The sequence below is a fragment of the Pseudonocardia sp. TMWB2A genome, from assembly GCF_017312135.1.
Map to the genome: position 1 here is coordinate 2894945 of NZ_QKQY01000002.1, position 57671 is coordinate 2952615.

Here is a 57671-nt window from a genome sequence, read left to right on the forward strand (position 1 = left end):
GGAACTTCCCGCTGGGTCCGGGTGCCCGGACGGACCCGTCCGCGTCACGGGCCTCGGTCACGGCCCTGCTGGGCTGCGGAGTCACGATCCTGGCCGGTACCGACGCGGGCACCCTCGGCGTTGCCCACGGCGCCAGCCTGCACCACGAGCTGGCGCTGCTCGTCGAGGCGGGGATGACCCCGGTCCAGGCCCTGACCGCGGCGACGGCCGCCCCGGCCGGGGTCTTCGGGCTGACCGACCGGGGACGCGTCGTGGCCGGGACCCGCGCGGACCTGCTCCTCGTCGACGGTGACCCCACGGTGGACATCACCTGCACGACGGCGATCGTCGACGTCTGGCGTTCCGGTTCGCGTGTCCGGCGCCGCCCCCGCGCGGCGGCGGCGCCCGATACGGGCTCGACACCGTAGGCGGGTCGGCGGACGCTTCCGCCGTGGACCATCGACTCCTCGCGTTCGCCGCCGCCGCGGCCGTCGTCATCGTCATCCCCGGACCCAGCGTCGTGTTCACCGTCGGCCGTGCGCTCGCGGCCGGCCGGTCCGCCGCGCTGGCGACGGTCGTCGGCAACGCCGTCGGCGTCTTCCTGCAGGTGGTCGCGGTGGCGGTGGGCCTCGGGCACCTCGTCGCACAGTCCGCCGCGGCGTTCACCGTCCTGAAGCTGGTGGGTGCCGCCTACCTGGTGTACCTGGGGATCGCGGCGATCCGGCACCGGCACGACGTCGTCCGCGCGATGCAGCGCTCGGCCGGTGACGCCCGGCGGGTGGGTCCGGCCCGCAGCGTCGTCGACGGGCTGGTGGTCGGCGTGCTGAACCCGAAGTCCGTCGTCTTCTTCGTCGCGTTCCTGCCCCAGTTCGTCGACGCCCGCGGGCCGGTCGTCACGCAGATCCTGCTGCTGGGGGCGTTCTTCGTCGCCATCGCCCTGGTGCTCGACAGCGTGTGGGCCCTCGCCGCCGGATCGGCCCGGGCCTGGTTCGCCTCCTCGCCGAGACGGATCGCGGCCGTCGGCGGTGCCGGTGGGCTCGCGATGATCGGGCTCGGCGTGGGGGTGGCGGCGACGGGGTCGTCGCAGTAGCCGGCGGCTACCGGTCGAGGCCGACCGTGACCCCCAGCAGCACCAGCGCGAGACAGATCACGCCGTTCAGGACCGGATGCTCGGCGAGGATCGCGACGAACTCGCGCAGGGTGGCGCTGGGCCGGTAGTAGCGGGCGGTCGGGGAACCGACGACCTGACCGTTCACCCCGGCCCGGCGGGCGGTGAGCGCGGCCCGGAAGGCGTGGAAGTCGTTGGTGACGACGACGCACCGGTGGCCGGGCAGCCGCTCGGTCATGAGCGCCCTGCTGAACACGAGGTTCTCCCGCGTCGTCCTCGACCGGTCCTCCCGCAGGATCCTCTCCGACGGCACGCCGCGGTCCACGAGGTAGTCGGCCATCGCGACGGCCTCGGCGACCGGCTCGTCGGGACCGCGCCCACCGGAGGTCACCAGCATCGGGGCCCCGCCCCGTTCCCGCTCCCGTTCCCACAGGGCGACCGCGCGGTCCAGGCGGGCGGCGAGCAGCGGTGGCACTGCACCGCGGACGAGCCCCGACCCGAGCACGACGACGAAGTCGACCCCGGGACGGACACCCACCCGTCCGTACACGAACGCGTAGGCGACCAGGCTGCACAGCAGGAACCCGAACCAGGCCGCGAGCAGCAGCGCCACGTAGGTCAGCGTCGTCAGGAACCGGTTGTCGACGACCACGGTGAGGGGGACGAGGACGACGATCGCGAGACAGGCGAGCCCCGCGAGCAGCGACAACAGGTTCCCCGGCCGACGTCCTTCCCGCCGCATCATCACGACGCCGTTGACGAGCAGAAATCCGGTGAGGATCAGTACGCAGACGATCAACAGCGTCGCCAGCAGCGCTGTGGCGACGTCGACGACGGCCATGTCGAGCCGGGTGAGCCCGGCGACCGTCCCTGCCAGCAGGAGGGCTACCGCAGTCCCGCCGAGCACGGCGTTGCGGAACCGCCGTCGTTCGACGAGCATCCCGACGACGCAGAGGGCCGCCGACACCGCCGCGAGCCCGAACAGGACACCCGCCGCCGTCATCAGGCCGTCGTCGGCAGATCCGGGCCCGGGTGACGGACACGGAACCACGCCGCAATCCCGACGCAGCACACGAGGAGGAGGAGGGCGGCGATGCCGGCCGACGACGAGCCGGTGGTGTCGGACCCGGCGGACGGGTCGGCGACGAGGTTCTGCACCAGGTTCCAGACGGTGTGGAAGCCGCACGCCGCCCACAGTCCTCCCCTGCCCAGCGAGATGATGCCCAGCAACGCCCCCAGGGCGACGGTCGACGTGACGTAGACGACGGAGATGTCGGCGTTGAACGAGTGGCACAGGCCGAAGACGAGCGAGCTGAAGGCGACCGCGACGCCGCTGCCGAAGCCGGTCCGCACCGCACCGAGCAGGTAGCCACGGAACAGCAGTTCCTCGGTCGACGACTGCAACGCGGTGGCGACCAGGATCACGGCCACCGCGAGCACTCCCTGGGACACCGGATCCCCTCCGGTGTCCGCTGCGACGTCGCCGGTGCCGCCCACGACGGATCCGACGACGGAGCTGATCACGAGCAGCACCAGGGCGAGCGCCCCTGCTCCCAGAACCGCCGGGACGGGCCTCCGCACCGGGACGCCGAGGCTCGAGAGCCCCCGCTTCTCACGCAGCCGCAGCCACAGCGCGAGCAGGATCAGCGACACGCCGAACGGGACGACCAGACCCACACTGCGCCACAGCCAGGTGTGGTCCGCCGGGGGGCCCAGCATCAGCCAGAGGAACTGGCCCGCGAACAAGGCGACGACGGTGACGACGGTCGCCAGCGAGGCACGTCTCCAGCGGCCGTCGACCTCGCGCAGATGGTCCTGTCTCGTCACCCGTCACTCCTGTCGTGGTAGCCGTGCGTCCGAGGTCCGCCCGCCCCGCGGGTGTCCGATCATGACCCCCGTGCCCGGTCCCGGCGGAGAGTTCCCCCCGCCGGGTGACGACGGCGGGGCTACGTCATCCGTGCGGGTGACCACCAGGAGATGCTGCGCCACAACCACTCCACCGGTCCGTACCGGAAGCGGCGCACCCACCAGCGGCTCCCGGCCACCTGGAGCATCAGGATCGCCGCGCTGACCGGCAGCAGGGCGCGGTACCCGTCCGGGCCGGAGAACGCCGGGACCGCGGTCAGCAGCAGGACCAGCAGCGTCGCCGACAGGTAGTTGGTCAGCGCGAGCCGCCCGAGCGGGGCGAGGACCGACGAGACCCACGGCCCGACCGGGGAGCCGGTCAGCAGGACGAGCGCCGCGGCGTAGCCGACGGCCATCACGAGGCCCGTCACGGCGGACACCTGGTCGAATCCGCTGCTCCCGATCGTGTCGACCTGGATGCTCAGCAGCGGCACCGCGACGACGACCGCCCCGGCGAGAACGGCGGCCCACACGGCCCGGTCCGGTGCCGCCATCCGGCGGTGCAGGCCGTAGCGGGCGGCGGCGAGACCCAGCAGGAACAGGCCGGGGACCAGCAGGAGCCCGCCACTGGTGAACGTGAGTGCCAGGGCTGTCGCCACCGCCCCGCCGAGAGCGATGACCGGCCGCGGCAGCCAGGTGGCCGGCAGCAGCACGACGAGACCGACGATCGCGTACGGGAGCAGTGCCTCACCGGGCTGCAGGAGCTGATGGGCGGCACCGAGCACGCCGAGTACGAGCAGCCGGCGCAGCAGCACGAGCCGTGGACGGGCGGTCCGGCGGGCGGCGCCGTCCAGGAACAGGGCCGTACCGAGCCCGAACAGGAAGGAGAACAGGGGGAAGAAGCGCTGGTGCGCCGTGAGCTCCAGCCATTGGGGGAGGGACCCGTGCCAGGCACCCGACGCGGGCGGCATGTCGGCGAGCGGCGGGATGTTGACCAGCAGGATCCCGCACAGGGCCAGCCCGCGCAGCGCGTCGAGGGCGTCGACCCGGTCGGGGCCGACGGCCTCCGGGTGCGCGGGAGCGCGGACGTCTGTTCGGTGCATCTGTGCAGCGTGGCGGATGTCCGGGGTGTGCGGATCGGCCTGCGGGCCCGTTCCGACCGTCGGCGGTCGTACTTTCGGCCGGGCGCGACGGCTGCCGGTCGGTCCGGTGGGGGAGGGGCCATCGGTCGTCCGGCACCGGAACGAACGGTGCGTCGAAGGCCGGACCGGTTTCCGCACGCCACACGAATCCGGGTGACCGCGGCGTGCGCCGGTGCGATGGTCGGACGATGCAGCGGACCCGCACCGATCTCCTGCACCGCCAGTTCGACCTGATCTGGGCCCTGTTCGACCACCACCTCGAGCGGCTGGGCGACGACGACCTCCTCTGGGAGCCGGTACGCCTGTGCCGGACCGTGCGCCGGTCCGAGGACGGCACGTGGCTCCCGGACTGGGCGGAGCCGGAGCCCGACCCGGTCCCCGTGCCGACGATCGCCTGGGTCACCTGGCACATCGGCTGGTGGTGGTCCGTCACGACGGACCACCTCCGGGGCAGGCAGCCGCGGGAGCGCGCCGAGGTGGTGTGGCCCGGCGACGCCGCGTCGACGGTCTCCTGGATGCGCGAGCTGCACGACGGCTGGAAGGCGGTGCTGGACGGCCTGACCGACGACGACCTCGCCGCCGGGGCGACGTTCCCGTGGGAGGAGGGTGCGGACATGGCCGTCGGTGACACGCTGACCTGGGTGAACACCGAGCTGACGAAGAACGTCGCCGAGCTCGGACTGCTACGCCTGCTCCGCGCCGCCGGCTGAACGAGCGCCATCGGGCCCCGGCCGAGCGCCGGGGGCTCCGCGTGGGAGCCGCCCGGCGTTCTGCCTGTTCAGGCTGGCGGAGGATACGGGATTTGAACCCGTGAGGGATTGCTCCCAACACGCTTTCCAAGCGTGCGCCCTAGGCCACTAGGCGAATCCTCCGCGAACGAGGTTACGCGACGCCCTCGGCGATCCGACGCGGCCCCCTCGCCGCCCGACGGCGCCGTCCGTGGCACACTGTCCGTGGACCCCGTGCGGCGTCCATCCTGTGAACTCCCCCAGGGCCGGAAGGCAGCAAGGGTCAACAGGCTCTGGCGGGTGCGCGGGGTCCCCTTCTGTCTCCGAGCGGGTCCCCGAAGTGTCGGACCCCCTGGGTAGCCTTCCCCTCGTGGCTCTGGCTCTGTACCGCAAGTACCGCCCGGCCAAGCTGGCCGACGTCGTGGGGCAGGAGCACGTCACCGAGCCCCTGGCCACCGCCCTCACCGCGGGGCGGATCAACCACGCGTACCTGTTCTCGGGGCCGCGGGGCTGCGGCAAGACGTCCTCGGCCCGCATCCTGGCGCGCTCGTTGAACTGCGAGCAGGGGCCGACCCCGGACCCGTGCGGCGTCTGCAACTCGTGCATCGCGCTCGCCCCGGAGGGGTCGGGCAGCATCGACGTCGTCGAGCTCGACGCGGCGTCCCACGGTGGTGTCGAGGACGCGCGCGAGCTGCGTGACCGCGCGTTCTACGCGCCCGCCGAGTCGCGCTACCGCGTGTTCGTCGTCGACGAGGCGCACATGGTCACCACCCAGGGCTTCAACGCGCTGCTCAAGATCGTCGAGGAGCCCCCGGAACACCTGGTCTTCGTCTTCGCGACGACGGAGCCGGAGAAGGTGCTCCCGACGATCCGGTCGCGGACCCACCACTACCCGTTCCGGCTGATCCCGCCCGGCACGATGCGCGCGCTGCTGGAGAAGATCTGCGGCGAGGAGCAGGTGACCGTCGCGCCGCCGGTGTTCCCGCTGGTCATCCGGGCCGGTGGCGGCTCGGCCCGGGACACGCTGTCGGTGCTGGACCAGCTGCTCGCCGGCGCCGGGCCGCAGGGCGTGACCTACGAGCGCGCGGTCGCGCTGCTCGGGGTGACCGACTCCGGCCTGATCGACGACACCGTCGACGCGCTCGCCGCGGCCGACGGCGCGGCCGTCTACGGCGCGGTGGACCGGCTCGTCGAGGCCGGGCACGACCCCCGCCGCTTCGCCTCGGACCTGCTGCAGCGCTTCCGCGACCTGATGCTCGTGCAGGCCGTGCCGGACGCCGCGGAGCAGGGGCTGGTCGACGGCGCCGCGGACGAGCTGTCCCGGATGGCCGACCAGGCCGCCCGGCTCGGACCGGCCACCCTCACCCGCTACGGCGAGATCCTGCACCAGGGCCTGATCGAGATGCGCGGGGCGACCGCCCCGCGGCTGCTCCTGGAGCTCCTGGTCTCGCGGATGCTGCTCCCGGCGGCCACGACCTCCGACGGCGGGCTGCTCGAACGTCTGGAGCGCATCGAGCGGCGCAACGCGATCGCGCCCGACCCCGCCGGCCCGGCCGACGACGGCGCCGCCGCCAAGCGGTTCGTCCGGCCCAGCGAGCGCCCGGCCGGCTCGGAGCCGACCGGCGGTGCCCCGTCGCGTTCCGCGGAACGCGAGGCCGGGGCCCCGATGGCCGTGCCCGCCCCGGCACCGTCCCGGCCCGCCGAGCCCGCACCGGACGCCGCGGCCCCGGCACCCGCCGCCCCGGAGCCCGAGCAGACCCGGTCGGAGGCGGGCGCGGCGCGTTCCGCGGAACGCGACGACGACGGCCGGGCCACGGCCACCGCCCCGGCCGCAGCCCCCGGCGCGCACCAGGGCGGCGGCCCCCAGGACGGGGACGGCGACGCCCAGGACCGGGGCGGTGAGGCCTCCGGGCGTGGCCCCGCGTCAAACCGTCCGGCGGGCGCCCCGGCACCCCACGCCGAGGAGGCGACCGGACCATGCGGACCGGGCGGGCCCGCGACGGAGGCGGCGTCCCCGGGCAGGCCCGCTGCTCCCTCCGCCGGTACGGAGTCCGGTGCGGAGCGTTCCGCGGAACGCGCTCCGGCGACCGCCGGCCCGGCCCCGGAGGACGGCCCGGGCGCGGGCGGTCGTCGGGCGGACGGAAGCGGGGAGGACGGTCCGGCGGCGGACGGTCGACCGGCGGACGGGCCGGGAGCGGGCGGGGCCGAGGAGCCCGCCGCGCAGGAGGCCCCACCCCGTCGCCCCGCCCCGCCCCGCGACGGCGCCCCCGCCGACGCCGTACCGCCGGAGTCGGCGCAGCCGGTGTCGTCGGCGTCGTCGCTGGACGCGACGGCGGTCCGCCGGGTCTGGCCGGAGATCCTCGCCGCCGTCCGCCAGCGCAGCCGCAGCACCGAGGCGCTGCTGGTCAACGCCACCGTCCGGGCGGTCGACGGCGACACCCTGGTCCTCGCGATCGGCGCCCCGCCGCTGGCCCGCCGGCTGTCCGAGGCGCGCAACACCGACGTGATCGCCGATGCGCTGCGCGCCGTCCTCGGGGTCCAGTGGCGGGTCCACTGCGACACCGGGGAGGCCGCGACCGCGCGTCGCGCCGCCACACCGGAACGCGCGCAGCGGGCGGTGCCGCAGCGCCCCTCCCAGCGCGACGCCCCGCAGCGCGAGCAGGGCGGGCGGCCCACCCGCCGTCCCGCGGGGGACTCCGACGTCCCGCTGCCGCCGGAGCCGCCGCCGGAGGACGCACCGCCGGACCCTCGTGATGCCGGACCGCAGGGGGGCGACGGTCCGGGTGCACGACCCGCCCCGGTACGGAACCAGGCCGCCGAGGAGGAGGACATGCTCGCCGAGGCCGCGGCCGAGGCGGCGTCACCGGGTGCCCGTCGCGACCCCGAGGCCGCCGCGCTGGAGATCCTCACCTCGCACCTGGGGGCACGCGCGATCGACCCGCGCTGACTCCCGGCCCGAGCGGGGTGGCCGGGTCGCGGGTGGTCAGCGGCGCAGCTGCGCCAGCACCGCCGTGGCCACCGCCGCCGCGATCCGGTCCCGCCCGGCTGGGTCGGTGAGCACGGCGGCGTCGCCGGCGTTGCGCATGTTGCCCGCCTCCACCAGCGCGGTCGGCACGGTCGAGGTGTTCAGGCCGGCCAGGTCCTCGCGGCCGTCGAGCCCGTCGCGGCCGATGTAGCCGGCCGGGGCGAACCCGGCCGAGCGCAGCGCGTCCCGCAGCCCGGTGGCCAGGCGCAGCGACGCCGGTCCGGTCCCGTGCACCGCGGGCTCGGCGTAGGCGACGTGGAACCCTCGGGCCGAGGCCGCCGCGCCGTCCGCGTGCAGTGACACGGCCAGCGCCGCACCGGCCCGGCCGCCCGCCGCCCCGCGGGCGTCGACGCAGGGGCCGACGCCGTCGTCGCCGGGGCGGGTGAGCACCACCCGCACACCGGCGGCCTCCAGCCGGGACCGCAGCCGCCCGGCCAGGTCCCAGGTGAAGGTGTGCTCGGCGTAGCCGGCGTTCGTGGACGTGCCGGTCGTGTTGCACGGTTTGGTCCCGCCGCGCCCGTCGGGGACCGGCCGGTTCACCGCGGCCGGGTCCGCGGCGTTGCCGCCGTTGTGCCCGGGGTCGAGCAGCACGACGGGGGCGGGGACCGGCGCCGGGGTGGTGGGCAGCGAGCGGGTCGTCGCGGCCGGCACCGGGGTCGCGTCGACCGAGGGCGGGGCCGGTGCCGCTGCGCCGCAGCCGGCGCACAGCAGCGCGACGACGGCCGGGAGGACGGCTGTGGCGGAACGGATCAGGGCGCGCACGGTCGGTCAGCCTGACACGTCTACCCTGGGAGAAGGACACGTCCGCGCCGGTCGCGCCGGGGAAGCCCCCGATCGCGCGAGCCGGACCCGACAGCGAGGGGTACGCGTGCAACCCGGTCAGCCCGACATGCAGATGATCCTGCAGCAGGCCCAGAAGATGCAGCAGCAGCTCCAGCAGGCCCAGGCCGAGCTCGCGACCGCCGAGGTCACCGGCCAGGCCGGGAACGGGCTGGTCGAGGTCACCGTCACCGCGGGGCTGGAGCCGCGCTCGGTGCGGATCGACCCGAAGGTCGTGGACCCGGAGGACGTCGAGACCCTGCAGGACCTCGTCGCCGGCGCGCTCGCCGACGCAGTCCGCCGTGCGCAGGAGCTGCAGCAGGAGAAGATGGGTCCGCTCGCCGGCGGTCTCGACATGGGCGGCCTGGGCCTCCCGGGCGCCTGAGGTGTTCGAAGGACCGGTCCAGGACCTGATCGACGAGCTGGGACGCCTGCCCGGGGTCGGTCCGAAGAGCGCCCAGCGCATCGCGTTCCACCTGCTCGCCGCGGACCCGGCCGACATCAACCGGCTCCAGGAGGTCCTGCAGACGGTCAAGCAGGGCGTCGCGTTCTGCGACGTGTGCGGCAACGTCGCGTCGGACACCCGCTGCCGCTACTGCTCCGACGCGCGACGCGACCCGACGCTGGTGTGCGTGGTCGAGGAGCCCAAGGACGTCCTGGCCGTCGAGCGGACCCGGGAGTTCAAGGGGCGCTACCACGTGCTCGGCGGCGCGCTCGACCCGCTGGCCGGGATCGGCCCGGACACGCTGCGGATCCGCGAGCTGCTCGCCCGCCTCGGCGGCACCGGTCCGGCGACCGACGAGACCGAGATCTCCGAGGTCATCATCGCGACCGACCCCAACACCGAGGGCGAGGCGACCGCGACCTACCTGGTCCGGCTGCTGCGCGACTTCCCGGGCCTGAGCGTCACGCGGCTCGCGTCCGGCCTGCCGATGGGCGGCGACCTGGAGTTCGCCGACGAGATGACCCTCGGCCGCGCGCTCGCCGGCCGGCGGGCCCTCTAGGCCCCGGACACAGAACGGGCCGGTCCGCCCCGGGCGCGTCGCCCCGGTCGTGACCGGCCACCCGGCGCAGCAACCCCCCGCCGCTGCGCCGTCCTTCCTGGTGGGTCCCGACAGTGGTGTCAGTCGGAATCCTCGTCGCCCCACGCGTCCACGTGGTGCGGCCGGCCGTGGAGCTGGCGCTGCCTGCGCTCCCACTCCCGGCGTCGCTGCTCGGCGATCCTGCGCCACGCCTCGCTCTGGCGCCGGTCGGTCACCCCGATCACGATCGCCGAGACGACCAGCGTGGCCAGCCCCGCCAGGGCCACCGCCACCAGCGCGATCACGGCGACCACCGCCCGGTACGGGCGCTGTGGTGCGTGCCTGTGTGCGGCACCTGCGTCCTGCGGATCATGTCAATCTCCCTTCGTGTGTCGCGGTCGGTCCGTGGTCCCCGGTCGCCACGGTCGGTGTGTCTGCCGTCACGTCCGGGTGACTCCAGGATGCACGACGATGCGCCTCCGTGCAATTGCAGGCACAGGGAATTGCACAGAACTGTAGATTGCACGGCGGGGCCACGGAGGGGGCGCGAGGTGGAGCAGGAGCCGACCGGCGCGCGACGACGGCTGGGTGCCGAGCTGCGCAGGCTGCGCGTCAACGCCGGTCTGAAGCTGGAGGACGCCGCGGGCGGCGTGGGCTGCTCGACGTCGAAGATCAGCAGGCTGGAGAACGGCAAGGGGGTGCCGCGCCCGGCCGACGTCGCCGCGCTGGTCGAGGTCTACGGCGGGGTCGCCGGGGTCGAGGCGGAGATGCTCGAGCGGCTGGTCACCGAGAGCCGCACCCGCGGCTGGTGGGAGCCGTTCACCGAGGGCCTGCGCAGCGACCCGCACTTCCTGCCGTCGCCGGGGCGCTACGCCGCCGCCGAGTCCGACGCGACCGCCGTCGCCGCGTTCGACCTGACCGTGCTGCACGGGCTGCTCCAGACGCCCGCCTACGCGCACGCCGCGCTGCGTGCCCGGCTCCCGGGGCGCCCGGACTGGGAGATCGACCAGCTCGTGCGGCTGCGCGGACGTCGCCACGAGGCGCTCACCGCGACGCCGCCGCTGGTGCTCGACGCCGTCGTCGACGAGGCCGTACTCACCCGCGCGACCGGCGGCCCCGCGGTGATGGCCGAGCAGCTCGACCGGCTGCTCACGCTGTCGGGCCTGCCCGACGTGACGCTGCGCGTGCTCCCGTTCGGCGCCGGGCCGCAGCGGGCGCACGCCGGCCGCTTCGCGATCCTGACCGTCCCCGACGAGCTCGGCCCCGACGTCGTCCACACCGAGGGGCACGCGGGGGAGTCGTTCCTGGAGTCGCCCGCCGACCTGCGCACCTACCGCGAGGTCTTCGACGAGGTCCGGGCCGCCGCGCTCGACGAGGACGCCTCGCGGGCCGCGGTGTCGGCCCACCGGGACGCGCACCGGTCGGCCGTCGACGACGGCCCGGACGAACGGGACGTGCGTACCAGTTCGTAGCACTATCGTGACGCAAGGGTCTACCGGTTGGTAACGGACCGCTATAGGTTTCCCCGTCATCAGGTGTCCTCACGCACACATCGGGTGGACGCCTCTGCCGACGAGGGGACCGGAATGCGCAGACGGTGGATGACGGCGGTCATGGCGGGCGTGCTCGCAGTGGGCATGACCGCCTGCGCGAGCTCGGAGCGCGGAGCGGGTGGCGACGCCGCCGGGGGGACGTTCGTGTTCGGCGCCGCGGGTGCGCCGAAGAACTTCGACCCGATCTTCAACGACGACGGCGAGAGCTTCCGCCCGGCCCGGCAGATGTTCGACACGCTGATCACCTACAAGCCCGGGACCACCGAGCTCGAGCCCGGCCTGGCCACCGAGTGGAAGTCCACCCCGGACGGCAAGACCTGGACGTTCACCCTCCGCGAGGGCGTCACGTTCCACGACGGCACGCCGCTCGACGCGACCGCGGTCTGCGCGAACTTCGACCGCTGGTTCACCATGAAGGGCGCCGCGGCGCAGAGCCAGATGATCTACTACGGCGACGTCTTCGAGGGCTTCGCCAAGAACGAGGGCGACGCCTCGGGTACCCCGCTCTACAAGTCCTGCACGGCGCAGAGCCCGAACACCGCCGTCCTGGCGCTGAACAAGTTCAAGGGCGCGTTCCCGGCCGCCTTCGGCCTCACGTCGTTCTCGATCTCCAGCCCGGCGGCGCTCAAGCAGTACGACGCCGACGCCGTCACCCAGAGCGGTGACTCCTTCACCTACCCCGCCTACGCGAACGAGCACCCGACGGGCACCGGGCCGTTCAAGTTCGAGAGCTTCGACAAGGCGAACAACACGATCACCCTGGTCCGCAACGACCAGTACTGGGGCGAGAAGGCCAAGCTCGACCGGCTCATCTTCAAGATCATCCCGGACGAGAACGCCCGCAAGCAGGAGCTGGCCGCCGGCACCATCGACGGCTACGACTACCCGTCCCCGGCGGACTACCAGACCCTGAAGGACCAGGGCGACCAGGTGCTGATCCGCCAGCCGTTCTCGCTGCTCTACATGGGCATCAACACCAAGAACAACCCGAAGCTCAAGGACCTGCGGGTCCGCCAGGCGCTCGCCTACGCGATCGACCGCGAGTCGCTGGTCCGCACCAAGATGCCGGAGGGCTCCGCCGTCGCGAAGGAGTTCGTGCCGCCGACCGTCGCGGGCTACGCCGACGACGTCACCCAGTACCCGTACGACCCGGAGAAGGCCAAGCAGCTGCTCGCCGAGGCCGGCGCGCAGAACCTGACGCTGAACTTCTACTACCCGACCGAGATCACCCGGCCCTACATGCCGAACCCGGCGGACCTGTTCTCGGCGATGTCGGCGAACCTGAAGGCCGTCGGCATCACGGTCAACCCGGTCGCGCGGCCGTGGAACGGCGGCTACAAGGACGACGTCCAGAAGGCCGGCAAGCACGACCTGCACATGCTCGGCTGGACCGGTGACTACAACGACGCCGGCAACTTCGTCGGCACGTTCTTCGGCCGGGAGAAGGCCGAGTTCGGGGCGCAGGACCCGGCGATGTTCGCCGAGCTGGCCAAGGCCGACGCCATCCCGGACCCGGCCGGTCACGCCGCCGCGTACCAGCAGGCGAACAAGGACATCATGGCCAAGTACCTGCCGGCCGTGCCGATCCTGACCACCGGCCCGGCGATCGTCGTCGGACCGAACGTGCAGGGCGTGATCCCGTCGCCGCTGACCGACGAGCGCTTCGTCTCCGTCAGCAAGAACTGACCGTGCCCCGGGCGCCGCGGAGATCCCGCGGCGCCCGGTCGCGTGTCCCGCCTCCCACCACTGAGGACATCCACGCATGCTGCGCTTCGTCGCGCGCCGCCTGCTCCAGGTCGTCCCGACGCTGCTCATCCTGTCCGTCCTGTTGTTCGCCTGGCTGCGGTCGCTGCCCGGCGGACCGGCCGGTGCGCTGCTCGGAGACAAGGCGACCCCGGAGTCGATCGCGGCACTGAACAAGACACTGGGCTTGGACCAGCCCATCCCGATCCAGTACCTGCACTACCTCGGCCGGGCGCTGACCGGCGACTTCGGCGCCTCCCTCGTCACCGGCGACCCGGTGATCACCGAGCTCGGCCGGGCGCTGCCGGGGACGATCGAGCTGTCCCTGTCGGCGCTGCTGCTCGCCGTCGCCCTCGGGATCCCGCTCGGCTACCTCGCCGCCCGCCACCGCGGCGGGATCTGGGACAACCTGACCATCGTCGGGACGCTGGTCGGCGTCGCCGTACCGGTGTTCTTCCTCGGCTACGTGCTCAAGCAGTTCCTGGCCGTCGACCTCGGCCTGTTCCCGCCGTCCGGGCTGCAGTCGACCGGCATCGACGCCACCTCGGTCACCGGCTTCCCCACCCTCGACGGCCTGCTGACCCGCGAGTTCGATGCCAGCTGGGACTCGCTGCTGCACCTCGTGCTGCCGGCCGTCACGCTGGCGACGATCCCGCTCGCCGTCATCGTGCGGATCACCCGGGCGTCGGTGCTCGACGTGCTGGAGTCCGACTTCGTCCGCACCGCCAACGCCAAGGGCCTCGCGCCGGGCACCGTCCGCGGCCGGCACGTCCTGCGCAACGCGCTGCTGCCGGTCTCCACGACGATCGGCCTGCAGACCGGCCTGCTCCTCGCCGGCGCGGTGCTGACCGAGAAGGTGTTCAACCGGCCCGGCATCGGCACCCTGATCGCCGAGGGCATCGAGCGCCGCGACTACCCGCGGCTGCAGGCCGTGGTGCTGCTCGGCGCGCTGATCTACGTGCTGGTCAACCTGCTCGTCGACCTGTCCTACGCCGTGATCGACCCGAGGGTGAGGCTGCGATGAGCGCACCGACCACCTGGGCGCAGCGGCGGAAGGACCGGATCGACGACACCGCCGGCCGCAGCCTGTCCGCGGACGCGCTGCGCCGGCTGCGCCGCAGCCCCACCGCGATCGTCGGGGCGGTGATCATCGGGCTGTTCGTGCTGGTCTCGGTGTTCGCGCCGCTGCTGGCCCCGCACGACCCGGCCCAGGCGTTCCCGCAGCTGCTCGACCAGCTGCGCCCCGGCTCGATCCCCGGGCCGCAGCCCGGCTTCCTGCTCGGCAGCGACCAGAACGGCCGCGACGAGTTCTCCCGGATGATCCTGGCGTCGCGCCAGACCCTGCTCGTCGGCGTGCTCGCGACCGTGTTCGGGCTCGCGGCTGGCCTGGTCATCGGTGTGCTCGCCGGCGCGTTCGGCGGCTGGATCGACACCGTCCTCATGCGCGTCACCGACGTGCTGCTGTCGATCCCGTCGCTGCTGCTCGCGATCTCGGTCGCGGCGCTGGCCGCCCGGCCCAGCCAGACGACGGTCATCATCGCCGTCGCGCTGGTGAACGTGCCGATCTTCGCGCGGCTGCTGCGCGGGTCGATGCTCGCCCAGCGCGACTCCGACCACGTCCTCGCGGCCACCGCGCTCGGCGTGAGGCGACGGGCGGTCGTGCTGCGGCACATGCTGCCCAACGCGATCGGCCCGGTGATCGTGCAGGCCACGCTGACCCTGGCGACGGCGATCCTCGACGCGGCCGCGCTGTCCTTCCTCGGCCTCGGCGACGCCGACCCGGCCCGCGCCGAGTGGGGCCTGATGCTCGCCTCCGCGCAGCCCTACCTCGACGTCCGGCCCGGGCTGGCGGTCTACCCGGCGATCGCGATCATCGTCGTCGCGCTCGGGTTCACGCTGCTCGGCGAGTCGCTGCGCGAGGCCATCGACCCGAAAGGCCGGCGATGACCACACCTCCGATGAACCCGTTGTTGCAGGTCCAGGACCTGTCCGTGCGCTTCGTGCGGCGGGGTGAGGCCGACGTCGTCGCCGTCGACGGGGTGTCGTTCGACGTCCGCCCCGGCGAGGTCGTCGGCCTGGTCGGCGAGTCCGGCTGCGGCAAGTCCGTGACCTCCCTGGCGATCATGGGGCTGCTGCCGGGCCGCACCCCCCGGGTGGGCGGCTCGGTGCTGTTCTCCTCCGGGGACGAGTCCGTCGACCTGCTCACCCTGTCCGACGCCGAGCTGCGCGAGCGGCGCGGCCGCGACATCGGGATGGTCTTCCAGGACCCGCTCTCGTCGCTGAACCCGGTCGTCCCGGTGGGTGTCCAGATCACCGAGGCGCTCACCCGGCACCGCGGGATGAGCAAGGACGAGGCCCGCACGGAGGCCGTCTCCCTGCTGGAGCGGGTCGGCATCCCCGACCCGGCACGACGCGTGTCGGCCTACCCGCACCAGATGTCGGGCGGGATGCGCCAGCGTGCGCTGATCGCGATCGCGCTCGCCTGCCGGCCGAAGCTGCTCATCGCCGACGAGCCGACCACCGCCCTCGACGTCACCATCCAGGCCCAGATCCTGGAGCTGCTGCGCGAGCTCGTCGCCGAGACGGGAACGGCACTGATCATGATCACGCACGACCTGGGCGTCGTCGCGGGGCTCTGCGACCGGGTCAACGTCCTCTACGGCGGCCGGGTCGTGGAACGCGCGGAGCGGCACGCCCTGTTCGGGGGCCCGCGCCACCCGTACACCTCGGGACTCATCCGGTCGATCCCCCGGCTGGACTCCGACCCCGCCGCGGAGCTGCCCGCGATCACCGGGTCGGTGTCGGACAACCTGCCCTGGGACCACGCCTGCGCGTTCGCGCCGCGCTGCCCGCGGGCGCTGGAGACCTGCACCTCGGTCACCCCGGTGGCCGACGACGAGGCGGGTCGGCTGCTGCGCTGCCACAACCCCGAGCCGATCGGAGCGACGGCATGAGCCCCCTGCTGGAGGTCGAGGACCTGCAGGTCCACTTCCCGATCACCCGGGGTGTGCTGGTGCAGCGCACCGTCGGGCACGTCCGGGCCGTCGACGGCGTCTCGCTGCGGATCGAGCGCGGCGAGACCTACGGCCTGGTCGGCGAGTCCGGCTGCGGCAAGTCGACCCTCGGGCGGGCGATCCTCAAGCTCACCGAGCCGACCGCGGGCACGGTGTCCTTCGACGGCACCGACGTCGCCGCGCTGAAGGGGGAGCCGCTGCGCCGGATGCGCCGACGGTTCCAGATGGTGTTCCAGGACCCGATGTCCAGCCTGGACCCGCGGCAGTCGGTCGGGTCGCTGCTGCGCGAGGGCCTGGCCGCGCACGGGATCGAGGCCGGTCCGGACCGGCTCGCCGAGCTCATGCGCGCGGTCGGGCTGCCGGAGTCCGCGCTGCGCCGCTACCCGCACGAGTTCTCCGGCGGGCAGCGTCAGCGCATCGGGATCGCCCGGGCGCTGTGCGTGGAGCCCGACCTCGTCGTCGCCGACGAGCCGGTCTCGGCGCTGGACGTGTCGGTGCAGGCCCAGGTGCTCAACCTGCTGCGCTCGCTGCAGCGCGAGCTCGGCCTGACCTACCTGGTGATCGCGCACGACCTGGCCGTCGTGCGGCACGTCTCGGACCGGGTCGGGGTGATGTACCTCGGGTCGATCGTGGAGGAGGCGCCCGCCCGCGCGCTCTACGACGGTCCGCTGCACCCCTACACCCGGGCCCTGCTCTCGGCGGTGCCCCAGCCGGACCCGACCGTGGAGGACACCCGCGAGCGGATCCTGCTGTCCGGGGACCTGCCCTCGCCCGCCGCGCCGCCGTCCGGGTGCCGCTTCCACACCCGCTGCCCGTGGCGCCAGGACGACCGGTGCTCCACCGAGCGCCCGCAGCTGCGCGTGCTCGACGGCGACACCTCGGGGCACCGGGTCGCCTGCCACCACGCCGAGGCCGTCCGCGACGGGCGGATCACCCCGCACGAGGTGACCGCGGAGGAGGCCGACGCCGCCGTCGGCCCGGGCAGCGGCCCGGAGGTCCCCGACCAGCAGATCACCCTCGGCGACGCGATCGGCCGCTGACCCGGTCCCCGGCCCGCCCGCACGACGCGGGCGGGCCGGGCCGGAGCGGTCAGCGCAGGGCGCGGTTGATCGCGCTCACGACGCCCTTGAGGCTGGCGCTGGTGATCGAGCTGTCGATCCCGACGCCCCAGAACACTTTCTCCTCGACGGCGCACTCGACGTAGGCCGCGGCGCGGGCGTCGTCACCGCCGCCCATCGCGTGCTCGTGGTAGTCGAGTACCCGCACGTCGAACCCGATCCCGGCCAGCGCGTCGACGAACGCCGCGATCGGCCCGTTGCCGGAGCCGGCGATCTCGTGGAGGTCGGACTCGACGCGCACGGTCGCGACGATCTCGTCGCGGCCCTCGCCGTCGCTGTGGATGCGGTGGCGCACCAGCTTGAGCGGGGTCTCGCGGCCCAGGTACTCGACGTCGAACGCGTCGCGCATGGCCTTGGGCTCGACCTCGCCGCCCTCGGTGTCGGTGAAGGCCTGGATGACGTGGCTGAACTCGATCTGCAGCCGGCGCGGCAGGTCGAGCTGGTGCTCGGTCTTCATGATGTAGGCGATGCCGCCCTTGCCGGACTGGCTGTTGACCCGGATGACGGCCTCGTAGGTGCGGCCGATGTCCTTCGGGTCCACCGGCAGGTACGGGACCTCCCAGGTGTGGTCGGCGACCGGGTGCCCGGCCTCCGCGGCGTCGGCCTCCATCGCGGCGAAGCCCTTGTTGATCGCGTCCTGGTGGGAGCCGGAGAACGCGGTGTAGACCAGGTCGCCGCCCCACGGGTGGCGCTCGTGCACCGGCAGCTGGTTGCAGTACTCGACGGTGCGCCGGACCTCGTCGATGTCGGAGAAGTCGATCTGCGGGTCGATGCCCTGGGTGAACATGTTCATGCCCAGCGCGACCAGGTCGACGTTGCCGGTGCGCTCGCCGTTGCCGAACAGGCAGCCCTCGATCCGGTCGGCACCGGCCTGGTAGCCCAGCTCGGCGGCGGCGATGCCGGTGCCGCGGTCGTTGTGCGGGTGCAGCGACAGCACCAGCGAGTCGCGGCGGGCCAGGTTGCGGTGCATCCACTCGATGGAGTCCGCGTAGACGTTCGGCGTCGCCATCTCGACCGTCGCCGGCAGGTTGACGATCATCGGGTGCTCGGGCGTCGGCTGCCAGATCGCGCTCACCGCGTTGGTGATCTCGACGGCGTACTCCAGCTCGGTGCCGGTGTAGGACTCCGGCGAGTACTGGAAGGTCCAGTCGGTCGCCGGGTACTTCTCGGCGAACTTGCTGACCTCCTCCGCGCCGTCGGTGGCGATCTTGGTGATGCCCGCGCGGTCGGAGCGGAAGACGACCCGGCGCTGCAGGATCGACGTCGAGTTGTAGAGGTGGACGATCGCCGAGTGCGCGCCCTCGCAGGCCTCGAAGGTCCGCTGGATCAGCTCCGGGCGGGCCTGGGTCAGGACCTGGATCTGCACGTCCTCCGGGATCGCGCCCTGCTCGATGATCTCGCGGACGAAGTCGAAGTCGGTCTGGCTCGCCGCCGGGAAGCCGACCTCGATCTGCTTGTAGCCCATGCGTACCAGCAGGTCGAACATGCGCCGCTTGCGCAGCGGGCTCATCGGGTCGATCAGCGCCTGGTTGCCGTCACGCAGGTCGACCGCGCACCACAGCGGCGCGGTGTCGATGACCTTGTCCGGCCAGGTGCGGTCGGGCAGCGAGACCGGCTCGACCAGCTGATGGAAGGGCTTGTACCGGTGGACCGGCATCTGCGAGCCGCGCTGGCGGTTCCAGGCGGGCTGGGCCGCGTGCGGCGCGCCCTCGGGGGTGCGGACGTTGCTGCGGGCGCGGGCTTCGTAGGCGTCGGGAGAGGTGGTCACGGGAATGCTCCGTCGTCGTGCCGTCGTGGCGACCGGCGGACACGCGAAACCCCGCGACGAGGGGCCGGTCGGTTCAGACCCCGCCGCGGCGGCGAAGGAGCAGGCGCGCCATGCCTCCTACCGTAGACCCGAACCCCCGTTGCGCGGCAAGTCGCCACCCGCACGGTCGAACCCGGCCCCCGAGCCCCGGCTCGCAACGAAGTGATCACAACCAGGGGCGTTTCCCCTCGTTGGAAGGGCAGTGAGGGTGCGACGGTGCAACCATGACGCCGTCCGTGACGAAGGGGTTTGTGATGGCGGCAACCGTGGGTACGACCGTGCGGCAGGGCATGGGGATCATCGCGACGATCGTGCGGATCGTGGGCCTGGTGATCGTGGCCATCCTGGTCGCGCACATCGTGCTGACCCTGCTCGACGCCAACCCGGCGAACTTCCTCACCGAGTTCGTGTCCTCCTGGGCGGCCCAGCTGAACCTCGGGCTCGGTGACCTGTTCACCCCGGCCCAGCCGAAGATGGCCGTCACGCTCAACTACGGCGTCGCGGCGATCCTGTGGCTGATCATCACCACGGTCGTGGTCAGGCTGCTGCGCCGCGTCTGAGGACCGTCCGCTCCGCCAGCCGGGCGAGCGCCTTCGGGAAGATCCCGGCCGGCGGGGTGACGAGCCCCGCCCCGACCTGCCCGACGCCCGCGACGCGCCCGGCCATCCCGGTGTTGATCTGCGGGAGGATGCCCGTCCGGCAGACCCGGGTGACGTCGATGCCGCTGGGGACCCCGGCGAATTCCAGCACCGGGACGGTCCACCGCCGGCTCTCCCCGAGCGTGATCTCGCGCATCCGGCGGGTGGTCGCCAGTGCGTCCGGCACGGTCCCGCCGACGAACCGCACGATCGCCGGGGCGGTGGCCATGGCGAAGCCCCCGATCCCGGCCGTCTCGGTGATGGCCGAGTCGCCGATGTCGGGGTTGGCGTCGGCCGGGCCGTAGTCGCCCAGGAACAGGCCGTCGGCCAGCTGGGCCGGGCCGGTGAACCACTCGTCGCCGGTGCCGGAGACCTGGATCCCGAAGTCGGTCCCGTTGCGCGCCATCGCCACCACCATGGTGGAGCCCTCGACGTCCCGGGCGGCGTCCAGGGCCAGCTTGCACGCGGGCATGGCGAGGTTCAGGAAGAAGTGGTCGTTGCCGCCGACGAACCGCAGCGCCTCCGCGACGTCGGTGCTCGGGACACCCGCGGCGGCCGCCGTCGCGACGAGGTCCGGGCCCAGGTCCCGCAGGAGCATCAGGGTCCCCGCCCGGTTGCGGTTGTGCGCCTCGTCGCCCATCTGCAGCATCTGGGTGAGCACCCCGGTCACGTCGACCGGCTCGCCCGCGTCCCGCCGGGCCCGGACGGCACCACGCAGCAGTGGGCCCAGCACGTCGCCCATCCAGCGCAGCCGCCGGATGACCTCCGGGCCGTACGCGCCGTAGCGCAGGACCTTGCCCAGGCCCTCGTTGAGCGAGCAGTGGGTGCGACGGCCGGTGGCCGCGTCCTCCAGCACGAACATCCACATGCCCGGGGTGACGACGCCGGCCATCGGGCCGACCGTCCCCCGGTGGTGGCACGGCTCCAGCGACACCGAGGAGCCGGACGCGAACAGCGCCTCCGCGTCCTCCGGGTCGGTGACCAGGCCCTCCAGCGCCGCGCCGCCCATCAGGGCACCGCGGAGCGGGCCGGACGCACGTTCCCAGGTGATCGGCGGCCCGGCGTGCAGGAACTCGCCCGGGGCGAGGCCGAGGACCTCCGAGGCCGGGGCCACGTCGACGAGCGTCGCGGTGACGTCGAGCATCGCGGCCAGTGCGCGCTCGTTCGCCGTCCGGCGCAGCGGGTCGGTGGCGACGGTCGCGAGATCGGCCGCGGTGCCGTCCATCGGCGGGCGCCAGTCGACCCGGGTGACCGGGACGGCCTGGTCGGCGGCGGCGTCGGCGAGCAGGTCGGTGCCGGTGCTCACCAGCGGGGGGACGGTCATCGAGCGGCTCCGATCGTCGCGTCGGCGGGGAGGAGTGCGAGTGCCCGGCGGGTGGCGCGGGCGTGCGAGAGGTGGACCTCGGCACCGGCGTCGACCAGCGCGTCGATCTGGGCGGACAGGCCCTGCGGGTCGGCGGCGGTCCCGACGACGGAGACCACGACCGGTACCCGGGCCCCGGCGATCGCGGGGGCCAGCACGGAGACCGGGTCCGGCTCGGCGCCGTGTCCCAGCACCAGGTCGAGCAGGACGACGGCGGTCCCCGGGTCGGCCAGCGCCGCCGCGAGGTGCTCCAGGCGCACCGTCGGGTCGATCATCGGGTGGGCGCGGCCGCGGGTCCAGTCGTCGTCGCCGAAGTCGACGAAGGTGTGCCCGGCCCCGGCCGCCTCCGCGCCCGCGACCTGGGCGGCCTCGGTCGCGAGGGTGCCGCCGACGAACAGCCCGCGCAGCAGGTGACCCCCGTTCGCCGGGCGCGCGGTGCCGTGCACCGGCCAGTCCGGGACGGGGCGGCCCAGCCGGGCCAGGACGGCCTCGGTCGCCGCGGTCAGGTCGGGCCTGCCCGGCCCGAGCAGCGCGTACTCGACCGGTGTCGCGAGCGTCGCGACCACCCGGTCGATCTCCTCGGCGACCTCGGCCGCGGGCGGCTTGGACACCAGCACGATCAGCTCGACGGCCGGGTCGGCGTCGAGGCGGCGCAGGGCCTCCCGGGTGGCGAGGCCGCCGACCGCCGCGGACAGGTCCCGTCCGCCGACGCCGAGCGCGGCGTGCACGCCGACCCCGGCGTGGTCGAGCAGCGCCATCACCTGCTGGCACCCGGTCCCGGACGCGGCGACGATCCCCACCGGGCCGGGCTCCACGGTGTTCGCGAACCCCAGGCCGAGCCCGTCCAGCACGGCCGTCCCGCAGTCGGGGCCCATGACCAGCAGGGACCGCTCGGCGGCGGCCCGCTTGAGCGCCACCTCCTGCTCCACCGGCACGTTGTCGCTGAAGATCATGACGTCGCTGCCGGCGTCGAGGGCGTCCATCGCCTCGACGGTGGCGTGGGGCCCGGGCACCGAGACGAGCACGACCGCGCCCGGTGCCCGGTCCAGCGCGGTGGCGGTGGTGCGCGGCGGTGCGACGGTGCCGCCCTCCCCGCCGCCCGGCGCCGGGCGGTTCGCCTCGGCGAGGGCCCGGTCGACACCGGCCACGGCGGCGGACAGCGCGTCGTCGCCGGTCAGCCGCAGGGCGACGACCAGGTCGTTGGCGCCGGTCCCGGCGGGGACGGTGAACCCCATGCCGGTCAGGACCTCGATGTTGAGCGGGGTGGCCATGGCGACCTGCGCGGCGACCACCCCGTCGAGCTGCTGGGCGGTGCGGCTGACCCGGAGCAGGGTGACCGAGTCGGCGTAGGCGCCGGGCCGGACCTCGACGTGTGTCGTCGTCATGCGGCGACTCCTTCGGTGTGCAGGGCGGACAGGGCGAGCGCGGCGCCGTGGACCATCGCGGCCCCGGAGGTGTGCCCGACGGCGGTGAGCGCGGCCAGCGCCGCGGGCTCGGCCGGCGTGCCGAGGGCGGTGACCAGCGCGGCGAACTGGGGTACGACCTCACCGCGCAGTGCGCACCGCAGGAGCTCGGCGGACAGCAGCGTGGTGCGGTGCAGGTGGGCCCGGACGGCGGCGTCCACCCCCGGGGTGGGGGCGCCGGCGGCCCGGTGCAGGGCGAGCCAGCCGCACAGGACGTCGTCTCCGAGCGGGGTGAGGCCCTCGCCGCGTCCGACGAGCCCGGCGACGGCGGCCGGTGTCACCGCGGCCGGCAGGCCGGGGGCCGGCCGGAGCCCGGTGCGGCGCAGCGGGGACCGCGCGGGGACCCGGGTGTCGACCAGCCGCCGGACGGCGACCGGCTCGGCGTCGAGGTGCAGGACCCCGCCGCGCACGGCGGCCGTGCCGACGGCGAGCACGGGGAGCCGGGACCGCAGGCCGCAGGGCACTGCCACCGCGTCCGCGCCGAGGACGCCGACGCAGGCCTCGCGGCCGTCGTCGTCGTGGACGGCGAGGTAGACGGCATCGGGCCCGCGGTGCACGACCCGGACCGGTCCGTCCGCGGCCCGCCGCAGCAGGTCGCGGACCCGGACGGGTGCGCTGACTCCGATCACGGATCCGAAACTAGCCTGGGCAGGCGCGCCGACCGATGTTAACTTGTGCCACCTTCCACCCGAAGGGACGGCAACAGTTGCTGACGGACGAGAGCGGGGACCCGGAGATCCCGGCGCGTGAGGCGCTGGCCCGGCTCGATGCGCTGCACACCGGGCTCACCCGGATCGCGCTGGAGGGCGGGGACCTCGCGGGGATCGCGGCCGAGGTCGGGCGGGTGCTCGACGTGGGCGTCGCGGTCACCTCCACCGACGGCCGGGAGCGGGCGTCGGCGCTGTCGGAGGACCAGCTCCGGATGCTGACCGAGCACGAGCTCGTCGACCCGACGGGCCGGCTGCGCGTGGAGCGGATGGGGATCGACGGCGTCCGGGTCGCGGGCGGGGAGGCCCGCACCCTGCGGGTCGCGGCCGGCGGGCAGAACCTCGCCCGGCTGGTCTGCGTGCGCCTGGCCGCCCGGCTCGCCCCGGACGACGTGCAGGCGCTGGAGCGCGCCGCCGCGGTGGCCGCGCTGCTGATCACCCGCGAGGAGGCGGTCACCGCCGTCGAGACCAAGTACCAGGGCGACTTCCTGCGGGACCTGCTGCTGCGCCGTACCGCCGACCCCGCCTACGTCGCCGAGCACGCGGACACCTTCGGCTGGAACCTGCGCCGCCCCATGGTGGTGCTGACCGCCGAGCTCGACCCGATCGACGCACGGGTCCCCGCCGAGCAGTGGCGCGCCTGGCAGAAGCGGTTCTCGGCGGGGTGGCGCCAGGTCTGCTCCGGGCTGGGGGACGGCATCCCCACCGTCGACTTCTCCTCCGAGGTCGTGACTCTGCTGCCGGTCGATGCCGACCCCGGGTCACCCCCCGGGCGCGACATCGTGCGGCGGGCCGTCACCGCCGTCGCCGGGGACAAGGGCGGCGGACGGCGGCAGTTCTCGGCCGGGGTCAGCCGCCCGGTGCCCGACCTCGACGCTCTGCCCGGCGCCTACGCCCAGGCGCGGCGGGCGGTCGAGGTGGGCCGCCGCATCTCCGGCGGCGGCAGCACGACCTTCTTCGACCAGCTCGGCCTGCACCGGCTGCTCGCGCTCGTGCCGGACCCGGCGGAGCTGGACTCGTTCGTCCGCGACGCGCTGGGCCCGCTGGCCGAGGCCACCACCGAGGCCGCCGAGCTGCGGGAGACCCTGCAGGTCCTGCTGGACACGAACTTCAACGTGGCCGAGGCGGCGCGGGTGCAGTTCTTCCACTACAACACGATGCGGTACCGGGTCTCCAAGCTGGAACGGCTGCTCGGTCCGCTGTCGACGGACCCTAACCTGCGACTCGACGTCGCGGTGGCGCTGCAGGCGCTGCGCATCGGCGGCTGACCGGGCGGGAACGCGACCGACATCCGGCGGAAACCGGAGCGCCGACGCATGCATGCATCGTGCTGGCGTCATCAATTCGTGCCAGTGGATCGACCGGTCAATCGGCAGTAGTAGCCGTCGAGGTGCGACCTGGGTCTCATTAGCTTGAGTCGGGTCTCCGGTCGCTGAAGTGAAGGGATCGCCATGTCGATGTTCAGGTGGGAAGTGGTCGATCCCGGTCCGGGAGAGGCGGTCGCGCCCCGTCAGCGGCTCCCGTGGGGGAAGACGGTCGGGCTGGGGGTGCAGCACGTCGTCGCGATGTTCGGGGCGACCTTCGTGTTCCCCGTGGTCATGGGGCTGGACCCCAACCTCGCGATCCTGTTCTCCGGGCTGTGCACGATCCTGTTCCTGGTCGTCTGCAAGAACCTGGTACCGAGCTACCTCGGCACCAGCGCCGCCTTCGTCGGCGGTGTCGCGGCGATCCGGGCGGCCGGCGGTGACTCCGCCGCCGTGACCGGCGCGATCATGGTCTCCGGCCTGGTGCTGCTCGCGATCGGTGTGTTCGTGCACTTCGCCGGGGCCCGGCTCGTGCACCGGGTGCTCCCGCCCGCGGTGACCGGCGCGGTCGTCATGCTGATCGGCTTCAACCTGGCCCCGGTCGTCGCGTCGGTGTACTGGCCGGTGGACCAGTGGACCGCGCTGCTCACCGCGACGTTCCTGGTCTGCGCCGCGGTGCTGTTCCGCGGGTTCTGGGGACGGATCGCGGTGTTCCTCGCGCTCGTCTTCGGGTTCGTGCTGTCCTGGCTGCTCGACCTCCTGAGCGGGCCGATCACCTCCTGCGGCGGCGCGGACTGCACCCCGGAGCCGCACTCCCGCGTGTCCTTCGACGGCCTGGCCGACGCCGCCTGGTTCGGCCTGCCGAGCGGCACCCTGAAGGACGGCGTGGCCGTCGTGCACGCGCCCAGCTTCTCGCTGATGTTCGTGCTGCTCGTGCTCCCCGGTGTCATCGCGCTGGTCGCCGAGAACCTGGGCCACGTCAAGGCGGTCGCCGAGATGACCGGCGACGACCTCGACCCCTACATGGGCCGTGCGCTCGGCGCGGACGGCGCCGCCACCGCGCTGGCCAGCCTGTTCGGCGGGTCCCCGACGACGACCTACGCCGAGAACATCGGCGTCATGAGCGCCACCCGGGTGTACTCCACCGCGGCCTACTACGTCGCGGCCGCCGTGGCGATCCTCCTCGGCCTGTGCCCCAAGTTCGGCGTGCTGGTCGCGGCGATCCCGGGCGGCGTGCTCGGCGGCATCACGCTCGTGCTCTACGGCATGATCGCGCTGGTCGGCGCCAAGATCTGGGTGGAGAACGGGGTCGACTTCGGCGAGCCCCGCAACCTCGTCGGCCTCGCGGCGGGCATGGTCGCCGGCATCGGCGGCGTCGCGCTGGACCTGGGCAACGGGTTCGAGCTGGGCGGCATCGCGCTCGGCACGATCCTGGTGATCATCTACTTCCACGCCGTCGCGCTGCGCGACCGGCGGTCCGCGACGCCCGACCCGTCCGGGACGCCCGCCGGGACGATGGTGACCCGCGTCGACGACGGGGAGGCGAAGGAGAGCCCGTGAAACCCGCACCCTTCGACTACGTCCGCCCGACCGATCTGGCCGGGGCCGTCGCCGCGCTCGCGGCGCCGGACGGGAAGGTGATGGCCGGCGGACAGAGCCTCGTGCCGCTGCTGTCCATGCGGCTGGCCGCACCGACCCTGGTCGTCGACATCAACGGCGTACCCGGCCTGGACACGATCACCGAGGTCGACGGGGGTGTCCGGGTCGGCGCGCTGGCCCGGCACACCGCGGTCCTGGAGTCACCGCTGCTCGCCAGGGTCCAGCCGCTGGTGCCCGCCGCGCTGGCCCACGTCGCGCACCCCACGATCCGCAACCGCGGCACGACCGTCGGGTCCCTCGTGCACGCCGACGCCGCCGCCGAGATGCCGGTCGTGCTGCGGCTGCTGGAGGGCTCGCTCGACGTCGAGGGGCCCGCCGGGCGCCGGACGATCCCGGCGCGGGACCTGTTCGTCGGCCCGCTGGAGTCGGCGGTCGGGCCCGACGAGATCGCCGTGTCGGCGTTCTTCCCCGGCCTGCCGCCGGGCGCGGGCGTCGCCTTCGACGAGGTCGCCCGCCGGCACGGCGACTACGCCCTGGTCGGTGCGGCGGCGGTCGTCGACGGCGACCGGATCCGGGTCGGCTACCTGTCGGTGAGCGACGTCCCGGTGGTCGTCGACCTGACCGGTGTCGCCCCGGCCGACCGGGCCGACGCCGCACTCGAACACCTGGACCCGTCCACCGACATCCACGCCACCGCGGCCTACCGGCGGCAGCTGGTGCGGGTCCTGACCGACCGGGTCGTGGCCGCGGCGACCGGGAACGCGACCGCGCAGGGAGGCGGGCGATGAGCGAGACGCTCCACGACATCCGGCTGACGGTGAACGACGTCGTCCACGACCTGCGGGTACCGGCGCGACGGCTGCTGTCCGACGCGCTGCGTCACGACCTCGGCCTGACCGGCACCCACGTCGGTTGCGAGCACGGGGTCTGCGGGGCCTGCACGATCCTGGTCGACGGCGAGCCCGCGCGGGCCTGCCTGATGCTCGCCGTCGCCGCGCAGTCCTGCGCGATCACCACCGTCGAGGGCCTGACCGAGCCGGACGGGTCGCTGTCCCCGGTGCAGCAGGCCTTCGCCGAGTGCCACGGCCTGCAGTGCGGCTTCTGCACCCCGGGCTTCCTGACGACGATCACCGCCGGGCTACGCCGCGACCCCTGCCCCACTCGGGAGCGGGCCCGCGACATGATCGGCGGGAACCTCTGCCGCTGCACCGGCTACCAGAACATCGTCACGGCGGTCGAGCGGGCCGCCCAGATCAGCACAGAGATCAGCACAGAGGTCAGTACCGAGATCGGGGCCGCCCGGTGACCACCAAGCTCATGGGCCAGCGCGTCCAGCGGGTCGAGGACCAGCGGTTCCTGCGCGGCGGCGGACGCTACGTCGACGACGTCGACCCGGGCCCCGGCGTGCTGCACGCGGCGGTGCTGCGCTCCCCGCACGCACACGCCCGCATCCGCGACATCGACGTGTCCGGCGTCCTCGACGTGCCGGGCGTGCACGCCGTCTACACCCACGACGACCTGACCGGCCCGATGGCCGAGCCGCTGCCCGTGCTCATCCCGCACCCCGCGCTGACCCACGGGCGGACCCAGTTCGCGCTGGCCCGCGACGAGGTGAACCACGTCGGGGAGGCGATCGCGTTCGTCGTCGCCGAGGACCGCTACGTCGCCGAGGACGCCGTCGACCGGATCGTCGTCGACTACGAGGTGCTGCCCGCCGTCGTCGGGATCGAGGCGTCGCGCGCGGCCGCGCGGCTCGTGCACGACGACGTGCCCGGCAACGTCGGCGCCCGGATGGAGCAGGCCGTCGGCGACGCCCCGGCCGCGATCGCCGCGGCGCCGCACCGCCTGGAGCTGGACCTGGAGATCGAGCGCAGCGCGTGCATGCCGATGGAGGGCCGCGGCACCGTCGCCCGCTGGGACCCCGCCACCGGCCGGCTGGTCCTGTGGACCTCCACCCAGAGCTCGACCGGGGTCCGCGCCGCCGTCGCGGCGAAGCTGGGCCTGGACATCGGCCGGGTCGACGTCATCACCCCGGACGTCGGCGGCGGCTTCGGCGTCAAGATCGTCCACCCGTGGCCGGAGGAGCTGCTGGTCCCGATGGCCGCCCGCGCACTGGGCAGGCCGGTGAAGTTCGTGGAGGACCGGCGCGAGCACTTCGTCTCCTCCGCACACGAGCGCGGCCAGGTCCAGCACGTCGAGGTCGGCTTCGACGACGACGGCCGGCTGCTCGGCCTCGACGTCGAGTTCTGGCACGACCACGGCGCCTACACCCCGTACGGCCTGATCGTCCCGATCATCACCTCGACCCAGCTGCTCGGCCCGTACAAGCCGGGCGCCTACCGGGTGGTCTTCTCCTCGCTCTACACCAACACCGTGATCGTGACGCCCTACCGCGGCGCCGGGCGCCCCCAGGGCTGCTACGCCATGGAGCGCACGATGGACGCGATCGCGGCGTACCTGGGCCGCGACCGCACCGAGGTCCGCGCGGCGAACTTCATCCAGCCGCACGAGTTCCCCTACGACCACGGCCTGATCTTCCAGGACGGCAGGCCGCTGGAGTACGACTCGGGCGACTACCCGGCGTCGCTGGAGAAGCTGCGCAAGCTGATCGACTGGGACGGGTTCGCGTCCTTCCGCCGCGAGTGCGCCGAGCAGGGCCGGACCGTCGGGATCGGCCTGGCCTGCTACGTCGAGGGCACCGGCGTCGGCCCCTACGAGGGTGCGCACGTGCACGTCGAGACCACCGGCAAGGTCAAGGTCGCGACCGGGCTCACCACCCAGGGCCAGAGCCACGAGACCGCGTTCGCCCAGATCGTCGCCGACGAGCTGGGGGTGCGGTTCTCCGACGTCGAGGTCGTCACCGGCGACACCCGCCGGATGCCCTACGCGGTCGGCACGTTCGCCTCCCGGGCCGCGGTCATGTCCGGCTCGGCGATCCTCAAGGCCGCGCGGAGGACGAAGGAGAAGGCGCTGCGGCTGGCCGCCGACGCGCTCGAGGCCGACGTCGCGGACCTGGAGATCGTCGACGGCGTGGTGGGGGTGCGGGGCACCGAGCGGTCGATCCCGCTGGGCACGCTGTCGGTGCTGTCCAACCCGCTGCGCTACGCCTTCGACGAGGCGTCGAAGGCCGCCACCCAGTTCTCCGTCGGGGACACCGACGCGCTGCCGGTCCCCGAGGGGGAGCAGCCGGGCCTGGAGGGCACCGACTTCCACAGCCCGCCGCGGGCGACCTACGCCTCCGGGATGCACGCCGCGATCGTCGAGACCGACCCCGACACCGCCGAGATCCGGATCCTGCGCTACGCCGTCGTCCACGACTGCGGGCACCTGATCAACCCGATGGTCGTCGAGGGGCAGATCCACGGCGGCGTCGCCCAGGGCGTCGGCGGCGCGCTGTACGAGCGGATGGCCTACGACGAGTCCGGCCAGCTGCTCAACGCGTCCTTCATGGACTTCCTGATGCCCTATGTGTCCGAGGTCCCCGACGGGATCGAGATCGACCACCTGGAGACGCCGTCGCCGCTCAACCCCCTCGGTATCAAGGGGGCGGGCGAGGCCGGTGTCATCCCGGTGTCGGCGGTGATCGCCGCCGCGGTGGAGGACGCCGAGGGCTTCCCCGTCACCGCGATGCCGATCTCCCCGTCGGACCTGTTCAGCCTGCGTGAGGAGCACCGCTCGTGAAGATCAGTGGCAGCAACGTCGTCGAGCACCCGGTCGAGCGGGTCTGGGAGGCGCTGCTCGACCCGCGGGTGCTGGTCGCGACCATCCCCGGCTGCGAACGGCTGGAGTCCACCGGCGAGAACGCCTACGCGATGACGGTGACCGCCGGGGTCGCCGCGATCAAGGGCACCTACACCGGCAGCTGCGCGCTGTCGAAGCTGGAGCCGCACGAGTCGCTGGTCATGACCCTGAACGGGGCGGGCGGACCGGGCACGGTCGACGCCGTCGTCGACGTCACCTTCGACGACCTCGGCGCGGGCGGCACCCGGATCGGCTACACCGCCGACGCGACGGTCGGCGGCATGGTCGGCGGTGTCGGCCAGCGGATGCTCGCCAACGTCTCCAAGCGGATGGCGGGCCAGTTCTTCGACGCCGTCGGCGCGACGATCGGCGCGGGCGGGGTGGGCGCGGTGCCCGTCGCCGCCCGGCCGGCCGCCGCCGTGACGGAGCCGGGCGCACCGCTCGTCGGCGCCCCGGCCTACGCCGAGCCGGTGACGGGCGCGGGGGTGTTCACGGCCGCGTCCGCCGCCGGGGGCGGTGACGCGGGGGAGCTCACCCGGGGCATCGGGATCGGCGCGGCGGTCGCGCTGCTCGGCGTGCTGGTCGGCGCCGTGATCGGGCGTCGCCGGTGACCGCCGACATCACCGTCGCGACCCCGGCCCGCGAGCAGGCCGCCGCGGTCCGGGCCAAGGAGATCTCCGCCCGCGAGCTGCTCGACCTGCACCTGGAGCGGATCGCGCTGCGCAACCCCCGGCTCAACGCGATCGTCTCCCTCGACGAGGAACGCGCCCGCGCCGGGGCCGAGGCCGCCGACCGGGCGCTGGCCGCCGGGGCCGAGCCCGGCCCGCTGCACGGTCTGCCGTTCGCGTTCAAGGACACCCACGCCGTCGCCGGCTGGCGCACGACCTACGGCTCCCCGCTGTTCGCCGAGCACGTCCCGGACGCCGACGAGCTGCTGGTGGAGCGGGTACGGGCGGCCGGTGCGGTGACGATCGGCAAGACCAACGTCCCCGAGTTCGCGGCCGGCTCGCACACCTTCAACCGGGTGTTCGGCACCACGCTCAACCCGCACGACCCGACCCGGTCGGCCGGGGGGTCCTCGGGCGGGGCGGCGTGCGCGCTGGCGGCCGGGATGGTGCCGCTGGCCGAGGGCTCGGACATGGGCGGCTCGTTGCGCAACCCGGCGTCGTTCTGCGGGGTGGTCGGACTGCGGCCGTCGTGGGGGCGGGTGCCGGAATGGCCGACGGCGAACATGTGGGAGACCACCTCGACCGGCGGCCCGATGGCCCGCACCGTCGACGACCTGGCGCTGCTGCTGTCGGTGCTCGCCGGGCCGGACCCACGCGCGCCGCAGGCGCTCGGTGACCCCGGCTCCGCGTTCGGGGCGCCGGTCGTCCCGGCGCCCCTCGCCGGTCTGCGGGTCGGGCTGTCCGCCGACCTCGACGGCGCGTTCGTCGTGGACCGCGAGGTCCGGGCGGTCGTCGAGGCGGCCGGGGCGGCACTGGCGGGGGCGGGTGCGGCGGTGACCGGCACGGTCCCGGACCTCACCGGCGCCGACGAGTGCTTCCGCACCCTGCGCGCGTGGCACTTCCAGGCCCGGTTCGGCCTGCAGCTGGCCGTGCACCCGACGGAGTTCAAGTCCTCGCTGGCCGCGAACATCCGGGCGGGGGAGTCGCTGACCGGCGCGGACGTCGCCGTCGCGTTCCAGCGGCGCACCACGTTGGCGCAGCGGATGCGGGAGTACTTCACCGACCACGACGTGCTGGTGCTGCCGGTGTCGCAGGTCCCGCCGTTCCCGGCCGACCGGGAGTTCCCGGACACCGTCGACGGGATGCCGATGGACTCCTACCTGGACTGGATGCGCTCGGCCTACCTGATCACCGTGACCGGCTGCCCGGCCGTCTCGGTGCCGTTCGGGACCACCCCGGACGGGCTCCCGGTGGGTGTGCAGATCGTGGCCCGCCACGGCGCCGACCGCTACCTCCTGGAGGTCGCGGCCGCCGTCGAGACACTGGCGAAGAGTGCCAGTCGAATGTCAGTTTGACGGCAAAAGTCGCCATGTCCTCCGGCTCGGTCGGTGAGTTCAATCGAACTCACCGACCCCAGGCAGGAAGGACCCCCGATGACCCGGCGCATCCGGATCGGCATCGACACCGGTGGCACGTTCACCGACGTCGTCGCCTTCGACGAACGGGCGGGCGAGCTCGTCACGACCAAGACGCCCTCCACCCCGGCCAACCCGGCCGACGGCTTCCTCGCCGGCATCGACAAGGTCCTGGAGCTGCTGGGCGCGACCGGGGCGGACATCGAGGCCGTCAGCCACGGGACGACCGTCGCCACCAACCAGCTGCTCGAGGGCAAGGTCGACCGGCTCGGCTTCGTGACCACCGCGGGCTACGAGGCCATGCTGGAGATCGCCCGCCAGTCCGTCCCGGACGGCTACGGCAACTCCTACTTCTGGGTCAAGCCGAACCGGATCGTGCCCCGCGACCTGGTCCGCGGCGTGGAGGGCCGGCTCGACTTCACCGGCGCCGAGGTCCGCCCGTTCGACGAGGCCGGGGCCCGCGCGACCGCCCGCTGGTTCCGCGACCACGGCGTCGACACCCTGGGCGTCTGCTTCCTGCACGCCTACGCCGACCCCACCCACGAGGAGCGGATGCGGGAGATCCTCGCCGAGGAGCACCCGGCCGCCGTCGTGTCGCTGTCCAGCGAGGTCCTGCGTGAGTACCGCGAGTTCGAGCGGGCCACCACGGTCCTGGTCGACGCCGCCGTGAAGCCGCGGCTGTCGGCCTACGTCTCCAACATCAAGAACCGGCTGACCGCCTACGACGGCCGCGAGATCCCGTTCTACGTCATGAAGTCCAACGGCGGTGTCCTGTCCGCCGACGAGGTCGTCCACCAGCCGATCACGACCGTCCTGTCCGGGCCCGCGGCCGGTGCGCTCGGTGCCGCGCTGATCGCCCAGGAGGCCGGCTACGACCGGGTCCTCACCTCCGACGGCGGCGGCACCTCCACCGACGTCAGCGTCGTCGTCGGCGGCGAGCCGACGCTCACCACCGAGGGCTCGGTCGGGCAGTTCCCGTCCAAGATCCCGATGATCGACGTCGTGACCGTCGGCGCCGGCGGTGGCTCGGTCGCCTGGATCTCCCCGGAGGGCACCCTCAAGGTCGGCCCGCACTCGGCCGGCGCCGACCCCGGCCCGCTCTGCTACGGCAAGGGTGGCACCGAGGTGACCATCACCGACGCGCACGTCTTCCTCGGCCGCATCCCCCCGCACCTGCTCGGCGGGGAGATCCCGCTCGACGTCGACGCCGCCCGCGCCGGGATCGAGGCCCTGGCCAAGGAGCTCGACCTGACTCCGGAGGCGTGCGCCACCGGCGTCCTGGAGATCTCGGCCTGGAACCAGGCCAACGCGCTGCGCCAGGTCACCGTCAAGCGGGGCCTCGACGTCCGCGACTTCGCCCTCACCACCTTCGGCGGCTCGGGCTCCCTGCTGCTGTGCCGGCTCGTCGACGTGCTCGGCGTCCCGACCGTCCTGGTCCCGCCGAACCCCGGCAACGTCTCCGCGTTCGGCCTGCTCACCGTGGACGTGAAGAACGACTACGTGCAGACCCACGTCGCGCTGGCCGACGGGCTCGACCCGGCCGACGTGTCCCGCATCGTCGACGACCTCACCGCGCAGGCCGCCGCCGCGCTGGACCGGGAGGGCTTCCCGGCCGCGCAGCACGGCTTCGTCCGCACCGCCGACCTGCGCTACTTCGGGCAGGCCTTCGAGGTCCGCGTGCCGGTGCCGGACGGGCCGGTCACCCCGGACGCCCTGGTCACGGTCGCCGACGCCTTCCACGCCGCGCACCGGGTCCTCTACGGCTACGACTTCGCGGGCGACCCCGGCCAGCAGGTCGAGTGGGTCAACCTGCGGGTCTCGGGCATCGGCCCGATCCGCCGCCCGGAGATCGCCACCCACGACCTCGTCGCCGACCCGGTTGTCGCCGAGGCGGGCCGGCGCCCGGTCTGCTTCGACGCCGCGCAGGGCTTCGTCGACACCCCGGTGTACCGGCGGGCCGACCTGGTCCCCGGCGCGGTCGTCGACGGGCCGGCGATCGTCGAGGAGTTCGGCTCCACCGTCCCGCTGCACCCGGGCTTCACCGCCCGCGTCGACACCCGCCTGAACATCATCGTGACCCGGAAGGCCGACCAGTGACCACAGCGACGACGGCGACCGACCGCCCGGCCGACACCGGCTCGCGCCGCGCCCCCACCGCGTTCCCCTTCGGCCCGCTGACCGACGACGCCGGGGCGAGCGCCGACCCGGTCCTCGTCGAGATCGTGCAGGGCTCGCTGGCCAGCGTGGAGATGGAGGTCGAGACCGCCATCGCCCGCACCAGCCGCAGCCCGATGATCCGCGACGCGCACGACTTTCGCGCCGGCATCCACGACCGGCGGCTGCGCAAGCTCACCGGCCGGTCCTACTCCGCGCTGGTGCACCCGATCGCCCGCGAGTTCCCGCTGGACCAGATGCGCGAGGGCGACGTCTTCTTCCACAACGACGTCTACCGCTCCGAGGGCGGCATCGGGCACCTGCCCGACCTGTGCGTGACCGTCCCGGTCTTCGCCGGGCCGGCCGGCGACCGGCGCGTCGTCGCGTTCGTGCAGGCCTTCGGCCACCACGACGACATCGGCGGCGCGGTCCCCGGCTCGATGCCCTCGAACGCCACCAGCGTGTTCGAGGAGGGCCTGATGGTCCCGCCGATCCGGCTGTGGGACGCGGGTGTCCCCAACCGGGCCGCCCTGGCGATCATGACCCGCAACTCGCGGATGCCCGACTCGCTGGCCGCCGACCTCGACGCCGAGTGCTCGGCCTGCCTGATGGGCGCCCGGCGCCTCGGCGAGCTGTTCGACCGCTACGGCATCGAGACCGTCGAGTCCTGCTTCGACGCGATCATCTCCCGCACCACCGAGACCTACCGCCGCGAGATCGTCGGCCGGATCCCGGTCGGGACCTGGACCTGGGAGGACTACGCCGAGCACGACGGCGTCGAGGAGCCCCGGCTGCACGCCCAGCGGATCACGCTCACCCGGACCGGACCCGACGACCCCGACGGCGAGCGGCTGATCCTGGACTTCGCCGGCACCTCCCCGCAGGCCAAGGGGCCGATCAACCACTGCGGCGACTACTCCGACGGCGTCTTCCTCAAGAAGTGGCTCGCGCCGATCCTGCGCAACCTCGCCGACTCCCCGGAGCGGATGGCCGAGCTCGACGTCAACGAGGGCATCGTCCCGCTCATCGAGATGCGGTTCCCGCCGCCCGGGACGCTGCTGACCCCGGTGTTCCCGGCGCCGACCAACGCGCGCACCTTCGTCATCCTGCGGCTGCTCGGGGTGCTCGCCGGTGTCGTCGCCAAGGCCGTCGACGGCCGGATGCCCGCCGACCAGGAGACGATCCGCTACACCGGCGTCTACGGCGAGGACCTGGAGGGCCGCCCCTACCTCATGCGCGAGGTGCTCGGCGGCGGCTCCGGCGGCCGCTACTACGCCGACGGCGAGGACACCATCCACGTCGTCCCCGACTCGCGGAACCTGCCCACCGAGTTCACCGAGGCCCGCTTCCCGTTCCGCGTCGAGTCGCTGTCGCTGGCCACCGACTCCGGCGGCGCCGGGGAGTTCCGCGGCGGCCTCGGCTACGAGAAGCACGTCCGGATGCTGAAGGACGCGCACTTCATGTCGATCGCGGACCGGTCGATCCTGGCCTGCTGGGGGGTGCGCGGCGGGAAGGCCGGGCGGCCGTTCGAGGTCGTCATCGACCCGGGCGGGCCGAACGAGCGGGAGGTCGACGCGCTGGCCGACGCCGAGCCGGTCCGCGCCGGTGAGGTGATCCGGGTGCGGACGACCGGCGGTGGCGGCTGGGGCGACCCGCTGCGCCGCGACCCGGCAGCCGTCGTGCGCGACGTGGTGTGGCGCAAGGTGTCCGCCGCGGCGGCGCTGGCCGACTACGGCGTCGTCCTGACCGGGGACCTCGACGACGACACCCTCGGCTTCGACGCGGCGGCCACCACGGCCGAGCGGGCGGGCCGGGCCGCGTGGTCCCGCGACGACGACGCGTTCTTCGACCGCGGCCCCGGCTACGCGTCCCTGGCCGGGGGCGCCGCGCACGCCGACGTCGACCGGCTCTGAGGCCCGCCGTGCGGGTCGTGATCTGCGGGGGCAACGGCAAGACCGGACGGGCGGTGGCGGCCGCGCTGCGGGCGCGGGGCGCCACCGCCGTCCCGCTGGGGCGGGCGGACGCCGTCGCCGGGGCCGCGGCCGGCGCCGACGCCGCCTACCTGATCGCCCCGAACCTGCACCCGGACGAGCCGGCGCTGGTCGCGGGCTGGCTCGACGGGCTGCGCACCGCGGGCGTCACCCGGGTCGGCTACCACTCGGTGGCCGCGCCGTACGCCCCCGACATGCCCCACCACCTGGGCAAGGCCCGGACCGAGGACGTCGTCCGCCGGTCCGGGCTGCGCTGGACGGTCCTGCAGCCCGGCGCCTACCTGCAGAACCTGGACCTGACCGGGCCGGTCCGGGTGCCCTACGACGTGCACGCCGTCTTCGGGTTCGCCGACCTCGACGAGGTCGGGGCGGCCGCCGCGACCGTCCTGACCGAACCCGGCCACGACGGCGCCACCTACGAGCTCGCGTCGCGCACCGCCACCGTCGCCGAGCTGGCGGCGGAGGCGGGCACGACCGCCGAGCGGGTCCCCGGACCGTCCGGTCTCGGCCCGGTCCTCGACGCGATGTTCGCCTACTACGACCGCCACGGCCTGCCCGTCGGTACCCGTCCGCTCGCCCACCTCCTCGGGAAGGACCACCCGTGACCTTCGGCAACTCCTGCCATCGAACCGGCGCGGTTTCCGTCGCCCACGACGGTGAGACGACGGCCACCCTGCTCCTAGGTTCGTCGTCGTGAGAGTCCTGCTGGCACTGGGCGGCAACGCCATGACCGCCGCCGACGGCAGCGCGCGCCCGGAGGACCAGATCGCCGCGGCGCGGGTCGCCGCCGGGGCGGTGGCCGGGCTGCTGGCCCGCGACCACGACGTCGTCATCACCCACGGCAACGGCCCGCAGGTCGGGAACCTGCTGGTCAAGAACGAGCTGGCGGCCGCCGTCGTCCCGCCGGTCGGGCTGGACTGGTGCGGCGCGCAGACCCAGGGGACGCTCGGCTTCGTCCTGACCACGGCGCTGGACGCGGCGCTGGCCGCGGCCGGGGTCGAGCGGCGCACCGCCGCGGTGGTGACCCGCACCCGTGTCTCGGCCGACGACCCGGGCCTGCTCCGGCCGTCGAAACCGGTCGGGCGCTACCTGCCCGCCGACGAGGCCGCCGTCCTGGTCGCGCACGGCCAGACCTGGCAGGACCGGGGCGAGCGGGGCTGGCGCCGGGTGGTCGGCTCGCCCGAGCCGCTGGAGATCGTCGACGGGCCGGCGATCCGCGCCCTGGTCGACGCCGGGTTCGTCGTCGTCGGCAACGGTGGCGGCGGGATCCCGGTCGTGCGACGGCCCACCGGCGAGCTGGCCGGCGTCGAGGCCGTCATCGACAAGGACCTCGGTGCCGCGCTGCTCGCCCGCACCGTCGGCGCCGACGTGCTCGTCATCGGCACCGACGTGCCCCACGCGGTGCTCCGCTTTGGGACCCCGGCCGCCGAGGCCCTCGGCACGATCGGTGTCGAGAAGCTGCGCGCGCACGCCGCCGACGGGCACTTCGCCGGCGGCTCGATGGGCCCCAAGGTCGACGCGGCCTGCCGCTTCGTCGAGAACGGCGGCACCCGCGCCGTGATCACCGACCTCACCCACATCACCGAGGCCGTCACCGGCGGCGCCGGAACCGTCGTCGTCCCGTCCTGAGACCGCTGGAGAAGGAGAGTCCGTCATGCCCGACGCCATCGAGGTGCGCAAGGTCCCGATCCACTCCGTGGCCGACGCGAGCGAGCTCGCGACGCTGATCGACGACGGGGTCCTGCAGGCCGGCCGGGTCGTCGCGATCATCGGCAAGACCGAGGGGAACGGCGGGGTCAACGACTACACCCGCATCATCGCCGACCGCGCCTTCCGCGAGGTGCTGATCGAGAAGGGCGCCCCGGCCGAGCAGGTCCGGGAGGTCCCGATCGTCTGGTCCGGCGGCACCGACGGCGTCATCAGCCCGCACGCGACGATCTTCGCGACCGTCCCGCCGGAGGACGTCGTCCCCTCCGACGAGCCCCGTCTGACCGTCGGTTTCGCGATGAGCGAGCAGCTCGCCCCGGAGGACATCGGCCGCACGCCGATGATCACCAAGGTGGCCGACGCGGTGCAGGCCGCGATGAAGAAGGCCGGCATCACCGACCCCGCCGACGTGCACTACGTCCAGACCAAGACCCCGCTGCTGACCATCCACACCATCCGCGACGCCAAGTCCCGCGGGAAGACCGTGTGGACCGAGCACACCCACGAGTCGATGGACCTGTCCAACGGGTGCACCGCGCTCGGCGTCGCCGTCGCGCTCGGCGAGATCGAGATGCCGACCGACGCCGACGTCATGCACGACCGCGACCTCTACTCCGCGGTGGCGTCCTGCTCGTCGGGCGTCGAGCTGGACCGGGCGCAGGTCGTCGTGGTCGGGAACGCGACCGGGGTCGGTGGCCGCTACCGGATCGGGCACTCGGTCATGACCGACGCGCTCGACGCCGACGGCATCTGGAACGCGATCCGCGACGCGGGCCTGGACCTGCCCGAGCGGCCGCACACCTCCGACCTGGACGGCCGCCTGGTCAACGTGTTCCTCAAGTGCGAGGCGTCGCAGGACGGCACCGTCCGCGGCCGGCGCAACGCGATGCTCGACGACTCCGACGTGCACTGGCACCGGCAGATCAAGTCCTGCGTCGGCGGGGTCACCGCGGCCGTGACCGGCGACCCGGCGGTGTTCGTGTCGGTGTCCGCAGCCCACCAGGGTCCCGAGGGCGGCGGCCCGGTCGCCGCCATCGTCGACCTGGGCTGAGTGGCGGGGCAGCGGTGACGGTCCCCGAGCCCGTCCGTCCGGCGTCGTCCCGCTACCTGGACGCGGTGCTCGACCCCGGCTCCTTCCGGTCCTGGGACACCCCGGCGGGACCCCCGCCCGGGGCGTCCACCGGGTACCGCGCCGAGCTCGACCGGGCCCGTGCCCGCGCCGGGACCGACGAGTCCGTCGTGACCGGCGAGGGCCGGGCCGGCGGGGTCCGGGTGGCGGTGGTCTGCAGCGAGTTCGGCTTCCTCGCCGGGTCGGTCGGCACCGTCGCGGCCGCCCGGATCGTCGCGGCGGCCGGTCGGGCGACGACGGACCGGCTCCCGCTGGTGCTGGCACCGGCCTCCGGCGGGACGCGGATGCAGGACGGGACCGCGGCGTTCCTCGCGATGCCGGGGATCGCCCGGGCCGTCGCCGCGCACCGCCGGGCCGGGCTGCCGGTCGTCGTGCACCTGCGGCACCCCACGACCGGCGGGTCGCTCGCGTCCTGGGGATCGCTCGGGTCGGTCACCGTCGCCGAGCCGGGGGCGCTCGTCGGGTTCCTCGGGCCGAAGGTGTACCGGGGGCTGACCGGGTCCGCGTTCCCGGACGGGGTGCAGACCGCGGAGAACCTGTACCGGCACGGCGTCGTCGACGCCGTGCTCGACACCGCCGGGTTCGCGGGGTTCCTGCGCCGGGTCGTCGCGCTCACCCGCCACGCCCCGACGCCGGTGCCCCCGGCGCCGGAGCCCGGCCCGGCGCCGGGACCGGTGCCCGACGCGTGGACCTCGGTCACCGCGACGCGGCGCCCGGACCGGCCGGGCGTGCGCGACCTGCTCACCGACCCGGACACCGTGCTGCTGCACGGCACCGGCGCGGGGGAGACGGCCGCGGCGACCGTGCTGTGCCTGACCCGGTTCGGGACGTCGCCGTGCGTCCTGGTCGGTCAGGACCGGACCGCCACCCGTCCGGTCGGGCCCGCCGACCTGCGGGTGGCCCGCCGGGGTGCCCGGCTCGCCGGGGAGCTGGGCCTGCCCCTGGTGACGGTCGTCGACACCGCCGGTGCCGAGCTGTCACCCGCTGCCGAGCAGGGAGCGCTGGCCGGGGAGATCGCGCGCTGCCTGGCCGGGCCCGGCGGGCCGGGGGGTCCCGTCGTGTCGGTGCTGCTCGGGCAGGGCGGCGGCGGTGCGGCCCTGGCGCTGCTGCCCGCCGACCGGGTCCTCGCGGCCCGGCACGCGTGGCTGACCCCGCTCCCGCCGGAGGGGGCCTCGGTCATCGTGCACGGCACACCGGACCGGGCACCGGAGACCGTCGCCGCGCAGCGGGTGCGCAGCGCCGACCTGCTGGCGCTCGGGGCGGTGGACCGGATCGTCGACGAGTGTCCGGACGCCGCCGACGAGCCCGCCGCGTTCGTCGCCCGGATGCGGGCCGCGCTCGCGGAGGAGATCCCGCGCGCCGCGGGCACCCACCCTCCACCGATCTCGTACCGACCCCCACGACCGGGAGACCGACCTTGCTGCTCACCTCGCTGACCGATCCCCGGGACCTGGAGCGTGCCGTCACCGTCGGCGACGACGTGCTGTCCCGCGCCGAGCTCCTCGACCGGGCCGGCCGGTTCGCCGCCGGCATCCCCGGCGACGGCCCGGTCGCCGTGCACGCGACCGCCTCGATCGACACCGTCGTCGCCATCACCGCCGCGATCCTCGCCGGGGTGCCGGTCGTGCCGGTCCCGCCGGACTCCGGGCCCGCCGAGCGCGGCCACGTGCTCTCCGACTCGGGTGCGACGGCCTGGGCCGGGGAGCTGCCCGAAGGGGTCGACCTGCCGGTCGTCGTACCGGGCTCGCAGCCGATCGGCCCCCGTCCGGTCGACCCCGCGGCCACCGCGATGCTGCTCTACACCTCCGGCACCACCGGACGCCCCAAGGGCGCCCAGCTCTCCGGCGCCGCGATCGCCGCCGGCCTCGACGCCCTGTTCGAGGTCTGGGACTGGACCCCCGAGGACACCGTCGCCCACGGCCTGCCCCTGTTCCACGTCCACGGCCTGATCCTCGGCGTCCTCGGATCACTGCGCCGCGGCTCCCGCGTCGTGCACACCGTCAAGCCGCAACCCGCCCGCTACGCCGCGGTCGACGCGTCGATGTACTTCGGGGTGCCGACGGTGTGGAACCGGATCGTCGACGAACCCGACGCCGCCCGCGCCCTGTCCCGCGCCCGGCTCCTCGTCTCCGGCAGCGCACCCCTGCCCGCATCACTGTTCGACCGCATCGCCGCCCTCACCGGGCAGGCACCGGTGGAGCGCTACGGCATGACCGAAACCATGATCACCCTGTCCGCACACGCCTCCGGCGAACGCCGCGCCGGCTGGGTCGGCCTGCCCGTCCCGGGCGCCGAGACCCGCCTGCTCCCCGCCACCGACGACGCGACCGACGCCGACACCGTCCCCGACGACGGCGAGACCGTCGGCCGCCTGCAGGTCCGCGGCCCCATGCTGTTCGACGGCTACCGGGGCCGCCCCGACGCCGACGACGAGTGCTGGGCCGGCGAGGGCTGGTTCCGCACCGGCGACCTCGCCGTCCGCGACCCCGACGGGTTCCACCGCATCGTCGGCCGCGAGTCCACCGACCTCATCAAATCCGGCGGCTACCGCATCGGATCCGGCGAGATCGAGGCCGTCCTGCTCGACCACCCCGCCGTGTCCGAGGTCGCCGTCGTCGGCGCCCCCGACCCCGACCTCGGCCAGAAGATCGTCGCCTACGTCGTCGGCGACGGACACGACGCCCAGGCGCTGATCGACCACGTCGCCGCACAGCTGTCCTGGCACAAGCGGCCGCGCGAGGTCGTGTTCCTCGACGCCCTGCCCCGCAACCCGATGGGCAAGGTCCAGAAGAAGCTGCTCACCTGAGCCCGCGGGCGCGTCCGGCGCTCGCCGCGACGGTCGCGGTGCGGGGCGCGGCGAGCCGGATCCGCCAGGCCCCGCACCGGCAGCGCTGGTAGCTCACGACGCCGTCGGCGGTGCGGTGCCGCGACGTCGTCTCCCACTCGTGGTCCAGGGGTGTACTCACGACGACGACGTTGCTGTAATGGGTCAGTGCACATCAACCCTTACGGACGTGATCCGGCGCTCCTCGCCGCCGACCTGGTGAACGCGCCGCCGTCGTCGACCGGGGAGCTCGTCGCACGCTGCCTCGCCGCCGGGGTGACGCGCGACTGGGACCCGGTCGGCGCCGACCTGCCGGCGGTGCTCGACTTCCTGCGCCGGTGGGAGGGGGTCGTCGACGCCGAACCGGGCGCGGAACGGGCACGGCTGCTCAACGCCCTGCTCGCCGAGTCGACCGGGCCGCCACGCCTCACCGACCACGACGGCCACTGGCACCTGCACCACCGCGACGACGGTCTGGGCCTGGCCGGTGTGCTGCGCGCCCTGCTCGCGACCGGCACCGCCACCCACCTGGCGACCCGGGGGATGGACCGGCTCGGCCGGTGCGCCGCCGAGGGCTGCACCCGCGTCTACGCCGATGTCTCCCGCAACGGCAGGCAGCGCTATTGCAGCGCACGCTGCGGCAACACCGACGCGGTCCGCCGGCACCGCGGCAGGCAGCAGCCCGTCCGGGCCTGAGCCCCCGGTCCGGTGCCGTGCGGCCCGCGCGCATACCCGAGCGCGGGGTCCGCGGGCGAGCCCGTGTGGTCTGGGTCATCGGTGACCGTCCAGATCCTGAAAACGGACGGCGCTCGCCGGTACTGTTCCGTTCCGACCAGCGCCGCCGATGCGTCACCTGCGCATCCCGGCGGTCGAAGAGAGAGCACCCGACGGCTCCACCGCGGAGCCAGGATTGGAGGTCGGCGTGGCCCTCGTCGTGCAGAAGTACGGCGGTTCGTCGGTCGAGAACGCGGAGCGGATCAAGAAGGTCGCCGAGCGCATCGTCCGTACCCGCAAGGAGGGCCACGATGTCGTCGTCGTCGTGTCCGCCATGGGGGACACCACCGACGAGCTGACCGATCTCGCCGAGCAGATCTCCCCGAAGCCCCCGCTGCGGGAGATGGACATGCTGCTCACCTCCGGTGAGCGGATCTCGAACGCACTCGTCGCGATGGCGATCCACGCCCTCGGCGCGGAGGCCCGGTCGTTCACCGGCTCGCAGGCGGGCATGCTCACCACCTCGAAGCACGGTGACGCCCGCATCACCGAGGTGAACCCGTGGCGCCTGCGTGAGGCCCTCGACGAGGGGCACATCGTGCTCGTCGCCGGCTTCCAGGGCATGAGCGCGGACTCCCGCGACATCACCACGCTGGGCCGCGGCGGCTCGGACACCACCGCCGTCGCGCTCGCGGCCGCGCTGAACGCCGACGTCTGCGAGATCTACTCCGACGTCGACGGCGTCTACACCGCCGACCCGCGGATCGTCTCCAAGGCGAGCCTGCTCGAGACGGTGACCTACGAGGAGATGCTCGAGCTCGCCGCGTCCGGCGCCAAGGTGCTGCACCTGCGCGCCGTCGAGTACGCCCGCCGCTACGGCGTCCCGCTGCGGGTGCGCAGTTCCTACAACGACAAGCCGGGCACCCTGGTCTCCGGCTCGATCGAGGAGATCCCGTTGGAGAATCCGATCATCACCGGCGTCGCCCACGACCGGTCCGAAGGCAAGATCACCGTCACCGGTGTGCCGGACACCCCCGGCATGGCCGCGAAGATCTTCCGCACGGTCGCCGACGCGGAGATCAACATCGACATGGTCCTGCAGAACATCTCCAACGTGGCGGACAAGAAGACCGACATCACCTTCTCGCTGCCCCGCACCGACGGTGACACCGCCGTCGCGGCGCTGGAGCGCGCGAAGGCCGAGATCGGGTTCGCCGAGCTGATCTACGACAACGACATCGGCAAGGTGTCCCTGGTCGGCGCGGGCATGCGCAACCACCCCGGCGTCACCGCGAAGTTCTGCGAGGCGCTCTCCGACGCCGGGATCAACATCGAGACCATGAACACCTCGGAGATCCGGATCTCGGTGATCTGCCGCTCCGACCAGCTGGACGACGCGGTGCAGGCGCTGCACGAGGCGTTCGAGCTCGGCGCCGAGGACGACGCGGTGGTCGCCGCCGGAACGGGCCGGTGAGCTGAGATGGCCATGGACAAGCCCGTCCTCGCGCTCGTCGGCGCGACCGGTGCCGTCGGCACCACCATGATCGAGATCATCGACTCCCGCGAGTCGGTGCCGTGGGGCGAGATCCGCCTGATCGCCTCGGCGCGCAGCGCCGGCAAGGTGCTGACGGTCCGCGGCCAGGACATCACGGTCCTGGAGCTCAAGCCCGAGGTCTTCGACGGCGTCGACATCGCGATGTTCGACGTGCCGGACGAGGTCTCCGCCGAGTGGGCGCCGATCGCCGCCTCCCGCGGCGCGATCGCCGTCGACAACTCCGGCGCGTTCCGGATGGACCCCGAGGTCCCGCTCGTCGTGCCCGAGGTCAACCCGGAGAAGGTGACCGAGCGGCCCAAGGGCATCATCGCCAACCCGAACTGCACGACGCTGTCGATGATGGCGGCGATGGGTGCGCTGCACCGCGAGTTCGGGCTCGAGGCGCTGGTCGTGTCGTCGTACCAGGCCGCGTCGGGTGCCGGTCAGCCCGGCGTCGACCAGCTGCAGGCCGAGCTGTCCGCGGTCGCCGGCAAGGACCTCGGGAAGGCCGCCGGCGACGTCGCGGCCGTCCTGACCGAGGCCGGGATCCCGGTCGGCGGCGACTCGCCGTTCCCGGCTCCGCTGGTGCTCAACGTCGTGCCGTGGGCCGGCTCCCTCAAGGACGACGGCTGGTCGTCGGAGGAGCTGAAGGTCCGCAACGAGTCCCGCAAGATCCTCGGGATCCCGGAGCTCAAGGTCTCCGCGACCTGCGTGCGCGTCCCGGTCGTCACCACGCACGCGCTGGCGATCCACGCGACCTTCTCCTCGGAGGTCTCGGTCGACGCCGCCCGCAAGGTGCTCGGGGCGCAGCCGACGATCGTCGTCAAGGACGACCCGGCCGCCGGCGAGTGGCCGACCCCGGCCGACGCCGTCGGTGGGGACCCGACCGTGGTGGGCCGGATCCGGCAGTCGCTGGACTTCCCGAACACCCTGGAGCTGTTCGTGTGCGGGGACAACCTGCGCAAGGGTGCCGCCCTGAACACCTACGAGGTGGCGGAGACGGTCGCCGCGGCCGGCTGACCCCCTCCGTAGCTACGACGGCCGCCGTCCCGGAGCCCGGGGCGGCGGCCGTCGTCGTGTGCGGGGTCTAGGGCAGGCGCAGCGTCGCCACGATCGCGCGGTGGTCGGTGCCGGGCACCAGCCGCGTCCCGAAGGACTCGGCGGCGATCCCGCCGTTGTAGACGATGTGGTCGATCTGCGGCCCCAGCCACGACGGCGCCCAGGTCGGCCAGGTCCCGGCCAGCCCGTTGCCGGTCTGCGAGCCCGCGTCGCCGCAGCCCTGGATCGCGTTGCGGAACACCGAGTGGTCGAGGCTCGCGTTGAAGTCGCCGGCGACGATCGCCGGGCTCGTCCCGGAGCACCACTTCGCGACGGTCTCCAGGTCCGAGCGCCACTGCCCGACCGAGCGCGGGACCGGGGCGACGGAGTGGAACGCGACGAAGCGCAGGTTCCCCAGGCCGCCGCCGGTGATCTCGATGTAGTCGAAGCGGACGTCCTTGCCGATCCGGGTGCGGACGTCGCCGAGCCGGTTCGACCAGGCCACGGTGTTGCCGGTGACGTCGCGGTCCCAGCGGTCGACGCTGGACGCCGTCCGGTAGCCCAGCGGCTCCAGCAGCGGCGCGATCTCGCTCTCGTAGCGGCCGCCCGCCTCCGGGATCGAGACGACGTCGGGGTTCTCCGCGGCGACGAGCGCGGCGAGCGACTGCGTGTCGGCGTTGCCCTCGTAGACGTTGAGCGCCAGCACCTTCAGCGGGGTCCCGCCGGTGGGCGCGGGGCCCGCCATGGTGCGGGGGAGCACCATCGCGGCGCCGACCAGCGCGACCAGCGCGAGGACGACCGGGACCGGCCAGAACCGGCGGGCGGCCAGGGTGATCAGGAGGCCGATCACGACCAGCACGCCGAGCGCGGCGACCATCAGCGGCCGGAAGGCGATGACCTGCGCGAACGGCGAGTGCGCGTCGAGACCGACGAGGTCGGGCAGCGTCGCGAGCGCGGCGGCGGCACCGAGGAACAGCGCGAACCCCCAGCGCACCCGACCTCCCCGACGACGGGGCCGCCCACTCGGGATGGGCTGGGTCTCGGAGTCGGGGTGGGGCGGTGCGCTCACTCGGTCCAGTCTGCCCGAGGGGCACACCTGCCCGCCGCGTCCGGACGGTGCGCTGCGCCGATCGTCTGTGGACTCTCTCAGTGTCCGACTTGCGCGACCGCTCGTCGACCGTCTCGGTGACGCCGACGGCCGTGCAGCCCCGGCCGGTCAGACCCGGGCGCGCAGCAGCGGCGCCGCCACCCCGGCGGCGACGACCGCGACCGACCCGCAGACCAGCATCGCCACGCCGGGAGAGGCGGTGTCGACCAGCACCCCCGCCAGCGGGGTCGCGATGGCGATGCCGAGCGTCGTCGCGGAGCCCTGCAGGCCGGTGACCAGGCCACGCACCCGGTCCGGGGCGAGGTCGCCGATCGCGGCACTGCCCGCCGCGAGCGTCGACGCGGTCGCCAGACCCGCGGGGAGCAGCAGGAACAGCAGGCTCCACCACGACCAGGCCAGTGCCGCCGGGAGCGTCGCCAGCCCGAGCGCGGCGAGCAGCAGCGGCAGCGGCAGGCCGCGGCGGGCGCTGCCGTAGAGGAACCCGCCGACCAGCGACGCCAGGCACCACACGGCGTTGACCAGCGCGATCGCCCACGCCTGCCCGGAGGAGGTGAGGGCGGCGATGAACGCGAACTCGGTGCCCATGATCGCGATCACCGCGGCGGTCACCGCCAGCAGCGCGCCGACCAGCGGCCGGGTCAGCCAGCTGCGCAGCGGAGGGCGGGGGCCGGTGCGGGCGGCCCCCTCGCCGTCGGCGCGGACCGGTGGGTCGAGCCGCCACAGCGCGATCCCGGCCAGGACGAACCCGGCGCCGATCACGCGCATCGTCGTCGCCGAGCCCAGCCACACCGTCAGCAGCGACCCGACGGCGGGCCCGGTCATGTAGGAGATCTCGACGGTCATCGAGTCCAGCGCGAACGCGGGGCGGCGTCGTCCGGCCGGGACGGCGGCCGCGATGACCTGCCGGACCAGGGAGAACACCGGGAGGGTCAGGATGCCGGCGACGAAGGCGGCGCCGAGCAGACCGGCGTAGCCCAGCAGCGGCGCGACCGACCAGAACAGCAGGCCCGCGGTCATCGTCAGCGCCAGGACCGGGCGCAGCCCGTGCCGGTCGACCACCGTGCCGAGCAGCGGGGCGCCGATCGCCATCCCGGTCGGGACCGCGGCGGCGACGAGCCCGGCGGCGCCGAAGCCGTAGCCGAGGGTGGTGACGGTGTGCAGGGTCAGGGTGACGCCGACGGCCGTCGCGGGGATGCGTGCGGCCATGCCGATCGCGGTGATCGCACCGACCCCGGGCAGGCGCAGCACGTCGGCGAACGCGCCCAGGCCGGCGCGGGGTGCGGTGGCGGCGGTGTCGGGCACGACCCCATCCTGACCCGCGCCCGGTCGTCGTCGCGCACCGGTTTCGGGTTTCGGCCGGGACCGCACGGGAAGTCCCTGGGGGAACGGACACCGCCGACCGCGACGCGGCCGCGCAGCCGCGGGAGCGTCCCGGTCGCCCCGGCGGGGCACCGCCCGCCCGCCCCACCCACCACGCGCACGAGGAGGCTCGGCCGTGACCACGTCGCACCAGCCCAAGCCCACCACCACGGACTCCGGCAGCCCGGTCGCCAGCGACGAGCACTCGCTGACGATCGGCCCCGACGGCCCGCTCCTGCTCAACGACCACTACCTCATCGAGCAGATGGCGAACTTCAACCGGGAGCGCATCCCGGAGCGTCAGCCGCACGCGAAGGGCGGTGGGGCGTTCGCGCGGTTCGAGACCACCGAGGACGTCTCGCAGTACACCAAGGCCGCGTTCCTCCAGCCCGGCGTCGAGTCCCGTGGCGTGATCCGTTTCTCGACCGTCGCCGGTGAGCGCGGCAGCCCCGACACCTGGCGCGACCCGCGCGGTTTCTCGCTGAAGCTGTGGACGACCGAGGGCAACTGGGACATGGTCGGCAACAACACGCCGGTCTTCTTCGTCCGCGACCCCATGAAGTTCCAGCACTTCATCCGCAGCCAGAAGCGGCGCGTCGCGAACAACCTGCGCGACCACGACATGCAGTGGGACTTCTGGACGTTGTCGCCGGAGTCGGCGCACCAGGTCACCTGGCTCATGGGTGACCGGGGCATCCCGAAGACCTGGCGGCAGATGAACGGCTACTCCAGCCACACCTACAGCTGGATCAACGAGGCCGGCGAGATGGTCTGGGTGAAGTACCACTTCAAGTCCGACCAGGGCGTGGAGTGCCTGACCCAGGACGAGGCCGACACCCTCGCCGGTTCGGACCCCGACTACCACCAGGCCGACCTCTACAACGAGATCGAGGCGGGCAACCACCCGTCCTGGACGCTGTACGTGCAGGTCATGCCGTTCGCCGACGCGAAGACCTACCGGTACAACCCGTTCGACCTGACCAAGGTGTGGCCGCACAGCGACTACCCGCTGATCAAGGTCGGGAAGCTGACGCTGGACCGGAACGTCGAGGACTACCACGCCGAGATGGAGCAGGCCGCGTTCGAGCCGAACAACCTGGTGCCCGGCACCGGGCTGTCGCCGGACAAGATGCTGCTCGCCCGCGGGTTCTCCTACGCCGACGCCCACCGCGCCCGGCTCGGTGTCAACTACAAGCAGATCCCGGTCAACGCGCCCCGCAGCGAGGTGAACAACTACCAGAAGGACGGCGCCATGCGGATCACGAACACCTGTGACCCGATCTACGCGCCGAACTCCTACGGCGGCCCGGCGGCCGACCCGAAGCGGGTCTCCGAGGCCCTCTGGTACGCCGACGGCGACATGGTCCGCAGCGCGTACTCCCTGCGTGAGGAGGACGACGACTGGGGCCAGGCCGGGATCATGGTCCGCGAGGTCTTCGACGACGCCGCCCGCGAACGGTTCGTCGGCAACGTCGCCGGGCACCTGCTCGACGGCGTGACCGAGCCCGTCCTGCAGCGCGCCTTCGAGTACTGGCGCAACGTCGACAAGGACATCGGCGACCGGATCGAGCAGGCCGTCCGCAACGGCGGCTGACCGCTCGGCACGGCGACGGCCCCGGGGGACACCCCGGGGCCGTCGTGCGTCCTAGGCTCGGCACGTGGAGATCTGGCACAACCCGCGCTGCTCGAAGAGCCGCGCCGCCCTCACGCTGCTGACCGACCGCGGCGTCGAACCGACGGTGCGGCGCTACCTCGAGGACCCGCCGACCCGCGCCGAGCTGGAGCGGGCCCTGGCCGCGCTCGGCACCGAGGACCCGCTCGCGATCACCCGCACCGGCGAGCCCGCGTTCCGCGAGCAGGGCCTCGCCGGCGCCGACCGGGACACCCTGCTCGACGCGCTCGCCGCCGAGCCGAAGCTGATCGAGCGGCCCGTGGTGATCGACGGCGACCGGGCCGTCGTCGGCCGGCCGCCGGAGAACGTGCTGGGCCTGCTCGGCGACTAGCCCAGCGCCCGCCGCACGAAGTCGACCTCGGTCGCGATCAGGTCCAGCTGGTCGGACACCACCAGCGAGCCGTGCCCGGCGTCGAACCGGCTGACCTCGTAGGTCACGTCCCCGCGTCCGGCCAGCGCGTCCAGGTAGTTGTCGATCTGCCGGATCGGGCAGCGCGGGTCGTTCTCCCCGGCCAGCACCAGGACCGGTACGCGGACCTCGTCGACGTAGGTCAGCGGCGAGGCCTCCCGGTAGAGGTCGGGCAGCTCGTCGGGGGAGCCGCCGAACAGCGCCCGGTCGAACGCGCGCAGCTGCTCCATCTCGTCGGCGTAGGCGGCGACGTAGTCGGCCACCGGCACCCCGGCGACGGCCGCGGCCCACCGCTGCGGCTGCGTCCCGGCGGCGAGCAGCGACAGGTACCCGCCCCAGGACCAGCCGTCGACGGCGCAGCGGTCCGGGTCGACGGTGCCGTCGGCGACCAGCGCGTCCTGGACGGCGGCGACGTCCTCCAGCTCGGTCAGCCCCGGCCTGCCCTCGATCGCGTCCCGCCAGGCCGAGCCGTAGCCGGTGGAGCCCCGGTAGTTGACCTCGACGACGGTGAACCCGGCCTCGACCCAGGTCGCGCGGCCGGCGTCGAAACGGTCCTCGTCGGCGGCGTGCGGGCCGCCGTGCAGCACGAACACCGCGGGCGCCGGACGGCCGTCGACGCGCGGCGCCTCGGCGACCAGGCTGTGCACCTGCCCGGCCGGGACCCCGGTCCACACGTCGCGGACGGCGACCGAGCCGGGCGGGCGCTCGCCGGGCGGGGCGACCAGGACGTCGTCGGTGCCGTCCGGGCGCAGCGCCCGGATCTGCGACGGGGTGGCCGCCGACGACGCGGAGTACTCGACGGTGCCGTCGTCGCGGACCTCGGCGGACCCGACGCAGCCGGGCGCGGTGGGCAGCTCGGTCAGCTCGCCGGAGGCCAGGACGTAGCGGAACAGCCGGGTGCGGGCGGCGTGGGTGTGCGCGACGAGCAGCGCCGAGGCGTCCGGGACGAACCCGCCGACCAGCTCGCCGGGCAGGTCGACCGCGAGCTCGGTGACCTCACCGGTGGTCGGGTCCCAGACCAGAAGCTCGTCGCGTCCGCGGCGCTCGTGGCCGACGAGCAGCCGCTGGTCGCCCGCGAGGGGGGAGAACTCCAGCGCGGCGAGGCCGCGGCCGGGCCCGTCGTGCAGCTCGGCGACGGTGTCCCCGGTGGCGACGTCGAGCACCCGCAGCGACGGGTGGCGGGAGTCGCCGTGCTCGGAGTGCGAGATCGCCAGCAGCGTCTCGTCCTCCGACAGCGCGCCGACGCCCGCGTCCTCGGTGTGCCGGTAGATCTCCCGGGCGTCGGTGCCGGAGCCGCGCTCGTGCACCGACAGGACGGTGCCGTCGTCGGTGGACACCCCGATCGCGGTGACTCGGCGGCCGATCTCCAGGCCCGCCGGGTAGCCGTCGCCCGCGCCGGGGACGGCGGGCACGGTGTCGGTGCCCGCACCGGAGGACCACGGCTGGGCGACCCAGTGGCCGAACTCGTCGCCGTCGGTGTCGGCGAACCACCAGACGTGCCCGCCGTCCGGCGGCAGCACGGCCGAGGTGGTGCCGTTGCGCCGGTCGGTGACCTGGCGGTGCTCCCCGGAGTCGCGGTCCCAGGCGTGGATCTCGAAGGTGCCGGTCGCGTTGGAGACGTAGACCGAGCGGGCCGGTGCGTCGCGGGCCCAGCCGGGGCGCGACATGCGCGCCGCGGTGAACCGGGACCGCCAGCGCTGCTCGCGCTCGTCGTCGAAGAGCGTCGGGGGAACGGGGGCGCTGGGGTGCGGGCTCACGACCCGATCGTGCCGAACGCCACGAACGGGTGCACCGGGCGGGGTCGTCGGCCGCGCATCCGGCAGCATGGAGGCATGCGGAGACCGGCCCGGCTGCTGCTCGCCGGGGTGCTCGTCCTCTCCCCGGCCGCTGCGGGCTGCGGTGCGGTCGGATCGACCGCCGGCACCGTCGCGAGTGGCCCGACGGTCACCGCCCAGGCCGACTCGCACGGCCTCACCGCCGTCCGGTTCGACCACTCCGCGACGCATCCGGAGCCCGCCGTCCCGACGGTGCGGGTGCGCCGCGGGACGACGGTGGTGCTCACCGTCGGCAGCGACGTCGCGCGCCGGGTGCTGGTCCCGGAGCAGGGCCGCGCCGTCGACGTCAGCGCCGGGGGCACGGTCACCCTGCGCTTCCTCGCGCTGGGGACGTTCACCGTGCGGGTGGCCGAGCCCGGCGCGGTCCGCGGCGGGACGATCATCGGCCGGGTCGAGCCCTGGCACTGACCCGTCGGGGGGTCAGGCGAAGGCGTCGGCCCGGTCGGCGATGGCGCGCAGGCCCTCGGCGATGTCCACACCCGACGGCGCGGTGTCGGGGTCGAGCATCCACTGGACCATGAGCCCGGTGAGCAGCGCCTGGTAGACGGAGCCGAGCACGTGCACGCGGCGGTCCGCGGCGGCCGGGTCGTCGGGCAGCGTGTGGAAGGTCAGGGCCAGGCCCTCACGGACCTCCCGCTGGGCCTCGGCGAGCTTCGCGCGCAGCTCCGGCAGCCGCTCGGCCTGGGCGAGCGCCTCGACGTGGGTGGCCCACAGGCGTCGCTGGGTGGAGAACAGGCCGACCACCCGGCTCCAGGTCTCCTCGACCCGGCGCTGCGGGTCGGTGGTCCCGCCCGCGGGTTCGGCGAGCGCCCGGTCGAGCTCCTCGCCCCAGGCCGTCGTCGCCCGCAGCAGGGCCTCGGTGAGCAGGGCGTCCTTGGAACCGAAGTGGTAGCCGATGGAGGCCAGGTTCGTCCCGGAAGCGGCCACCACGTCCCGTGCGGTCGTGCGGCCGAACCCCTTCTCGTAGAGGCACTGCGCGGCCCCGTCCAGAAGCTCCTCGCGGTGTCCCATGATCGCGGAACCTATCGGGTCGTCACGGACGTCCGTACACCGGCCGTTCACCCGGTCTGCCACTGTCGTGCAACGCTTGCGTGACGCCGGTCACGGCGGGTAGGGACTGTCGTGGCGGTGTCCTCGACGGAGTGGGCACCGGACCGACGAGGAGTCACCGTGAGCAGACTGCGATTCGGCACCTTCCTGGCCCCGTTCCACCAGCCCGGTCAGAACCCCACCCTCGCGCTGCAGCGCGACCTCGAGCTCGTCGAACACCTCGACCGGCTCGGCTTCGACGAGGCGTGGATCGGCGAACACCACTCCGCGGGCTCGGAGATCATCGCCTCGCCCGAGATCTTCATCGCCGCGGCGGCGGAGCGGACCCGGAACATCAGGCTCGGGACCGGCGTCACCTCCATCAGCTACCACAACCCGCTGTGGGTGGCCGACCGCATGGTGATGCTCGACCACCTCACCCGCGGACGCACGATGCTCGGCTGCGGGCCCGGCTCGCTGCCCACCGACTCGTCGATGATCGGCCTGAACCCCACCGACACCCGTGAGCTGCTCGAGGTGAACCTCGACATCATCATGCGGCTGCTGCGCGGCGAGGTCGTGAACGCCGAGACCAGGACTCACAACCTGATCGACGCCCAGCTGCAGCTCGCGCCCTACAGCGACCCGTGCTTCGACATCGCGGTCGCCGCCGTCGCGTCCCCGACCGGGCCGCGGATGGCGGGGCAGCACGGGATCGGCCTGCTGTCCATCGGCGCCACCCTCACCCAGGACGGCTTCGACGCGCTGGCCCACCACTGGAGCGTCGTCGAGGAGCGCGCCGCCCACCACGGGCAGCCCGCGCCGGACCGCAGCAAGTGGCGCCTGGTCGGCCTCATGCACGTCGCCGAGACCCGGGAACAGGCCTACCGCGAGGTCGAGTACGGCATCGAGCACTGGTTCCGCTACTTCCAGAAGGTCGCGGCCTTCCCGCAGATGGCGGTCGAGGGCGGCGACGCCAAGGAGATGATCGACTTCATCAACGACGCCGGGATCGGCGCGATCGGCACCGTCGAGGACGCGAAGGCCCAGGTGCAGAAGCTCGTCGACCAGTCCGGCGGGTTCGGCGCGATGCTGCTGCTCGGCCACGAGTGGGCCAACCCGGAGGCGACGAAGCGGTCCTGGGAGCTCATCGCCCAGTACGTCGTGCCCGAGTTCCAGGGGCAGGCCGCGGGCACCCTGGCGGCCAAGGACCGGGCCAGCTCCACGCGCGAGAGGCACGCGCAGACCCAGCTCGACGCCGTCGACACCATGACCAAGCGCTACGAGCAGGAGAAGGCGGGCAGCTGACGGGCTCCGGCGCGGCGGCTACCGGCCGCCGCGCCGCGGGCGCCCCGCGCCCGCGACCCACAACGTCAGCAGTACCGCGCCGGACGGCGCGGAGAAGACCAGGAACCACCACGGGCTCAGGTCGGTCAGCAACGCCAGCACCGAGGTCCCGGCGGCGGCCGCGGCGGTGATGCACAGCCAGATGACCGTCAGGACCCGCATCGCGACGCCCCCGGCCGTCGCGGAGAACACCACACCGTCGCGCCGGGACGGGGCCGAGGAGGCGGGCAGGTCCCGGGTGACCCGGCCCAGGTCGCCGCGGGTGCGCATCCGCCAGACCTCGGTCAGGCGCTCGTCGTACTCGGCGAGGTCGAGGTAGCCCTCGGCGTGGGCGGCGCGCAGCCGGTCGGCGACGGCCTGGCGTTCGGCGTCGGAGATACGGATCTGCTCGGGTCCCACCACCTCGTCCACCTCCTCGATGATGCCTGTCCGCGCCCGGTCCGTGCCACGATCGCCGGTGTGGCGACGCGGGTGGTCCCGGCTCGGGCGCGGTTCGCGGCCGCCGTCGTCGGGGCGCGGCCCGGCACCCGTGTGCTGGAGGTGGGCTGCGGACCGGGGGCGGTGGCGTCGCTGGTCTGCCCGCGGCTCGACCCGGTCGCGGGCGGCGGGATGCTCGCGGTGGACCGCTCGGCCGTCGCCGTCGCGCGGACCGCCGAACGCTGCGCGGCCTTCGTCGACGCCGGCGTGCTCACCGTCGTGCGGTCCGACCTGGCCGGGCTGCGGATCGAGGACGGCACGGTCGACGTCGCGCTCACGGTGAACGTGAACCTGTTCTGGACCCGTGACCCCGGCCCCGAGCTGGAGGTGCTGCGCGCGCTGCTCGCTCCGGGAGGGGTGCTGCACGTGCTCCACGAGGGTGCTCCGCCCGCGGCCGTCGCAGCGGGGCTGCGCCGGCACGGATGGGACACGGTTCCGGTGTCCGGCGACGGCGGGGCCGGGGTGACGGGCCGGCCGGCCCGAGACGGGCCGGTGCCCGGCGGGACCGCCCCGCCGGGCACCGTGCCACGTGGGTCGGCTCACTCGCAGGCGATGCCGTCGCCGTCGCGGTCGAGGCCCGAGCGGTAGCCCGGGTCGCCGCTGCTCAGCGGGGCCGCCCCGGCGGCGCGGGCCGCGGCGCAGTTCTTGTAGTAGGCCGAGCCGCCGCCGGACGAGCCGGAGGACGACGAGCCGGAGGAGACCAGGGGCTGCGGCGCGGCCGGGACGTAGGGCCGGTCGACGTCGGTGTCGGCGACCAGCGGCGCGGCCGGCGGGGCGGACTCGGCGACCGGGGCGCTCTGCGGCACGACGACCGGAGCGGGCGGGACGGGCGGGGAGGCGGCCTCGCCGATCGTGATCGGGTCACCGGCGGAGGCGAGCGCCGCGGGGCCGGGCAGCTGGGTGGTGACGGTCCCGGCGGCGACCCCGGCGACCGAGCCGGTCGACGGGCCGAGGACGACCTCGGTGAACCCGGCGGCACGGAGCGTGTCCCGCGCCTGCACGTCGGTCATCCCGACGACGTTGGGCACCGTCAGCAGCACCGGCGCCGCCGGGGCGGCGGGAGCGGCCGGGGCCGCCGCGAGCTGTCGCACCGGAGCGGTGGCCGCGCCGACGATCCCGATGACGGTCATGAGCACGCAGAGCGCGGTGGCCGTCCAGCCGAGCACGATCCCGACCGTCGAGCGGCCCGGCGTCGACGCCCCGCCGGCCCGGAACCGGGCGCGGCCGGCGTGCGACAGCAGTGCGGCGGGCACCGTGACCAGCAGGCCGAACACCGGCACGAACCCGACCACCATGCCCAGCACCGACAGCCAGAAGCCCGCGGTCGCGGGGGTGTTCCCGCGGTGCGCCGGAACCGGCTCGGCGACGGTGGTCCAGGGCTGGGTGGCGGTCATGGGAGGTCCTCTCGACGTGGCCCGTCCGGAGCTGTCAGTGCTCCGACGAACGGCCTATCGAGAGGTGTGACGCGGCCATTACCGCCTGTCATCAGCGTTGATGACGGCGCCGACCACGCCGGGTCAGGGCGTGAGCACGAGCTTCCCGACCGCGGAGCGCTCGGCGTACGCGCGGGTCGCGGTCGCCGCGTCGGCCAGGGGCAGGGTCCGCGGGCGGGCCGGGTTCAGCTCCCCGGCACCGATCCGGCGCAGCACGTCCTCGGCCAGGTCCCGCGACGCGGCGGGGTCGGTGCGCGACCAGTCGCCCCAGTCGACGCCGACGACGGTCCGGTTCCGCAGCAGCACGACGTTCGCGGGCAGCTTCGGGATCGCGCCGGAGGTGAAGCCCAGCACGCAGAACCGGCCGCCGGAGCCCAGCGCCCGCAGCGCGGCCTCCGCGGCGTCGCCGCCGACCGGGTCGATCACGACGTCCGCGCCCCCGCCGGTGTGCTCGCGGATCGTGTCCTTGAGGGCGTCGTAGCCGACGGCGGCCTCGGCCCCGGCGGCGAGCGCGGCCGCGCGCTTGTCCGGTGTGGACGCGACGGCGAGCACCCGCGCCCCGGCGGCGCGGGCGTGGTCCACCGCGGCCTGCCCGATCCCCCCGCTCGCCCCGAGCACGACGACCCACTCGCCCGGGCGGACGGTGACCCGGTCCCGGAAGGCGAAGGCGATCGTCCCGTGGCTCTCCATCGAGCTGGCCGCGACGCCCGCGTCGACCCCGTCGGGCACCGGGACCAGGCGGTCCTCCGGGACGACGACGTGGCTGGCGAACCCGCCGAAGCTCGTGAGCAGGGCGGCGACCCGCCTGCCGTCCGGGGTCGTCCCGGAGACCGCGGTGCCGGGTGTGAACGGCAGCGGCGGTCGTAGCTGGTAGCCGCCGCGGGCGATCAGCCCGTCGACGAAGCTGACCGCGGCGGCCTCGACGGCGACGAGCACCGCACCCGGTCCCGGCTCCGGGGCGGGCTCCTCCACCAGCTCGAACCGCTCCGGATCGGCGAACTCCCGGCAGACCACCCGTCGCACCACGCCTCCTCGCGTCGCCCACTGCGTCCGTGGGCGAGCCTCGCACGCGGGTGCCCGGCGGTGATCGTCGGTGTGGCCGCGGTCATGAACCGCGCCGCGCCGGGTCGACCGGCGGCCTTCGTGATCCACTGTCGCCCGGGGCCCGGCCTTCCTCCCACCGGGCCCGCCGAGGGAGGAGCATGGTGGGCGTGTCGTCCGACCGCACGGAACCCGGGGCCGCGGACGACCTCCGGTCCGACGGCCGCAGTACGCGCTGGGACGCGCACCGCGCGCGCCGTCGGGAACAGGTGGTCGACGCGGCGCTGGCCGTGCTGGGCCGCGACGGGCAGGACTTCGGCCTGGACCAGGTGGCGCACGAGGCCGGCGTGACCAAGCCGGTGATCTACCGGCACTTCGGCGACCGGGCCGCGCTGCTCGACGCGATGGCCGAGCGGGCGACCGACCGCCTGATGGAACGGCTCATGCCCGCCATCTACCGGGAGAGCGCGGCGTGGACGCGCATCCACGACTCGATCGACGCGGTCATGGGCTTCCTCGACGACTCGCCGGGCGTCGACCTGCTGTTCCGCCGCCGCCTCCCCGGCCAGCGGGGCGAGGTCGTCGACGCGGGCCGGGAGTTCATCGCGTCCGCGCTGACCGGCCTGCTCGGGTCCTACGCCGAGATGCTCGACGTCCACGAGCCCGATCTGGTCCGGGTGTGGTCGCAGTCGATGGTCGGTGCGGTGCAGGCGACCGCGGAGTGGTGGCTGCGTGGCCGGACGACCGGGGACGCGCCGGGCCGCGACGTCGTCACCCTCCACCTGACGGACCTGATCTGGGCGCAGATCGAGGGCATGGCCCGGCGGCGGGGGTTGACTCTGAGTCCCGAATCACTACTCCCCGTGAGGGTTGAGCCGAAATAGGCGTTACTCCGCGTATAGGGTACCGTCGCGAGCCGGTCGCCCCGGCAGGTCTCGGACCCTCGTGGCGACCGCCGGATGTATCTGCGCACGGGCCCCGTCGCCGGGGAACTCCGGGCGCGCAGTCGTGCGGAGGGGGAGCCATGTCCGAGGGGGCGAACGGCGGGGGTCGGCCGGGTCCGAAACCG

54 protein-coding genes, 1 tRNA gene and 1 other RNA gene (2 of these 56 running past the window's edge) are annotated in these 57671 nt (G+C 74.1%); 38 read left to right on the forward strand and 18 right to left on the reverse strand.

Annotated features, from left to right (window positions below; genetic code table 11):
* A protein-coding gene (locus tag DMP17_RS28510) for an amidohydrolase family protein (RefSeq protein WP_337831114.1) crosses the window boundary here: on the forward strand, positions 1-407 show its 3' end. It extends 841 nt beyond the left edge of the window; 407 of the gene's 1248 nt are visible here — the last part of the coding sequence; its start codon lies off the left edge, out of view; it ends in the stop codon at positions 405-407.
* A 23-nt stretch (positions 408-430) separates the two neighbouring features.
* Entirely contained in the window at positions 431-1069 is a 639-nt protein-coding gene (locus DMP17_RS28515) for a LysE family translocator (RefSeq protein ID WP_337831115.1), read from the forward strand.
* A gap of 7 nt (positions 1070-1076) precedes the next feature.
* Here the strand turns inward: DMP17_RS28515 and DMP17_RS28520 are convergent, their stop codons facing one another.
* From DMP17_RS28520 to DMP17_RS28530, 3 genes are all read right to left on the reverse strand, one after another.
* A complete protein-coding gene (locus DMP17_RS28520) occupies positions 1077-2090 on the reverse strand; it encodes a YdcF family protein (protein WP_337831116.1) in 1014 nt (337 codons plus the stop codon).
* Positions 2090-2914 (reverse strand): CPBP family intramembrane glutamic endopeptidase, encoded by an 825-nt coding sequence (locus DMP17_RS28525; protein ID WP_337831117.1) that lies wholly within the window; start codon positions 2912-2914, stop codon positions 2090-2092. The genes DMP17_RS28520 and DMP17_RS28525 overlap by 1 nt, the downstream gene beginning before the upstream one ends.
* Before the next feature lie 119 nt (positions 2915-3033).
* Positions 3034-4035 carry a DUF418 domain-containing protein gene (locus DMP17_RS28530; RefSeq protein WP_226354746.1) on the reverse strand — a complete coding sequence of 334 codons (1002 nt, stop codon included), beginning with the start codon at positions 4033-4035 and terminating at the stop codon, positions 3034-3036.
* Between the two features lie 227 nt (positions 4036-4262).
* On the opposite strand from DMP17_RS28530, the gene DMP17_RS28535 reads away from it, so the two are divergent.
* Positions 4263-4784 carry a DinB family protein gene (locus tag DMP17_RS28535; RefSeq protein WP_226354747.1) on the forward strand — a complete coding sequence of 174 codons (522 nt, stop codon included), beginning with the start codon at positions 4263-4265 and terminating at the stop codon, positions 4782-4784.
* A 74-nt stretch (positions 4785-4858) separates the two neighbouring features.
* Here DMP17_RS28535 and DMP17_RS28540 read toward each other — a convergent pair.
* Positions 4859-4946 (reverse strand) — tRNA-Ser (locus DMP17_RS28540).
* 80 nt (positions 4947-5026) lie between these two features.
* Here DMP17_RS28540 and ffs point away from each other — a divergent pair.
* Positions 5027-5121: signal recognition particle sRNA small type (ffs, locus tag DMP17_RS28545), an RNA gene on the forward strand.
* A gap of 51 nt (positions 5122-5172) precedes the next feature.
* On the forward strand, positions 5173-7749 hold the full coding sequence (locus DMP17_RS28550; protein ID WP_337831118.1) for a DNA polymerase III subunit gamma and tau: 2577 nt from the start codon (positions 5173-5175) through the stop codon (positions 7747-7749).
* A 36-nt stretch (positions 7750-7785) separates the two neighbouring features.
* On the opposite strand, the gene DMP17_RS28555 is transcribed toward DMP17_RS28550, so the two are convergent.
* Entirely contained in the window at positions 7786-8589 is an 804-nt protein-coding gene (locus tag DMP17_RS28555) for an N-acetylmuramoyl-L-alanine amidase (protein WP_308253067.1), read from the reverse strand.
* A 127-nt stretch (positions 8590-8716) separates the two neighbouring features.
* Here DMP17_RS28555 and DMP17_RS28560 point away from each other — a divergent pair, with 127 nt between their 5' ends.
* Both DMP17_RS28560 and recR read left to right on the forward strand, forming a co-directional pair.
* Positions 8717-9031, forward strand: coding sequence for a YbaB/EbfC family nucleoid-associated protein (locus tag DMP17_RS28560; protein WP_060713646.1), 315 nt, complete (start codon positions 8717-8719; stop codon positions 9029-9031).
* A 1-nt stretch (position 9032) separates the two neighbouring features.
* Complete coding sequence (gene recR / locus DMP17_RS28565) at positions 9033-9650, forward strand: recombination mediator RecR (RefSeq protein ID WP_062399547.1); 618 nt, start codon at positions 9033-9035, stop codon at positions 9648-9650.
* A gap of 119 nt (positions 9651-9769) precedes the next feature.
* Here recR and DMP17_RS28570 read toward each other — a convergent pair whose 3' ends face one another.
* Positions 9770-9961, reverse strand: a complete 192-nt coding sequence (locus tag DMP17_RS28570) for a hypothetical protein (RefSeq protein ID WP_337831119.1) — start codon at positions 9959-9961, stop codon at positions 9770-9772.
* Between the two features lie 258 nt (positions 9962-10219).
* On the opposite strand from DMP17_RS28570, the gene DMP17_RS28575 reads away from it, so the two are divergent.
* The 6 genes from DMP17_RS28575 (at position 10220) to DMP17_RS28600 (ending at position 17018) form a co-directional block, all read left to right on the forward strand.
* Positions 10220-11140: a helix-turn-helix domain-containing protein gene (locus DMP17_RS28575; protein ID WP_226354750.1), complete on the forward strand. Its 921-nt coding sequence runs from the start codon at positions 10220-10222 to the stop codon at positions 11138-11140.
* A gap of 114 nt (positions 11141-11254) precedes the next feature.
* Entirely contained in the window at positions 11255-12907 is a 1653-nt protein-coding gene (locus tag DMP17_RS28580) for an ABC transporter substrate-binding protein (RefSeq protein WP_443217915.1), read from the forward strand.
* Between the two features lie 76 nt (positions 12908-12983).
* Entirely contained in the window at positions 12984-13988 is a 1005-nt protein-coding gene (locus DMP17_RS28585; RefSeq protein WP_062399555.1) for an ABC transporter permease, read from the forward strand.
* Positions 13985-14911 carry an ABC transporter permease gene (locus DMP17_RS28590; protein WP_226354752.1) on the forward strand — a complete coding sequence of 309 codons (927 nt, stop codon included), beginning with the start codon at positions 13985-13987 and terminating at the stop codon, positions 14909-14911. The genes DMP17_RS28585 and DMP17_RS28590 overlap by 4 nt, the downstream gene beginning before the upstream one ends.
* The gene (locus tag DMP17_RS28595) at positions 14908-15918 is read left to right on the forward strand and encodes an ABC transporter ATP-binding protein (protein ID WP_304580126.1); all 1011 of its coding nucleotides are present in this window, start codon (positions 14908-14910) and stop codon (positions 15916-15918) included. The genes DMP17_RS28590 and DMP17_RS28595 overlap by 4 nt, the downstream gene beginning before the upstream one ends.
* Positions 15915-17018, forward strand: a complete 1104-nt coding sequence (locus DMP17_RS28600; protein ID WP_226354753.1) for an ABC transporter ATP-binding protein — start codon at positions 15915-15917, stop codon at positions 17016-17018. The genes DMP17_RS28595 and DMP17_RS28600 overlap by 4 nt, the downstream gene beginning before the upstream one ends.
* Positions 17019-17067: 49 nt before the next feature.
* Here DMP17_RS28600 and leuA read toward each other — a convergent pair whose 3' ends face one another.
* Positions 17068-18864: a 2-isopropylmalate synthase gene (leuA, locus tag DMP17_RS28605; RefSeq protein WP_226354754.1), complete on the reverse strand. Its 1797-nt coding sequence runs from the start codon at positions 18862-18864 to the stop codon at positions 17068-17070.
* 293 nt (positions 18865-19157) lie between these two features.
* Here leuA and DMP17_RS28610 point away from each other — a divergent pair, with 293 nt between their 5' ends.
* Positions 19158-19463, forward strand: a complete 306-nt coding sequence (locus DMP17_RS28610) for a hypothetical protein (protein ID WP_226354755.1) — start codon at positions 19158-19160, stop codon at positions 19461-19463.
* Here DMP17_RS28610 and DMP17_RS28615 read toward each other — a convergent pair.
* From DMP17_RS28615 to DMP17_RS28625, 3 genes are read right to left on the reverse strand one after another with little or no spacing between them, the layout of a single operon-like run.
* The gene (locus tag DMP17_RS28615) at positions 19441-20865 is read right to left on the reverse strand and encodes a DUF1116 domain-containing protein (protein WP_226354756.1); all 1425 of its coding nucleotides are present in this window, start codon (positions 20863-20865) and stop codon (positions 19441-19443) included. The genes DMP17_RS28610 and DMP17_RS28615 overlap by 23 nt on opposite strands.
* A complete protein-coding gene (locus tag DMP17_RS28620; RefSeq protein WP_337831120.1) occupies positions 20862-22289 on the reverse strand; it encodes an FdrA family protein in 1428 nt (475 codons plus the stop codon). Before DMP17_RS28620 ends, DMP17_RS28615 begins: the two co-directional genes overlap by 4 nt.
* Positions 22286-22996: an oxamate carbamoyltransferase subunit AllH family protein gene (locus DMP17_RS28625; protein ID WP_226354758.1), complete on the reverse strand. Its 711-nt coding sequence runs from the start codon at positions 22994-22996 to the stop codon at positions 22286-22288. Before DMP17_RS28625 ends, DMP17_RS28620 begins: the two co-directional genes overlap by 4 nt.
* Before the next feature lie 77 nt (positions 22997-23073).
* Between DMP17_RS28625 and DMP17_RS28630 the strand changes: the two genes are divergently transcribed.
* The 14 genes from DMP17_RS28630 (at position 23074) to DMP17_RS28695 (ending at position 41588) form a co-directional block, all read left to right on the forward strand.
* Positions 23074-24342 carry a PucR family transcriptional regulator gene (locus DMP17_RS28630; RefSeq protein ID WP_226354759.1) on the forward strand — a complete coding sequence of 423 codons (1269 nt, stop codon included), beginning with the start codon at positions 23074-23076 and terminating at the stop codon, positions 24340-24342.
* 189 nt (positions 24343-24531) lie between these two features.
* Positions 24532-25938, forward strand: coding sequence for a uracil-xanthine permease family protein (locus tag DMP17_RS28635; RefSeq protein ID WP_226364746.1), 1407 nt, complete (start codon positions 24532-24534; stop codon positions 25936-25938).
* Complete coding sequence (locus tag DMP17_RS28640; RefSeq protein WP_226364745.1) at positions 25935-26765, forward strand: FAD binding domain-containing protein; 831 nt, start codon at positions 25935-25937, stop codon at positions 26763-26765. The genes DMP17_RS28635 and DMP17_RS28640 overlap by 4 nt, the downstream gene beginning before the upstream one ends.
* The gene (locus DMP17_RS28645) at positions 26762-27283 is read left to right on the forward strand and encodes a (2Fe-2S)-binding protein (RefSeq protein WP_337831121.1); all 522 of its coding nucleotides are present in this window, start codon (positions 26762-26764) and stop codon (positions 27281-27283) included. Before DMP17_RS28640 ends, DMP17_RS28645 begins: the two co-directional genes overlap by 4 nt.
* Positions 27280-29658, forward strand: a complete 2379-nt coding sequence (cutA, locus tag DMP17_RS28650; RefSeq protein WP_226364744.1) for an aerobic carbon-monoxide dehydrogenase large subunit — start codon at positions 27280-27282, stop codon at positions 29656-29658. Before DMP17_RS28645 ends, cutA begins: the two co-directional genes overlap by 4 nt.
* A complete protein-coding gene (locus DMP17_RS28655) occupies positions 29655-30329 on the forward strand; it encodes an SRPBCC family protein (protein WP_337831122.1) in 675 nt (224 codons plus the stop codon). The genes cutA and DMP17_RS28655 overlap by 4 nt, the downstream gene beginning before the upstream one ends.
* Positions 30326-31741, forward strand: a complete 1416-nt coding sequence (locus DMP17_RS28660) for an amidase (protein ID WP_337831123.1) — start codon at positions 30326-30328, stop codon at positions 31739-31741. The genes DMP17_RS28655 and DMP17_RS28660 overlap by 4 nt, the downstream gene beginning before the upstream one ends.
* Positions 31742-31819: 78 nt before the next feature.
* The gene (locus DMP17_RS28665) at positions 31820-33898 is read left to right on the forward strand and encodes a hydantoinase/oxoprolinase family protein (protein ID WP_337831124.1); all 2079 of its coding nucleotides are present in this window, start codon (positions 31820-31822) and stop codon (positions 33896-33898) included.
* On the forward strand, positions 33895-35868 hold the full coding sequence (locus DMP17_RS28670) for a hydantoinase B/oxoprolinase family protein (protein ID WP_226364740.1): 1974 nt from the start codon (positions 33895-33897) through the stop codon (positions 35866-35868). The genes DMP17_RS28665 and DMP17_RS28670 overlap by 4 nt, the downstream gene beginning before the upstream one ends.
* A gap of 8 nt (positions 35869-35876) precedes the next feature.
* Positions 35877-36551, forward strand: coding sequence for an SDR family oxidoreductase (locus tag DMP17_RS28675; protein WP_337831125.1), 675 nt, complete (start codon positions 35877-35879; stop codon positions 36549-36551).
* Positions 36552-36639: 88 nt separating this feature from the next.
* The gene (locus DMP17_RS28680; RefSeq protein ID WP_337831126.1) at positions 36640-37575 is read left to right on the forward strand and encodes a carbamate kinase; all 936 of its coding nucleotides are present in this window, start codon (positions 36640-36642) and stop codon (positions 37573-37575) included.
* Positions 37576-37600: 25 nt separating this feature from the next.
* Entirely contained in the window at positions 37601-38704 is a 1104-nt protein-coding gene (locus tag DMP17_RS28685) for a ring-opening amidohydrolase (RefSeq protein WP_337831127.1), read from the forward strand.
* A 14-nt stretch (positions 38705-38718) separates the two neighbouring features.
* Positions 38719-40218, forward strand: a complete 1500-nt coding sequence (locus DMP17_RS28690) for a carboxyl transferase domain-containing protein (RefSeq protein WP_337831128.1) — start codon at positions 38719-38721, stop codon at positions 40216-40218.
* Positions 40200-41588, forward strand: a complete 1389-nt coding sequence (locus tag DMP17_RS28695) for an acyl-CoA synthetase (protein WP_337831129.1) — start codon at positions 40200-40202, stop codon at positions 41586-41588. The genes DMP17_RS28690 and DMP17_RS28695 overlap by 19 nt, the downstream gene beginning before the upstream one ends.
* On the opposite strand, the gene DMP17_RS28700 is transcribed toward DMP17_RS28695, so the two are convergent.
* Positions 41581-41748, reverse strand: a complete 168-nt coding sequence (locus DMP17_RS28700; protein WP_226354772.1) for a hypothetical protein — start codon at positions 41746-41748, stop codon at positions 41581-41583. The two genes, DMP17_RS28695 and DMP17_RS28700, sit on opposite strands and share 8 nt — an antisense overlap.
* Positions 41749-41774: 26 nt before the next feature.
* On the opposite strand from DMP17_RS28700, the gene DMP17_RS28705 reads away from it, so the two are divergent.
* The 3 genes from DMP17_RS28705 to DMP17_RS28715 all read left to right on the forward strand — a co-directional run bounded on the left by DMP17_RS28705 (position 41775) and on the right by DMP17_RS28715 (position 44874).
* The gene (locus tag DMP17_RS28705; protein WP_226354773.1) at positions 41775-42302 is read left to right on the forward strand and encodes a CGNR zinc finger domain-containing protein; all 528 of its coding nucleotides are present in this window, start codon (positions 41775-41777) and stop codon (positions 42300-42302) included.
* 226 nt (positions 42303-42528) lie between these two features.
* Positions 42529-43794 carry an aspartate kinase gene (locus DMP17_RS28710; RefSeq protein WP_226354774.1) on the forward strand — a complete coding sequence of 422 codons (1266 nt, stop codon included), beginning with the start codon at positions 42529-42531 and terminating at the stop codon, positions 43792-43794.
* Positions 43795-43800: 6 nt separating this feature from the next.
* A complete protein-coding gene (locus DMP17_RS28715; RefSeq protein WP_337831130.1) occupies positions 43801-44874 on the forward strand; it encodes an aspartate-semialdehyde dehydrogenase in 1074 nt (357 codons plus the stop codon).
* A 67-nt stretch (positions 44875-44941) separates the two neighbouring features.
* On the opposite strand, the gene DMP17_RS28720 is transcribed toward DMP17_RS28715, so the two are convergent.
* On the reverse strand, positions 44942-45886 hold the full coding sequence (locus tag DMP17_RS28720) for an endonuclease/exonuclease/phosphatase family protein (protein WP_337831131.1): 945 nt from the start codon (positions 45884-45886) through the stop codon (positions 44942-44944).
* Between the two features lie 222 nt (positions 45887-46108).
* Complete coding sequence (locus DMP17_RS28725) at positions 46109-47302, reverse strand: MFS transporter (protein WP_337831132.1); 1194 nt, start codon at positions 47300-47302, stop codon at positions 46109-46111.
* Between the two features lie 193 nt (positions 47303-47495).
* Between DMP17_RS28725 and DMP17_RS28730 the strand changes: the two genes are divergently transcribed.
* Entirely contained in the window at positions 47496-48953 is a 1458-nt protein-coding gene (locus DMP17_RS28730; protein WP_337831133.1) for a catalase, read from the forward strand.
* 64 nt (positions 48954-49017) lie between these two features.
* Positions 49018-49362: an arsenate reductase (glutaredoxin) gene (gene arsC / locus DMP17_RS28735; protein ID WP_337831134.1), complete on the forward strand. Its 345-nt coding sequence runs from the start codon at positions 49018-49020 to the stop codon at positions 49360-49362.
* On the opposite strand, the gene DMP17_RS28740 is transcribed toward arsC, so the two are convergent.
* Entirely contained in the window at positions 49359-51197 is a 1839-nt protein-coding gene (locus DMP17_RS28740) for a prolyl oligopeptidase family serine peptidase (RefSeq protein WP_337831135.1), read from the reverse strand. The genes arsC and DMP17_RS28740 overlap by 4 nt on opposite strands.
* A 75-nt stretch (positions 51198-51272) precedes the next feature.
* Here DMP17_RS28740 and DMP17_RS28745 point away from each other — a divergent pair, with 75 nt between their 5' ends.
* Positions 51273-51683: a hypothetical protein gene (locus tag DMP17_RS28745; RefSeq protein ID WP_226354780.1), complete on the forward strand. Its 411-nt coding sequence runs from the start codon at positions 51273-51275 to the stop codon at positions 51681-51683.
* 12 nt (positions 51684-51695) lie between these two features.
* On the opposite strand, the gene DMP17_RS28750 is transcribed toward DMP17_RS28745, so the two are convergent.
* Complete coding sequence (locus DMP17_RS28750) at positions 51696-52286, reverse strand: TetR/AcrR family transcriptional regulator (RefSeq protein WP_062399584.1); 591 nt, start codon at positions 52284-52286, stop codon at positions 51696-51698.
* A gap of 159 nt (positions 52287-52445) precedes the next feature.
* Here DMP17_RS28750 and DMP17_RS28755 point away from each other — a divergent pair, with 159 nt between their 5' ends.
* Entirely contained in the window at positions 52446-53612 is a 1167-nt protein-coding gene (locus DMP17_RS28755; protein WP_337831136.1) for an LLM class flavin-dependent oxidoreductase, read from the forward strand.
* A gap of 18 nt (positions 53613-53630) precedes the next feature.
* Here the strand turns inward: DMP17_RS28755 and DMP17_RS28760 are convergent, their stop codons facing one another.
* Positions 53631-54062: a DUF1707 SHOCT-like domain-containing protein gene (locus DMP17_RS28760; protein ID WP_226364732.1), complete on the reverse strand. Its 432-nt coding sequence runs from the start codon at positions 54060-54062 to the stop codon at positions 53631-53633.
* A gap of 48 nt (positions 54063-54110) precedes the next feature.
* On the opposite strand from DMP17_RS28760, the gene DMP17_RS28765 reads away from it, so the two are divergent.
* Positions 54111-54716, forward strand: coding sequence for a class I SAM-dependent methyltransferase (locus tag DMP17_RS28765; RefSeq protein WP_337831137.1), 606 nt, complete (start codon positions 54111-54113; stop codon positions 54714-54716).
* On the opposite strand, the gene DMP17_RS28770 is transcribed toward DMP17_RS28765, so the two are convergent.
* Both DMP17_RS28770 and DMP17_RS28775 read right to left on the reverse strand, forming a co-directional pair.
* A complete protein-coding gene (locus tag DMP17_RS28770; protein WP_337831138.1) occupies positions 54668-55522 on the reverse strand; it encodes an excalibur calcium-binding domain-containing protein in 855 nt (284 codons plus the stop codon). The two genes, DMP17_RS28765 and DMP17_RS28770, sit on opposite strands and share 49 nt — an antisense overlap.
* 123 nt (positions 55523-55645) lie before the next feature.
* Positions 55646-56584 carry an NADPH:quinone oxidoreductase family protein gene (locus DMP17_RS28775; protein WP_337831139.1) on the reverse strand — a complete coding sequence of 313 codons (939 nt, stop codon included), beginning with the start codon at positions 56582-56584 and terminating at the stop codon, positions 55646-55648.
* Positions 56585-56772: 188 nt separating this feature from the next.
* On the opposite strand from DMP17_RS28775, the gene DMP17_RS28780 reads away from it, so the two are divergent.
* Both DMP17_RS28780 and DMP17_RS28785 read left to right on the forward strand, forming a co-directional pair.
* On the forward strand, positions 56773-57486 hold the full coding sequence (locus tag DMP17_RS28780; protein ID WP_226364730.1) for a TetR/AcrR family transcriptional regulator: 714 nt from the start codon (positions 56773-56775) through the stop codon (positions 57484-57486).
* 140 nt (positions 57487-57626) lie between these two features.
* Positions 57627-57671, forward strand: partial view of a hypothetical protein gene (locus DMP17_RS28785; RefSeq protein WP_062399600.1) — the start only. Its footprint extends 156 nt past the window's final position; only the first 45 of its 201 coding nucleotides appear in the window; the start codon lies at positions 57627-57629; its stop codon lies beyond the right edge, outside the window.

What these genes read in the sequence shown, in the direction of transcription:
- DMP17_RS28645 (WP_337831121.1), top strand. Translation starts at nt 26,762, where the DNA reads ATGAGCGAGACGCTCCACGACATCCGGCTGACGGTGAACGACGTCGTC.
- DMP17_RS28715 (WP_337831130.1), top strand. Translation starts at nt 43,801, where the DNA reads ATGGCCATGGACAAGCCCGTCCTCGCGCTCGTCGGCGCGACCGGTGCC.
- DMP17_RS28685 (WP_337831127.1), top strand. Translation starts at nt 37,601, where the DNA reads ATGCCCGACGCCATCGAGGTGCGCAAGGTCCCGATCCACTCCGTGGCC.
- DMP17_RS28560 (WP_060713646.1), top strand. Translation starts at nt 8,717, where the DNA reads ATGCAGATGATCCTGCAGCAGGCCCAGAAGATGCAGCAGCAGCTCCAG.
- DMP17_RS28665 (WP_337831124.1), top strand. Translation starts at nt 31,820, where the DNA reads ATGACCCGGCGCATCCGGATCGGCATCGACACCGGTGGCACGTTCACC.
- DMP17_RS28745 (WP_226354780.1), top strand. Translation starts at nt 51,273, where the DNA reads ATGCGGAGACCGGCCCGGCTGCTGCTCGCCGGGGTGCTCGTCCTCTCC.
- DMP17_RS28615 (WP_226354756.1), bottom strand. Translation starts at nt 20,865, where the DNA reads ATGACCGTCCCCCCGCTGGTGAGCACCGGCACCGACCTGCTCGCCGAC.
- DMP17_RS28580 (WP_443217915.1), top strand. Translation starts at nt 11,255, where the DNA reads ATGCGCAGACGGTGGATGACGGCGGTCATGGCGGGCGTGCTCGCAGTG.
- DMP17_RS28600 (WP_226354753.1), top strand. Translation starts at nt 15,915, where the DNA reads ATGAGCCCCCTGCTGGAGGTCGAGGACCTGCAGGTCCACTTCCCGATC.
- DMP17_RS28620 (WP_337831120.1), bottom strand. Translation starts at nt 22,289, where the DNA reads ATGACGACGACACACGTCGAGGTCCGGCCCGGCGCCTACGCCGACTCG.
- DMP17_RS28635 (WP_226364746.1), top strand. Translation starts at nt 24,532, where the DNA reads ATGTTCAGGTGGGAAGTGGTCGATCCCGGTCCGGGAGAGGCGGTCGCG.
- DMP17_RS28530 (WP_226354746.1), bottom strand. Translation starts at nt 4,035, where the DNA reads ATGCACCGAACAGACGTCCGCGCTCCCGCGCACCCGGAGGCCGTCGGC.
- DMP17_RS28590 (WP_226354752.1), top strand. Translation starts at nt 13,985, where the DNA reads ATGAGCGCACCGACCACCTGGGCGCAGCGGCGGAAGGACCGGATCGAC.
- DMP17_RS28535 (WP_226354747.1), top strand. Translation starts at nt 4,263, where the DNA reads ATGCAGCGGACCCGCACCGATCTCCTGCACCGCCAGTTCGACCTGATC.
- DMP17_RS28585 (WP_062399555.1), top strand. Translation starts at nt 12,984, where the DNA reads ATGCTGCGCTTCGTCGCGCGCCGCCTGCTCCAGGTCGTCCCGACGCTG.
- DMP17_RS28520 (WP_337831116.1), bottom strand. Translation starts at nt 2,090, where the DNA reads ATGACGGCGGCGGGTGTCCTGTTCGGGCTCGCGGCGGTGTCGGCGGCC.
- DMP17_RS28770 (WP_337831138.1), bottom strand. Translation starts at nt 55,522, where the DNA reads ATGACCGCCACCCAGCCCTGGACCACCGTCGCCGAGCCGGTTCCGGCG.
- DMP17_RS28610 (WP_226354755.1), top strand. Translation starts at nt 19,158, where the DNA reads ATGGCGGCAACCGTGGGTACGACCGTGCGGCAGGGCATGGGGATCATC.
- DMP17_RS28595 (WP_304580126.1), top strand. Translation starts at nt 14,908, where the DNA reads ATGACCACACCTCCGATGAACCCGTTGTTGCAGGTCCAGGACCTGTCC.
- DMP17_RS28750 (WP_062399584.1), bottom strand. Translation starts at nt 52,286, where the DNA reads ATGGGACACCGCGAGGAGCTTCTGGACGGGGCCGCGCAGTGCCTCTAC.